Annotated in this window: 47 protein-coding genes, 1 pseudogene and 1 riboswitch (1 of these 49 running past the window's edge); of the genes and pseudogenes, 37 read left to right on the top strand and 11 right to left on the bottom strand. The window is 39.3% G+C overall.

Features of this window, described 5'->3' with window-relative positions:
* Positions 1-120: 120 nt before the first annotated feature.
* The 3 genes from BMZ31_RS13315 (at position 121) to BMZ31_RS13305 (ending at position 2,753) form a co-directional block, all read left to right on the top strand.
* Positions 121-645: a sigma-70 family RNA polymerase sigma factor gene (locus tag BMZ31_RS13315; RefSeq protein ID WP_090832246.1), complete on the top strand. Its 525-nt coding sequence runs from the start codon at positions 121-123 to the stop codon at positions 643-645.
* The gene (locus BMZ31_RS13310) at positions 638-1,951 is read left to right on the top strand and encodes a DUF4179 domain-containing protein (RefSeq protein WP_090832245.1); all 1,314 of its coding nucleotides are present in this window, start codon (positions 638-640) and stop codon (positions 1,949-1,951) included. Before BMZ31_RS13315 ends, BMZ31_RS13310 begins: the two co-directional genes overlap by 8 nt.
* Before the next feature lie 94 nt (positions 1,952-2,045).
* Positions 2,046-2,753 (top strand): DNA alkylation repair protein, encoded by a 708-nt coding sequence (locus tag BMZ31_RS13305; protein ID WP_090832244.1) that lies wholly within the window; start codon positions 2,046-2,048, stop codon positions 2,751-2,753.
* A 50-nt stretch (positions 2,754-2,803) separates the two neighbouring features.
* On the opposite strand, the gene BMZ31_RS13300 is transcribed toward BMZ31_RS13305, so the two are convergent.
* Positions 2,804-3,922: a metallophosphoesterase gene (locus BMZ31_RS13300; protein WP_090832243.1), complete on the bottom strand. Its 1,119-nt coding sequence runs from the start codon at positions 3,920-3,922 to the stop codon at positions 2,804-2,806.
* 332 nt (positions 3,923-4,254) lie between these two features.
* On the opposite strand from BMZ31_RS13300, the gene BMZ31_RS13295 reads away from it, so the two are divergent.
* Positions 4,255-5,070, top strand: a complete 816-nt coding sequence (locus BMZ31_RS13295) for a formate/nitrite transporter family protein (protein ID WP_090832242.1) — start codon at positions 4,255-4,257, stop codon at positions 5,068-5,070.
* 51 nt (positions 5,071-5,121) lie between these two features.
* Here the strand turns inward: BMZ31_RS13295 and BMZ31_RS13290 are convergent, their stop codons facing one another.
* The gene (locus BMZ31_RS13290) at positions 5,122-5,475 is read right to left on the bottom strand and encodes a hypothetical protein (RefSeq protein ID WP_090832241.1); all 354 of its coding nucleotides are present in this window, start codon (positions 5,473-5,475) and stop codon (positions 5,122-5,124) included.
* Between the two features lie 176 nt (positions 5,476-5,651).
* Between BMZ31_RS13290 and BMZ31_RS13285 the strand changes: the two genes are divergently transcribed.
* Both BMZ31_RS13285 and BMZ31_RS13280 read left to right on the top strand, forming a co-directional pair.
* Positions 5,652-6,203: a GNAT family N-acetyltransferase gene (locus tag BMZ31_RS13285; protein ID WP_090832240.1), complete on the top strand. Its 552-nt coding sequence runs from the start codon at positions 5,652-5,654 to the stop codon at positions 6,201-6,203.
* A 213-nt stretch (positions 6,204-6,416) separates the two neighbouring features.
* Positions 6,417-6,788 (top strand): iron chaperone, encoded by a 372-nt coding sequence (locus BMZ31_RS13280; RefSeq protein ID WP_090832239.1) that lies wholly within the window; start codon positions 6,417-6,419, stop codon positions 6,786-6,788.
* Between the two features lie 169 nt (positions 6,789-6,957).
* Here the strand turns inward: BMZ31_RS13280 and BMZ31_RS13275 are convergent, their stop codons facing one another.
* On the bottom strand, positions 6,958-8,016 hold the full coding sequence (locus BMZ31_RS13275) for a nitric oxide synthase oxygenase (RefSeq protein WP_090832238.1): 1,059 nt from the start codon (positions 8,014-8,016) through the stop codon (positions 6,958-6,960).
* A gap of 133 nt (positions 8,017-8,149) precedes the next feature.
* On the opposite strand from BMZ31_RS13275, the gene BMZ31_RS13270 reads away from it, so the two are divergent.
* Entirely contained in the window at positions 8,150-9,262 is a 1,113-nt protein-coding gene (locus BMZ31_RS13270) for an Ada metal-binding domain-containing protein (RefSeq protein ID WP_090832237.1), read from the top strand.
* Positions 9,255-9,713, top strand: coding sequence for a methylated-DNA--[protein]-cysteine S-methyltransferase (locus BMZ31_RS13265; protein ID WP_090832236.1), 459 nt, complete (start codon positions 9,255-9,257; stop codon positions 9,711-9,713). Before BMZ31_RS13270 ends, BMZ31_RS13265 begins: the two co-directional genes overlap by 8 nt.
* A 36-nt stretch (positions 9,714-9,749) precedes the next feature.
* Here the strand turns inward: BMZ31_RS13265 and pepT are convergent, their stop codons facing one another.
* Positions 9,750-10,982 (bottom strand): peptidase T, encoded by a 1,233-nt coding sequence (gene pepT, locus BMZ31_RS13260; RefSeq protein ID WP_090832235.1) that lies wholly within the window; start codon positions 10,980-10,982, stop codon positions 9,750-9,752.
* A gap of 499 nt (positions 10,983-11,481) precedes the next feature.
* Between pepT and BMZ31_RS13255 the strand changes: the two genes are divergently transcribed.
* Entirely contained in the window at positions 11,482-12,054 is a 573-nt protein-coding gene (locus BMZ31_RS13255; RefSeq protein WP_090832234.1) for a phosphate propanoyltransferase, read from the top strand.
* A 487-nt stretch (positions 12,055-12,541) separates the two neighbouring features.
* A complete protein-coding gene (locus BMZ31_RS13250; RefSeq protein ID WP_090832233.1) occupies positions 12,542-13,900 on the top strand; it encodes an amino acid permease in 1,359 nt (452 codons plus the stop codon).
* 59 nt (positions 13,901-13,959) lie between these two features.
* Here BMZ31_RS13250 and BMZ31_RS13245 read toward each other — a convergent pair whose 3' ends face one another.
* A complete protein-coding gene (locus BMZ31_RS13245; protein WP_254778807.1) occupies positions 13,960-15,573 on the bottom strand; it encodes a PAS domain S-box protein in 1,614 nt (537 codons plus the stop codon).
* Between the two features lie 199 nt (positions 15,574-15,772).
* Between BMZ31_RS13245 and BMZ31_RS13240 the strand changes: the two genes are divergently transcribed.
* The 3 genes and pseudogenes from BMZ31_RS13240 (at position 15,773) to alaP (ending at position 18,480) form a co-directional block, all read left to right on the top strand.
* Positions 15,773-16,264, top strand: a complete 492-nt coding sequence (locus BMZ31_RS13240; protein ID WP_090832231.1) for a hypothetical protein — start codon at positions 15,773-15,775, stop codon at positions 16,262-16,264.
* Positions 16,242-16,751: a hypothetical protein gene (locus tag BMZ31_RS13235; protein WP_090832230.1), complete on the top strand. Its 510-nt coding sequence runs from the start codon at positions 16,242-16,244 to the stop codon at positions 16,749-16,751. The genes BMZ31_RS13240 and BMZ31_RS13235 overlap by 23 nt, the downstream gene beginning before the upstream one ends.
* Before the next feature lie 328 nt (positions 16,752-17,079).
* A pseudogene (gene alaP, locus BMZ31_RS13230) lies at positions 17,080-18,480 on the top strand (alanine permease AlaP).
* Positions 18,481-18,534: 54 nt separating this feature from the next.
* Here the strand turns inward: alaP and BMZ31_RS13225 are convergent.
* A complete protein-coding gene (locus tag BMZ31_RS13225) occupies positions 18,535-20,064 on the bottom strand; it encodes a glycoside hydrolase family 55 protein (RefSeq protein WP_254778805.1) in 1,530 nt (509 codons plus the stop codon).
* 402 nt (positions 20,065-20,466) lie between these two features.
* On the opposite strand from BMZ31_RS13225, the gene BMZ31_RS13220 reads away from it, so the two are divergent.
* Entirely contained in the window at positions 20,467-23,232 is a 2,766-nt protein-coding gene (locus BMZ31_RS13220; protein ID WP_090832228.1) for a dynamin family protein, read from the top strand.
* A 365-nt stretch (positions 23,233-23,597) separates the two neighbouring features.
* Here the strand turns inward: BMZ31_RS13220 and BMZ31_RS13215 are convergent, their stop codons facing one another.
* Positions 23,598-24,398, bottom strand: a complete 801-nt coding sequence (locus tag BMZ31_RS13215; RefSeq protein WP_090832465.1) for a formate/nitrite transporter family protein — start codon at positions 24,396-24,398, stop codon at positions 23,598-23,600.
* Between the two features lie 160 nt (positions 24,399-24,558).
* On the opposite strand from BMZ31_RS13215, the gene BMZ31_RS13210 reads away from it, so the two are divergent.
* From BMZ31_RS13210 to BMZ31_RS13185, 4 genes are all read left to right on the top strand, one after another.
* Positions 24,559-25,422 (top strand): MBL fold metallo-hydrolase, encoded by an 864-nt coding sequence (locus BMZ31_RS13210; protein ID WP_175478104.1) that lies wholly within the window; start codon positions 24,559-24,561, stop codon positions 25,420-25,422.
* A 209-nt stretch (positions 25,423-25,631) separates the two neighbouring features.
* Positions 25,632-25,716, top strand: a riboswitch (cyclic di-GMP riboswitch).
* Positions 25,717-25,768: 52 nt separating this feature from the next.
* The gene (locus BMZ31_RS20060) at positions 25,769-28,486 is read left to right on the top strand and encodes a DUF4084 domain-containing protein (protein ID WP_139206620.1); all 2,718 of its coding nucleotides are present in this window, start codon (positions 25,769-25,771) and stop codon (positions 28,484-28,486) included.
* A gap of 180 nt (positions 28,487-28,666) precedes the next feature.
* Positions 28,667-29,521: a GRP family sugar transporter gene (locus BMZ31_RS13190; RefSeq protein WP_090832226.1), complete on the top strand. Its 855-nt coding sequence runs from the start codon at positions 28,667-28,669 to the stop codon at positions 29,519-29,521.
* A 19-nt stretch (positions 29,522-29,540) separates the two neighbouring features.
* Entirely contained in the window at positions 29,541-30,326 is a 786-nt protein-coding gene (locus BMZ31_RS13185) for a glucose-1-dehydrogenase (RefSeq protein WP_090832225.1), read from the top strand.
* Between the two features lie 87 nt (positions 30,327-30,413).
* Here BMZ31_RS13185 and BMZ31_RS13180 read toward each other — a convergent pair whose 3' ends face one another.
* The 3 genes from BMZ31_RS13180 to BMZ31_RS13170 form a co-directional block, all read right to left on the bottom strand.
* Positions 30,414-30,617: a YbdD/YjiX family protein gene (locus BMZ31_RS13180; protein WP_090832224.1), complete on the bottom strand. Its 204-nt coding sequence runs from the start codon at positions 30,615-30,617 to the stop codon at positions 30,414-30,416.
* The gene (locus tag BMZ31_RS13175) at positions 30,610-32,685 is read right to left on the bottom strand and encodes a carbon starvation CstA family protein (RefSeq protein WP_090832223.1); all 2,076 of its coding nucleotides are present in this window, start codon (positions 32,683-32,685) and stop codon (positions 30,610-30,612) included. Before BMZ31_RS13175 ends, BMZ31_RS13180 begins: the two co-directional genes overlap by 8 nt.
* 402 nt (positions 32,686-33,087) lie before the next feature.
* Positions 33,088-33,456 (bottom strand): DUF948 domain-containing protein, encoded by a 369-nt coding sequence (locus BMZ31_RS13170; RefSeq protein WP_090832222.1) that lies wholly within the window; start codon positions 33,454-33,456, stop codon positions 33,088-33,090.
* Positions 33,457-33,620: 164 nt separating this feature from the next.
* Here BMZ31_RS13170 and BMZ31_RS13165 point away from each other — a divergent pair, with 164 nt between their 5' ends.
* The 15 genes from BMZ31_RS13165 to BMZ31_RS13100 all read left to right on the top strand — a co-directional run bounded on the left by BMZ31_RS13165 (position 33,621) and on the right by BMZ31_RS13100 (position 52,322).
* Entirely contained in the window at positions 33,621-34,223 is a 603-nt protein-coding gene (locus BMZ31_RS13165) for a YflT domain-containing protein (protein WP_090832221.1), read from the top strand.
* A 428-nt stretch (positions 34,224-34,651) separates the two neighbouring features.
* On the top strand, positions 34,652-35,419 hold the full coding sequence (locus tag BMZ31_RS13160; protein ID WP_090832220.1) for a 3-hydroxyacyl-CoA dehydrogenase: 768 nt from the start codon (positions 34,652-34,654) through the stop codon (positions 35,417-35,419).
* Positions 35,420-35,659: 240 nt separating this feature from the next.
* Positions 35,660-36,805 carry an acyl-CoA dehydrogenase family protein gene (locus BMZ31_RS13155; protein WP_090832219.1) on the top strand — a complete coding sequence of 382 codons (1,146 nt, stop codon included), beginning with the start codon at positions 35,660-35,662 and terminating at the stop codon, positions 36,803-36,805.
* A 34-nt stretch (positions 36,806-36,839) separates the two neighbouring features.
* The gene (locus BMZ31_RS13150; protein WP_090832218.1) at positions 36,840-37,994 is read left to right on the top strand and encodes a thiolase family protein; all 1,155 of its coding nucleotides are present in this window, start codon (positions 36,840-36,842) and stop codon (positions 37,992-37,994) included.
* Between the two features lie 64 nt (positions 37,995-38,058).
* Positions 38,059-39,642, top strand: a complete 1,584-nt coding sequence (locus BMZ31_RS13145; protein WP_090832217.1) for a fatty acid--CoA ligase — start codon at positions 38,059-38,061, stop codon at positions 39,640-39,642.
* A gap of 64 nt (positions 39,643-39,706) precedes the next feature.
* On the top strand, positions 39,707-40,798 hold the full coding sequence (locus BMZ31_RS13140) for a CaiB/BaiF CoA transferase family protein (protein ID WP_090832463.1): 1,092 nt from the start codon (positions 39,707-39,709) through the stop codon (positions 40,796-40,798).
* Between the two features lie 155 nt (positions 40,799-40,953).
* Entirely contained in the window at positions 40,954-42,570 is a 1,617-nt protein-coding gene (locus BMZ31_RS13135; RefSeq protein WP_090832216.1) for a long-chain fatty acid--CoA ligase, read from the top strand.
* A gap of 102 nt (positions 42,571-42,672) precedes the next feature.
* Positions 42,673-42,816, top strand: a complete 144-nt coding sequence (locus BMZ31_RS20390) for a hypothetical protein (RefSeq protein ID WP_175478103.1) — start codon at positions 42,673-42,675, stop codon at positions 42,814-42,816.
* Positions 42,817-43,416: 600 nt separating this feature from the next.
* Positions 43,417-44,052: an FMN-dependent NADH-azoreductase gene (locus BMZ31_RS13130; protein WP_090832215.1), complete on the top strand. Its 636-nt coding sequence runs from the start codon at positions 43,417-43,419 to the stop codon at positions 44,050-44,052.
* 227 nt (positions 44,053-44,279) lie between these two features.
* Complete coding sequence (locus BMZ31_RS13125) at positions 44,280-46,025, top strand: ABC transporter ATP-binding protein (protein WP_090832214.1); 1,746 nt, start codon at positions 44,280-44,282, stop codon at positions 46,023-46,025.
* Positions 46,006-47,829, top strand: a complete 1,824-nt coding sequence (locus BMZ31_RS13120) for an ABC transporter ATP-binding protein (protein ID WP_090832213.1) — start codon at positions 46,006-46,008, stop codon at positions 47,827-47,829. The genes BMZ31_RS13125 and BMZ31_RS13120 overlap by 20 nt, the downstream gene beginning before the upstream one ends.
* A gap of 406 nt (positions 47,830-48,235) precedes the next feature.
* Positions 48,236-49,459, top strand: coding sequence for an S-methyl-5-thioribose kinase (gene mtnK / locus BMZ31_RS13115; RefSeq protein ID WP_090832212.1), 1,224 nt, complete (start codon positions 48,236-48,238; stop codon positions 49,457-49,459).
* A 12-nt stretch (positions 49,460-49,471) separates the two neighbouring features.
* Complete coding sequence (gene mtnA, locus BMZ31_RS13110; RefSeq protein WP_090832211.1) at positions 49,472-50,542, top strand: S-methyl-5-thioribose-1-phosphate isomerase; 1,071 nt, start codon at positions 49,472-49,474, stop codon at positions 50,540-50,542.
* Between the two features lie 124 nt (positions 50,543-50,666).
* Positions 50,667-51,443 carry a class II aldolase/adducin family protein gene (locus tag BMZ31_RS13105; protein ID WP_090832210.1) on the top strand — a complete coding sequence of 259 codons (777 nt, stop codon included), beginning with the start codon at positions 50,667-50,669 and terminating at the stop codon, positions 51,441-51,443.
* Positions 51,444-52,322 carry a metal-dependent hydrolase gene (locus tag BMZ31_RS13100; protein WP_090832209.1) on the top strand — a complete coding sequence of 293 codons (879 nt, stop codon included), beginning with the start codon at positions 51,444-51,446 and terminating at the stop codon, positions 52,320-52,322. It abuts the gene before it with no gap.
* Positions 52,323-52,371: 49 nt separating this feature from the next.
* Here BMZ31_RS13100 and BMZ31_RS13095 read toward each other — a convergent pair whose 3' ends face one another.
* On the bottom strand, positions 52,372-52,866 hold the full coding sequence (locus BMZ31_RS13095; RefSeq protein WP_090832461.1) for an NUDIX domain-containing protein: 495 nt from the start codon (positions 52,864-52,866) through the stop codon (positions 52,372-52,374).
* 183 nt (positions 52,867-53,049) lie between these two features.
* Between BMZ31_RS13095 and BMZ31_RS13090 the strand changes: the two genes are divergently transcribed.
* The 4 genes from BMZ31_RS13090 to BMZ31_RS13075 form a co-directional block, all read left to right on the top strand.
* The gene (locus BMZ31_RS13090) at positions 53,050-53,889 is read left to right on the top strand and encodes a DUF4362 domain-containing protein (protein WP_090832208.1); all 840 of its coding nucleotides are present in this window, start codon (positions 53,050-53,052) and stop codon (positions 53,887-53,889) included.
* Positions 53,890-53,983: 94 nt separating this feature from the next.
* On the top strand, positions 53,984-54,703 hold the full coding sequence (locus BMZ31_RS13085; RefSeq protein WP_090832207.1) for a hypothetical protein: 720 nt from the start codon (positions 53,984-53,986) through the stop codon (positions 54,701-54,703).
* A gap of 353 nt (positions 54,704-55,056) precedes the next feature.
* Complete coding sequence (locus tag BMZ31_RS13080) at positions 55,057-56,148, top strand: alpha/beta hydrolase (RefSeq protein ID WP_090832206.1); 1,092 nt, start codon at positions 55,057-55,059, stop codon at positions 56,146-56,148.
* Between the two features lie 277 nt (positions 56,149-56,425).
* Positions 56,426-57,671: the 5' portion of a branched-chain amino acid transporter BcaP gene (locus BMZ31_RS13075; protein ID WP_090832205.1), read on the top strand. Its footprint extends 170 nt past the window's final position; 1,246 of the gene's 1,416 nt are visible here — the first part of the coding sequence; it begins with the start codon at positions 56,426-56,428; its stop codon lies off the right edge, out of view.

The following is a 57,671-nucleotide window of genomic DNA, read 5'->3' as shown; positions in this document are numbered from 1 at the left end:
GAGTTAATGTAAAATCCTAAGCTTTTAACGATTTAGTAATTTTTTTACAAATAATCAAAACCTTTTAGTCGTTCAAAGGTCTAATATATAAATAGTAGCTGAAAGCAAGGGGGCAAGGTGATGCAAGAAGAGGAGAGATTAGCCGAGCAAGCAATCAATGGTGATGATGAAGCTTTTTTGAAACTAATCCATTTGTACAAAATTGATTTATATAAAACGGCGCTTTCTTATCTTAGGAACGAAGGAGAGGCGCTCGAAGCAATCCAGGAAGTGACGTACCGAGCTTATAAAAAAATTCATACGGTGAGAGATGCTTCTTTTATTAAGACTTGGTTAATTCGAATTATGATTAACTACTGTAACGATTTTCTGAAAAAGAAAAAGAGGCTTATGTTTGTGGAAGAAATGATTCAATCTCAGCCAGTATCAGAAACTCACATGGAAATGGAGATAAAGGATGCGATGCAAGGATTGGATGAAAGGTCACGCGAAATTCTGACGCTTAAATATTTTCATGATCTCAAGATAAAGGACATTGCCAAAACGTTAGATTGTCCTGAAGGTACTATCAAGACCTGGTTAAATAAAGCATTGAAATCACTGCGGGAAAAACTTGGTGAAAAAGGTGGGAATCTCAATGTATAGAAATGAGGAAGAAAAACTTAACGAATATAAGAATTCCTATGAGCATATTTCCATACCAGAAAGCGCATTGGACGATGCTATTTTTGCAGGTTTTCAAAAAGCAAAAGCAGAAAAAATAAAGAAACCTCGGGTGAAAAAATGGCTAGTATCCTTTACGGTGGCCGCATTGCTTCTCATAGGGTTTGCGTCATCTATTCGGATGTCACCTGCATTCGCTGGATATGTATCAACACTTCCGGGCATGGAAAAAATCGTCGAACTCATCTCAGATAATAAAGGACTTTTATCAGCGATTGAACATGATTATTATCAAAAGCTCGATATTTCTAAAGAGAAAAATGGAACCAAAGTAATCATTGATGGAGTCATTGCTGATGAGCAAGGTCTGGTTGTATTTTATACGCTCCATTCGAATGAAAGGAAAAAGGAGCTGCGTATTGAAAGTGCCAACATTATCAGCCTCGATGGTGAGCAACTGAACCCAGGAATCTTTTATGGAAACGATGACTACTCCGAAGAAGGGAAGACCTCTCACAGTGGCACATTAGAGTATTATTTTGAAAAGCCAATTGAGTCCCGACAATTCAAACTGGAATTAGAAGTAAAAGGAAGTGGTGAAGAAAAATTCAGCATCCCAATTCATTTAAAGAAAGTTCAAGTGACAAAAAACTACGATGTAAATAAGACTGTTGTAATAGAAAAACAAATAATAAAAATATCAGACGTAAAGATATCACCTTTAAGAGCAGCTATCCATGTAAAGATGGATGCTAAAAATACAAAAAAGATCTTGGAAATCGAAGACCTTCGCCTTGTCGATGAAAATGGTGAGACTTGGGGGAAAATCACCAACGGATTTAGTGCTTCTGAGATTTCTGCTGATGAAACAATCATTTACTTGCAAAGTAACTACTTCAGGGAACCAAAAGAATTATACCTCGTATTCAATAAGGTTCAGGCCGTTGATAAAGATCAATTATATGTCTCAGTCGATACAGTGAAGGAACAAATTCTCAAGCAACCTGATGGAAATCTTCTGAAGGAAGTAAGAGTAGATGGAAATAATGTGACCTTTGTGTTGGATTCTGGACAGGAACATAGTTATTTTCCTTTTGGAAAAATTTTAGATGGGAACGGAAATGAGATAAATTATAACGAATCATTTTCTAGCAACATGGGTGAAAAGGGGATGGAGGAAATGGGCGTTATCATTCCCAACTTGCCCAATCAAAAGAACCCTATATCCCTGGAGTTGAGATTTTTCCCGACTTGGATTGAAGGGAATGCCAAGGTTAAAATCGAATGATGTTAATGAAGGTGTGGAGTGAGCTGTCTAACGTTTAGGCGGCTCGTTTCCGCTAATACTTGAATATAAGAGGAATTGGTAAGGAGTTGTGAAGATGACTTTTGAGGAAATCATGAAGAACCTAGAGGAACTTGGAACCGAGCAAACGAAGAACACTTATTTGAACCATGGGGCGAAAGGCTCCTTCTATGGTGTGAAGATAGGAGATTTAAAAAAACTCGTCAAATTTGTGAAAAAGGATCATGATTTAGCGTTAAGACTTTATGATACCGGTAATCACGATGCCATGTATTTAGCGGGTTTGTCCATTAATCCAAAGCTCGTGGAAAAAGAAACGCTACAGGAATGGGTGAAAAGCGCCAATTGGTATATGCTTGCTGAATATACGGTTGCTGGGGTTGCGGCTGAAAGTAATCATGCTCTGGAACTTGCTAGGGAATGGATGAATTCAGAAAGTGAAATGATTGCTACTGCCGGCTGGAACACCTATGCGAATTACATCACGATCACTCCTGACGAAAAATTGGATTTGGCTGAAATCAAGGAATTATTGCAAAGAGTCGAAACTACGATTCATACGGGACAGAATCGGGTCCGCTATTCCATGAATACGTTCGTTATTTGTGTCGGAGGATACGTGGAAGCATTGCACGAAGAAGCCAAGAAAGTGGCAGCGGCGATTGGTAAAGTTCATGTCAATGTTGGCAATACAGCATGTAAAGTACCACTGGCGACCGAGTATATTCGTAAGATGGAAGAAAGGTCAAAGATAGGCGTTAAGAAGAAAACTTGTCTTTGTTAATAAAAAGGGTTCTGTCTCCATGTGAGAGTCAGAACCTTTATCAACTAAAATCAAGAATTTGTAAATGTAACATCAATTTGCAGGATCTCCGAACGGCTGCCAATCCTTAACGGTGGTCCCCAAAATCCGAAACCAGATGATACAAAAGCGTGAAGCTGTTCTTTTTTTAAATAACCCCAATCGAGTTCGTACATTTTTTTCGTGATGAAGTGGTTGGGAGCCATTTGTCCACGATGAGTGTGTCCGGATAGAAGAATATCAACACCACTTTCCTGAGCTTGTTTGAGCTCATATGGCTGATGGTCCATGGCAATGATAGGATAAGAAAGGTCTAATGATTCTATCAACTCACTGATTGGTTTTCTATACTTGTCCGTGCGGTCTTTTCTGCCAACAAGGTAGAAACTGTCTTCAATTTTTAAGATATCATCCATCATGATGTCTATATCAATCTTCTTCATTTCCTCAACGAATTGTGGAATCTTTCCTCCGTAATATTCATGGTTGCCGAGAACCCCGAAAATGCCTAATGGTGCCTCCAACTCGCCCATAAGAGCACCCATGTTTTTCTCAATGAAAGGCTCAGGTTCGTCATCAATAATATCACCTGGAAGAAGGATGAGATCAGGTTTGATGTCGTTCATCTTTCGGACTAACCTCCGCAAATGTGAACGACCGGATAATCTGCCAAAATGCATGTCGGAAGCGACGGCAATTCTAAGCTTATCCAAATTACCTTTCTTCTTTGGAACGGTGATCTCATGTTTTCTCACTACAGGCATATATGCGTTGAAAAGTCCGAATAGGTAAATTCCGATAAAAATCAGGCCAGTTACCGTACCAACCGAAAGAATCGCGGTTTCTTTTGGTATGGAAGTCAGCGTTAGCAAGAAGAAAATGATATTCGCTAATGGCAAGAGGATGAGACCATACTGAATGACGCCGAACCATAAATAACTGAGGCTTGTGAATACGGATAATCGTTTAGAAGCCCTGCCGATGATAAAGGCGTACGACAACACGGCAATCAATATACTGTATAACCAAAGCGTTTGAAAACCGAAGGCTGTGGAAAGAAACACCCAGCCATTCCAGCCGATATAAAATAATAAGCCGTTAAAGACGATGAATACGAGTGAAAATAAGAGTAGTTGCTTAAACTTTAGCATAGTAATCTCCTTTGTAAAAAGCTCCTTCACGATTTTAACATAGTAAAGGGATTGAGTGCTCGTTGATTGACTCGACTCTCAAGTGATTGTTCATAGCGGCTATGTTTAAGTACATTCATGATTTTTTCACATGGTTGATTGGAGCGGAAATCAATAGACAAGTTTATAGAGCTTTTCTAACGGCCAGCGACGGATGAAGTAAAATGAAATCGCTTTAATAATCGTTCGAAAATGTTCACAAGAAATCCTAAAGAGTTGAGGTACAATAAAAATAAAGTTGTATGTGAAAAAGTTCACATAAAAGGGAATAATTTTGAAAGGACTTGATCATCTTGGCCATTTACAATCCAGAGGAAATTTTGAGTATTACTATTCGGAATGGTGTGAAGAAAACGAAGTATCCAATCTTACAAACTCTCATATTAGGATTTCAAGCGGGTGCCTTTATCGCTTTAGGTTACCTGTTGTCCATAAGAGTCACAGCACCCTTATCAGATCAATTTGAAGGGTTCAGTAGTCTAATCGGGGCTTCTGTTTTTCCAATTGGCCTCATTCTGACATTGTTGGCTGGTGGAGAACTGCTGACCGGTAACATGATGGCTGTCCCACTAGCGAGAATTTCCAAGCAGATTAAGGTAGGTCAAATTTTGAAAAATTGGAGTTTAATTACCGTGAGCAATTTTGCGGGAGCTTTGTTCATCGCATATGTTTTTGGTCATCTTGTCGGATTAACCGAATCAGGTGATTTTTTGGAAAAAACCCTTAGCATCGCAGAACATAAATTAGAAGCAACGTTCCTTCAAGCGTTCTTATCAGGGATAGGTTGTAATTGGCTCGTTGCTGCAGCAGTTTGGTTATCATATGGATCTGAAGATATGGTTGGAAAGATTGCCGGCATTTGGTTTCCTACGATGACGTTTGTGGCAATAGGTTTTCAACACGTCGTTGCCAACATGTTTGTCATCCCAGCAGCAATCTTTGCGGGACATTTCACTTGGACGGAATACTTCTTAAATTTTGTTCCTGTCTTCTTAGGTAATGCCGTTGGAGGCAGTGTGTTTATTGCAATGGCATATTGGTACGCATATTTAAAAAAGATCGAGAAGGATGCAAAAATTCTCCCTTTGAAAAAAATAAGAGAAATGTAGAAAGAGCATGCCCGTAGTAGATATGGGCATGCTCAATTTTATATTTTACTACTAATCTAAGTCTGGCTGGAACCCGATAAGGTGTGCTTTCTTGTCTACTCCAAGCGTTGTTTCGTTTGGAAAAGTAATAACCGAACTGATATATTCCCATCGGATCAGCAAATTGGTTGTACAAGTTTTTTCTACTTGTTGTTCAGCAGGGATAGCCGTCCCATCCTCTTCTTCTACCATTGTCCTCTTATAACAAGGATTCTCTACCCAGATTCCCATGCTTTCATGGTGAATCAACTTCACTAAATACCATTGGTCTGGCTTGTAAATCCCGGTGATGGAGCCTGTTAGATCCTCAGGGAAATTTTTTAGCTTTACTTGGATTTTTTGGTTTACAAAACTATCAAGAAACATTCAGATTCCTCCTATTAAAGATAAATTCCTCTCTTCTTACTTGTTCCTTTCTAAAAACTTTTTAAACTTCCAAATATGTAAAGTAAATTAAAAGGTTAAATATTAAATCATACATGGAAAACTCTAGAAAATTTTATATAATAGATTAACAATATTTTCTAAAAAGTGGTGGAATGATGAAAGTAGAAGAGATTTATGCCGACTTGCCAACGCTCGAAACAGAGAGGCTTATTTTAAGAAAATTAACGATGGACGACTTAGAGGATATGTTTGCATATGCCTCCAAAGATGAAGTGACAAAATACGTTACATGGGAAACGCATCAAACTCTGGAAGATACAAAACGTTTCTTGGAGTTTGCCTTAAATCAATATGAACAGCAAAAAGTTGCACCATGGGGAATGGAAGAGAAAGAGACTGGTAAGATCATAGGAACCATCGATTTTGTATGGTGGCATCCTCAGCATCATTCCGCAGAGATTGGTTATGTTCTAAATCCTTCCTATTGGGGGAAAGGTATTACGACAGAAGCGGCTCGAGCCATCATCGATTTCGGATTTAAGAACATGGATCTTGTCCGAATCCAAGCTAGGTGTTTTGTAGAAAACATAGGATCTGAGAGAGTTATGGAGAAGACTGGAATGGAATATGAAGGGATTCTCAGAAAAGCGATGTTTGTAAAAGGCGTACATCATGATTTAAAAATGTACTCTATTATAAAGGCGTAACCTTGTGTCAAATGTTAGAGAGATAATGTTATTGTACAAATTTGGGTTTGATATCTAGAAGGGTGCTGTGGTAACTCTTATTCTTGTTCCAAAAACGGTCAGTTTTATGGAAGAAGGAGTTTGAGTATTATTTGTAGAAGTTTAAAATGCTACAAACGAATGGGTATGAGGAATTTCTCTGAATGACATAAATTTTTATTTTAGGAGGCCAACATGGAAGTTTTTGCAGAATATTTAGCGGCTATTGATAACCCGCAACATCGGGCCCGAACGGAAGAAGTTTTGGCTTGGGTAACTGAGAAATACCCGAATTTAATACCGAAAATTGCGTGGAATCAACCTATGTTTACCGATCACGGCACTTTTATTATTGGATTTAGCGTTGCCAAACATCATTTGGCTGTTGCCCCTGAAAGGGCAGGGATGATTCATTTTTCTGATGAAATTGTACAGGCTGGCCATGATCACACCAAGCAGTTGATACGTTTTAAATGGGGAAGTCCGGTTGATTTCTCCTTACTTGAGAAAATGATTGAGTATAATATTTTGGATAAGGCAGATTGTTCAACTTTTTGGCGGAAATAACTTTGGTTTGCTGATTCGATTTTAAATGTGTTCCCTTAGCAAATCAAATCGTGAACAGCAATGTGTGGCGTTTCATTTTCAAATAAGGACTGAAATAAAATCCCCCTGATTGTTAGTTGGATTAGCAATCAGGGGGATCTTTATAGGTACAGGATGTTTTTCACATTCCTTATTGATAAAAGAAGTTAGGCGTTACAATCTTGTTTTTATATCCTTTGTGGAAGATATGGGTGGCAGCAGGGGAAATCGGTGGAATGAGCCAGTCCCAATCGCCGGTGAGTTCGCGGCCACATGTTTGTTCACGTTGTTCAAAAAGTTTGAATTGCTGTGCGGCAGTGTGATGATCGACGATGCTAACTCCATGTTCCTTGTAGGAATGAAGAACGGCTGCATTCAATTCTACCAAAGCATAGTCCTTCCAAAGCGTGGAATTTCTGCTTGTGTCAAGACCAAGTCCCTCGCCGATCGTTGGGAGCATGTTGTATCGATAAACATCCGCAAAATTGCGTGCTCCAATTTCAGTGCCCATGTACCATCCGTTGAATGGAGCAGCCGTGTATTCGATTCCACCTATTTCAAGTTTCATATCTGAAATGATCGGAACAGCATACCACTTGAGATTCAATTCCTCGAACCAAGGATGACGGGGATGGGTAAGTGGAACTTCTAGGACAGAATCTTCTCCTAATTCGAAGAGATGAGCAGGGCCGTTGTCGATTTGGAAAACTACAGGCAACACGTCAAAGTTGCCGAAATTCCCTTTCCAACCTAGTTCGACACATTTCTTTGTAAAAGCGATCGAAGCAGGATCACCGATCGTTCCTTCCGCCGTCTCGTACCCAGCATATCGGATGAGTTGATGATTTAGAATGCGAATCTGATTCTCAGAAGAAAGTTTCGGTTTAAATATCGTAATCGTCGGACGAAGCTGCCCATTGTTCGTAGCGAATGCGACGTGGTCACGGAGTGCCGATTCGACTTCAGAAGTTTCCATTAAGTGACGCTTATCAAAAACAGTCAAGCTTTCCCAAAATAATCTTCCAATACAACGGTTACTGTTCCTCCAAGCCATTTTTGCGCCATGTTCAAGTTCTTCGAAAGTATGTTCATAAAAGCCTTTCGTGGCTATTTCGTCTGTAATTTCTATCATGCGGACATCAATGTCCTGTTGTGACTTGCCGAGCTCCTTATAGCACGTGTCAATAAACTGTTCAGCTTTTGTTAGCAAAGGAACCTCCTCCTTTGTCCTGATGTCATAGCTTCGATTATACGTTAATTCTTCTCCTAAATAAAATTAAATATGTTTTAATAATTATTAAGAGAATCTTAACTGAAGAGTGGTGTGGTAAGTGGATAAGGCAATGATGTACAAGCAAATTCTACAAAAGAATAAAGAGTATAATGGTAGATTTTACACCGCAGTAAAAACAACAAAGATATATTGCGTACCATCTTGTCCAGCTAGAATTCCTAACTTCGAGAACGTTGAATTTTTTGATAATCACAATGAAGCAGAAGCAGCTGGTTATAGACCGTGTAAAAAATGTTTTCCACAAACCATCCACATTCAGTGGAAGAATCTAAAAAATCATATTGAGATTTCCACAGCACCTGATTTTAATTTCGCAGAGTGTCTTGTTTATTTGAATCGCTCTGACCAAGAATGCCTTCATCAAGTAGTCGGAGAAAAAATATATAAACTTGTACAGATTGAGGATTACAACGTCCTGCTGAAAATAAATCATGTTTCTCATCATCTTCATGTTGAATTTGTTAATGATGTTCCTCCTAAATGGGGGAGAGCCCTCATTGCGAAATACGTTGTTGATATGTTTGACTTGCAAACTGATTTAAATCCTTTTTATGAGCTTGCCAACAATGATCCTATTCTTCATGCGCTCGTTGAAAAATATCGTGGTTTACGTATCATTAAAATTAATGATTTGTTTGAGTGTTTAACTTGGGCAGTTATTGGTCAACAGATTAATCTTAAGTTTGCTTATACTTTAAAAAGAAGACTTGTAGAATCGTACGGGGATAAGGTAAGTTATGAGGGAGTAGATTATTATTCATTTCCTCATCCACATGTCATTGCAGAACTTGAGATAGAAGATCTAAAGAAGCTCCAATTCACAACAAGAAAAGCAGAATATGTGATAGGAATTGCGAAGTTATTCGTAAGCGGAGAGTTAAATAAGAAAGAGCTTTTAACTGAAAAAGACTATCACGTGCTGTTAAATCACCTTGTATCAATTAGAGGAATCGGACACTGGACAGCAGACTATACAATCATGAAGAGCTTCAACCTAAACTGTGCCTTTCCAATTGCTGATGTTGGAATCCACAACGCATTAAAAGGAATCTTAGGACTCGATAAGAAACCTTCTATCCCTGAAATTCAGGTGTTAGCAAAGAACTGGACAGGCTGGGAATCCTATGCAGCATTTTACTTATGGAGGTGGCTTTATGACTGATCGATATTATGGTTATTATGATTCGCCGATTGGGTTATTAGAAATTATTTGCACAGATGAAGCACTTGTTTCAGCGTTGTTTGTGACAGAGAGACAATTTGAGGAAGATTCACACCCGCTTGTGGATAAAGCCTTGAAGCAATTTGACGATTACTTTAAAGGGGAAAGACGAGACTTCGATTTACCGTTATCGTTTGGTGGGACGATTTTTCAAAAGAGTGTTTGGGAAGGCTTAACCAAGATTCCCTATGGAGAGACATGGTCCTATAAACAATTGGCGACAGCATTAGGTAATGAAAAAGCGACACGTGCAGTCGGCAATGCCAATAGCAAAAATTTGATTAGCATTGTTGTTCCGTGCCATCGGGTGATTGGTGCAAACAAAACATTGACCGGCTACGCTGGCGGCCTTGACCGTAAGCAGTGGTTGTTAGACCATGAAAAAATTTAAACGATAAAAGGGTCAGCCGAAGCTGACCCTTATTTGTTATGCTCTTTCTTCAAACAACTGTACGACTTCAATAATGACGTTCGTAGCTTTAATCATGTTATCAACAGAGATAAATTCATATTTACCGTGATAGTTTTCTCCGCCAGTGAAAATATTCGGTGTAGGAAGTCCCATATAAGAAAGTTGGGAACCATCTGTACCACCGCGAATGGGTTTGATGATTGGCTTAATATCAAGCTTCTCCATTGCTTCATGTGCAATATCCACAATTTCCATCACAGGCTCAATTTTTTCACGCATGTTGTAGTACTGATCTTTCATCTCAAGTACGATGCGATCCTGACCATACTTCTCCTTTAGTTCCTCGACAAGACGTTCGAAAGTTGCTTTTCTTGCGGCAAAGCTTTCTTTATCAAAATCTCGGATGATGTATTGGAGAGTAGTTTTCTCAACATCTCCATTGATGGAGCTAAGGTGATAAAAACCTTCATAACCTTCTGTTGATTCAGGTGCTTCTTCAACAGGCAAACGACTGTTAAATTCCATAGCAATTTTCGCTGAATTCACCATTTTTCCTTTTGCAGTGCCGGGATGAATATTGGTTCCGTTGAATGTAAGCTTCGCTCCTGCAGCGTTGAAGCTTTCGTATTCAAGCTCACCAAGAGGACCTCCATCCATTGTATAGGCATACTTTGCATTAAAGGCTGCAACATCGAATTTGTGAGGGCCACGACCAATTTCTTCGTCAGGTGTAAAAGCAATGCGAATCTTGCCGTGCTTAATTTCTGGATGCTGAATCAAATAAGCCATTGCCGTCATGATTTCGGCGATGCCAGCTTTGTTATCTGCTCCGAGTAGGGTGGTACCATCTGTTGTAATCAATGTGTGACCCTTATAATTTGTCAATTGAGGAAAGTCATTCACGCTCATGACAATATGTAGGTTTTCATTTAAGACAATGTCTTTTCCATCATAGTTCTCAACGATTTGTGGTTTAACATTCGTACCAGTAAAATCAGTTGCTGTATCAACATGTGCTAAGAAACCAATTGTTGGAACATCCTTACCTGTATTGGAAGGTAATGTTGCCATCACGTAGCCATTTTCATCCATTGTCACTTCTGACATGCCAATGGACTTTAATTCTTCTACAAGGATATTAGCAAGAGTAAGCTGTCCTTTTGTTGATGGGCAGGTTTCACTGTTTTCATTGGACTGTGTATCAATCATTACATAGGAGGTAAGTCTATCAATAATCTCTTTCTTCAACCTTTTCAACTCCCTTTTATTAGTTGACTCTATTAATAAAAAATTGTGCAACTTAATAAATGACACTGTTAATATTGCCTGTTGATTTCCGCTCTAGTCGCTTGCTTTCCGGTACGAATAAGCAAATTCGTCTTGGGGGCGTTCGTCGAGCCTCCTCGTCGCTATCGCTCCTGCGGAGGGTCTCTTCTTAAACGCTAATCCCCCAGGACATTGATGATCTTCCTCGAAATAACCCACGCACGAAGAAAAGGCGGTAGCACAAGGAAAGCTTCCATGAATTCACATCGCACGAAATGATGCGATAGCATCATGAGGATTTTCGAGGAGTCAAGCGCCCTCCGCTCTAATCAACTTCTTTATTAATGGTTTGCCTTCACAACAATCTTTTAGAAAAGAGCTAGTATTTTCATATTACCATAAATAATCTGAATTTTTAGGGTGTAGATTTTTTTTTAGAGGGAACAAATAAGACGAGATTACATAGAAGGAAGGTGATGAAATGTTGATTCCATTAGGCGTTTCTAGTAGACACATTCATCTGAAAAGAGAACATGTAGATGTTTTGTTTGGTGGAGGTTATGAACTGACAAACATGAAGGATTTGTCTCAGCCAGGTGAATTTGCCGCCAATGAAACGGTTAGAGTTGTTGGACCAAAGGGGGAGTTTCCTAAAGTAAGGGTTCTTGGGCCGATGAGGAATTTCTCACAGTTGGAAATTTCACTGACAGATTCTTTTTCGATTGGTGTGAAAGCTCCACTAAGATCTTCGGGTAATATTGAAGGTACCCCTGGTATCAAATTGATTGGACCAAATGGTGAACTAGAATTGACAGAAGGTGTGATTGTTGCAGAACGACATATTCATATGACACCCTCTGATGCTGAAAAGTTTGGGGTAAAGAATGGCGAGTATGTAAGTGTAAAAACATCAGGACCACGCGGACTGATATTTGATAACGTGCTAATAAGAGTAAAAGAATCGTTCGCGCTAGATATGCACATCGATACAGATGAAGCAAATGCTGCCGGTGTAAAAACAGGGGATAAAGCTGAAATTTTATCGGAAAAATAAAGATGTAGAGTTCTTGTTGATGGCAGAGGGATTCCTCTGCTATTTTTCTTTTTAACATAATTAGCAATTAAACTTTGAAGGTTTCTTTTGAGAAAGTCTATAATAATCTAGCTCCAACGCCCAGGCCCTCGGGGTTGTTTCCTAAAACCGAAACAACCTTGTTCATAAGCCAAATCATTTCAGAAATCAGGACAAGGAACGCTTCGTCGGCGTAATCATCTCACGAAGAAAAAGCGATAGCACAAGGAAAGCTTCCATGAATTCACATCGCACGAAATGATGCGATAGCATCATGAGGATTTTCGAGGATGAACTGCGTGATTCGTCTTATGCTTGTGGGGCTTTCATGGGCGTTTCCGCTTTTTTCTTATATTTCAAAAATTATTGTTGTATTCTTGGTGAAAATAACGATACAATGCAAAAATATAGATTTTAGTAGTATCGATCATTTCTAAGGAGATGATTGGTTTAGGAGTGTGAATGAGAAATGGGGAAAAATAGTCGGGAAACCGAAGAACTGCAAAGAGGACTGAGCAATAGGCATATTCAGTTAATCGCTCTTGGAGGAGCGATTGGGGTCGGGCTTTTTTATGGTTCAAGTTCAACCATTCAGATGGCGGGGCCGTCGATTTTGATCGCCTACCTTATAGGCGGTATCGTTATTTTTACAATTATGAGGGCGTTAGGTGAAATGGCAGTGGCTGAGCCGGTTTCAGGTTCATTCAGTTCCTATGCCAACCGTTATTTAGGCCCATTTGCTGGTTACTTAACTGGCTGGACTTATTGGTTCATGTGGGTCGTTGTGGGTATGGCCGAGATTACGGTTGTCGGAGTTTATGTGAACTACTGGTATCCAGATATTCCTCAGTGGGTATCTGCTTTGGTGGCTTTAGTTATCATTACTGGCGTAAATCTGTTGAACGTAAAAGCCTTCGGAGAGTTTGAATTCTGGTTTGCGATGATTAAGGTGGTAGCTATCATCGGATTAATCATTGGCGGGCTAGGAATGATTTTCTTTGGTATTGGTAATGGTGGGGAAGCCATCGGATTTGAAAACCTTTGGATCCACGGTGGTTTCATGCCAAACGGAATAGAAGGTCTATTATTATCTCTTGTTATGGTCATGTTCTCTTTTGGCGGAGTTGAACTAATAGGAATCACTGCAGGGGAGGCAGAGAATCCGAAAAAATCGATTCCTTCGGCCATTAATAATGTAATTTGGCGTATCCTTATTTTTTATATAGGATCATTAGGCATCATGATGATTTTGTACCCGTGGAACAAAATTGGAACCGAAGGAAGTCCCTTTGTATTAGTATTCGATCAAATCGGTATCCCTGGGGCGGCTCATATTATCAATTTTGTTGTTCTTACAGCGGCGCTTTCTGCTTTTAATAGTGGTATGTTCAGTACAGGTAGGATGCTTTATAACTTAGCGCTTCAAAATAACGGTCCTAAGTATTTTGGCAAACTTAACAAAAATAACACTCCAAGTCGTGCCATCCTATTTTCTTCGATGTTTTTGCTAGTAGCGGTAGTGTTGAATTATTTTGTACCGGAAAAAGTATTCCTTTATATATCTTCGGTCGCAATAGTAGCGGTTGTTACAAGCTGGACAATCATCCTTCTGACTCAAATGAAGTTTAGGAAATCCAAGACAAGTGAGGAAAAGAAACAACTTTCATTCAGAATGCCATTTTTCCCGTACACATCTTATTTCGCCTTAGCTTTTCTTGCTTTAATCATTGTGTTGATGGCTTATATCGAAGGAATGAGGGCAGCAATATTCGTAGCACCCGTTTGGTTTGTCATTCTGTATATTGGATATCGTTTAAAACGAAAATAAATTAAAAGCCTTGGAGAGATTTCAAAATCATCCAAGGCTTTTTGCTATTTATAGAGATATCATTCTGTCGCTTCCTTTTTTGAAACGGGGAGTGTAATCAATACTTCAGTTCCTTCATCCATCTTACTTGAAAATTTCATCGTTCCATGATGGGCTTCGACGATTTTTTGGCTAACTGTTAGACCTAATCCTGTACCTTTTTCTTTGGAGGAATAGAATGGTTCACCAATTCGTTTTAAGAATTCTTCAGAAATCCCGTAGCCGCTGTCTTTGATCGTGATAGAAACCTCATCAGCGCTTGGTTTTTTAAGTGTAATGGCGACGTTTGAGCCACTTGGAGACGCTTCGATTGCATTCTTGATAATATTAATGAATAGTTGCTTAAGCTGGTTTGATTCGCATTCGATCCAAACATATTCTTCGGGATACTTGAAATCAATTTCAACATTATACAAAGTTGCTTCTGTTTTCAACAATGATATGACCGTATACAGGATGTTTTGAAGATCAGCTTTTGCATATTGAAGTTTCTGCGGTTTTGCCAAGAGCAATAATTCACTTACAATATGGTTAATGCGATCCAGTTCATCAAGCATGATTTGATAGTAGAACTGATGTCGCTCATCTTCGACACTTAAAATTTGAACAAAACCTTTTAATGATGTCAGAGGATTTCTGATTTCATGGGCAACACTTGCAGACAATTCCCCTACAACCGATAGTTTTTCAGTTCTTCTAAGGCGCTCTTCCGTTTGCCTTAAGAGAGTTAGGTCTTTGGCGTAACCAATGATGCCATTGACTTTACCGTCTGCAACGATAGGAAGAGAAATACACTCTACCATGATTGGTCGTCCACTTGCATGTTGGATTTCCATTTCAAAGTGTTGCGGTGCTTTCTTAGTTAGCACCTTTTGAAGATTCTCTATGAATGTTTCCTTATATGTGACAGGTAAAATATCATGGATATTCCTGCCCACGCAACCTTCTACTGTAAAACCTGTTACAAGTTCGAACTGAGGATTCAAGTTTGTGATATTTCCTTCCAAGTCGAGCATATAGACGACATCAGGCGTGTATTCAAACAATGAATTGTATTGATGTTTACTTTCTTCAAGCAATTTTTCAATTCTAATTCTTTCTGTGATATCACGTCCGATAATGACAAGTCCCTTCCTACTGCCATCTGGATGGAAAAGTGGAACCTTAATCGTGTCAAAGGTCTTTAACGTCCCATCGGGCAACGGAATACTTTCTTCTACTCTTGTTATTTCTCCGTTTTTCCAAGCAACTTCATCAGAAGTCTCACAGTATCTTAACGCTTCAGCGTAAAACTCTGAATATTCCGCTAGCTCCGAATCAGTTTTCCCACGATAGTCCACATTTTCGAGTTGAAACAATTTCAATCCAAATTCGTTCGCTTCAATCCAGCGGCCGTCACCGTCTTTAAAATTGACAAAGTCGACCATGGAATTGATAAGTGTCGACAATCGTTGCTCCTCTATTTTTGAAGCGTTTAACTCTTCTGTCTTTTTTAAAGAGTAGTAAATAAACCAACCAGTCAAAACGACGTAAAAAATTTCTTTAACACGGCTTATTAAATGAATGAATGGAGAAGGTGTAAATTGTTCAAGGAGGTAGTTTGTTCCTAAAATCCAAATTACACTCAAAATCACATATATTATTATAATATTCAATTTTTTCAATATTTAACTGACCTCTATTCAATATAGAAAAGATATTAAAACATTCCTATCATATCACAAATATTTGCAATGCGGAATGTGTCATAAATTATGAGTTTTTTGGAAAATAAATTAGTATTCATCTGGTAATCATAAAGAGATAGTTGGATTTATGATAAGGAGTAGGTGTATGCCAGAAATAATCATTGTTACATTAACGTTGCTATTGGCCACTTATTATTTTTCTATTCAAAAACATATCAATGCTCTGGAACAAATTTATATTGCCCTTATCTGTAGTTTCATTTTCTCCTGTTATATTTCAATTTTTTCTGATGATCTTCATTGGATGAAGGTGAATAAGCATCACCATAATGTTTTCAAAGTGGTGGAAATCATCGATAAGACGTTAGTTGCTTTGCTGTTTATTTCTTTCCTGGCTGGCAAGGCAAAGAGTACATCAAACTTTATATGGTCTTTTCTCGGTTATTTGTCGGTCTTAAATATGTTAGACGGCATGACGTTTTTTCTTCAGGTAGTTTCCTTTAAGAAGGGGTGGATTATATGGGCAAATTTATTACATGCAGCTACTTTTTTCTTTTTACTCTATGTGAAAAAGAAATACCGTCAAGTATTAATAAAAGAAGGAGTAGTGAAACATGAAAGCACTACCCCTACCTAAGTCATTCGATGAAAATGAATGGTTTTTTCTGATTCTCCTGGTTGTCTGCATTTTTTTGTATAAAATAATCCCGAAACGTTTTCCATTCAGCATCGCCATTTTACTATTTTTATTTCCAATTACGACAGCTCGGCTGACCGATAAGTTTCTGTCAGCACCAGATATAGATTTATATGATGTCTATGATTCAGAGGCTTTTGAGCTCTTTGATTTACTTTCTTATGCCATGTACGCTCCATTTGGATATTTCTTTATTTATCTATATGATATGTATAGATTTAAAGGATTTAAGCTGGTTGTGTATATCTTTGGATGTTCCGGCTTAGCTCTTGGTTTTGAATGGATAACGCATCAGTTTCATTTATTTAAATATAAGGAATTTACATTTCCCTTAGCTTTTACTTATTACATCGGCTCGCAAATTGCGACTATCTTGTATTATCATTTGATCTCATATCATAGAAAAAAAGCTATGCTGAATGACTAAATTGAATTAGACCATATTACTCGATTCATAAATTCTATTACTAGAGCCCTAGACCTTACAATATTAGTGAGGACTTGGGGCGTTTTTCATATAGATTATATATTTTCTATGTTAATCGGACGATTCTTGATTTAAGCAAATTTCCCCATTTTCTATATCAGAAAACATGTTAAACTGTTGAAAAGGTATTTTGAAAGAGCTTTCATAATATACTGATAGTGACTAAGGTTTGAAAAATCAAGAAAAGGTGTAAAGGAGGTAACGTTAAAGTTATATATCGATATAATTGTCTGAAAATTCACTAAAGTGTTCAACAGGGGGAAACAGGATGGAGAACAAATCAAACGCTAAAGAATTGCACCGCGGTTTGGAAGAAAGACATATTACCCTCATGTCATTAGGAGCAGCCATTGGGGTTGGATTGTTCCTTGGTTCAGCAACAGCCATTAAGATGGCTGGTCCAGGGATTTTGCTTGGGTACGCAGTGAGTGGTTTAATCATGTTCTTTATTATGAGAGCACTTGGAGAGATGGCGATTCAAAAGCCTGTCGCAGGTTCTTTCAGTAAGTATGCCCGCGATTACTTAGGTCCATTAGCAGGATACATAACAGGTTGGAATTATTGGTTTTTATGGGTTGTTACATGCATGGCGGAAATTACGGCAGTTGCTATTTACATGGAATATTGGTTCCCGGATGTTCCACGCTGGATTTGGGCATTGGCGGCTCTTGTCATCATGACAACCGTTAATTTCTTGGCAGTAAAAGCATATGGGTAGTTAGAGTTCTGGTTTGCACTTATTAAGATTGTTACCATTGTCCTGATGATTGTAGTCGGTTTGGGTATGATTATTTTTGGTATTGGAAATGGTGGAATTGCAACAGGAATCAGTAACCTTTGGAATAATGGAGGCTTCTTCCCGAATGGGATCAAGGGAGTGCTCTTATCTTTACAAATGGTCATGTTCGCCTACCTAGGCATTGAAATGATCGGTGTAACAGCCGGTGAAGTTAAGAATCCAGAAAAATCACTCTCAAAAGCGATTGATTCGGTTTTCTGGCGTATCCTTATTTTCTATGTTGGGGCATTGTTTGTCATCATGTCCATTTATCCGTGGGAAGAAATTGGGACAAAGGGAAGTCCATTTGTTTTGACATTCGAGCAAATTGGTATACCTGGAGCAGCTGGAATTATTAACTTTGTCGTTCTGACAGCCGCATTATCATCATGTAATAGTGGTATTTTCAGTACAGGCAGAATGTTGTTTAATCTAGCTGAACATAGAGAAGCACCAGATAAGTTCGGGAAGTTGACGAAAAATGGAGTTCCTGGCATGGCAGTATTAGCATCCGCAGGTGCACTTTTAGTTGGGGTTGTCTTAAATTATATCGTGCCAGCTAAGGTATTTACGTGGGTAACGAGCATTGCAACCTTCGGGGCTATCTGGACTTGGGGTGTTATCCTGCTATCACAAATCCGATTTAGAAAGAGTTTAAATACTGAGGAACAAAAACAGCTGAAATATAAAGTCCCATTTTTCCCAATGACTTCGTATGTTTCACTTGCTTTTCTAGCATTTGTCATCGGTTTAATGGCTTACAATCCTGATACAAGGATTGCTTTGGTGATTGGACCAATGTGGCTTGCTCTTCTTGTCATCGTTTTTTATATGAAGGGATTCCATAAGCGTCTAGTTTCAACTGGAGCGGCTGGGAAGAAAGTGAGTTAAAGTCTAAAGTTACAAAACGCCTTGGCAAATTGCCGAGGCGTTTTTCGTCAGTTTTTAAATCTCGTGGACTTTCAAGTTTTGTATTTTTACATTTTCGGCCCGATTTGGCCCTCCGAATACTTTTACAGCATCTGTGTTTGCATTTTTGAAGTCTCTAATACTGACATTGTTGAGTACTACGTTCTTGGCTCTATACTGAATCGCCACAATAGGGTTTTGCTGAAAGTCGTAATTCGGATCGCCGATAATCGTAAAGTTATTGATGGCTACATTTCGATAGCCCGATACGACCAGTGCCCGTGGTGTCGACTCTTTGTACAAATCAGTGAATATAGGTGCAATCGCAATTAGATTGGTTGCTTTAATGTTATACGCTGTTTTTGACTCGGGATCGGTATGGCTATGATGTCCGATATGACGAAAATTGTATGAGCGATTATCGTTTATAGAAAGATGTCCGATGATTTGGACGTTACATGCTGCTGATGAATTATAATGGGCTTTTATTTCGATTCCTCCAAAACATCTTGAAGAAGAGTTGTTTAGCAGCCAGACGTTCCTTGATCCGTCGTCAATTTCTATTCCGTTAGAGTTTGAAAAACCTTTTCTATGTGAGCGGCCACTCGGATCGCACATATGGCAATTCGAAATGAAAATATTATCACTATGGTGAGTTGTGATTCCATCGTCACCAAAACCAGAACCATTCAAGTTATCAAGCCAAATGAATCTACTTGGCCCACGAGCACGAAAGCCGTCACCAGAGTAATCATAATAGCTTGATGATACATCAAAACAGTGAAGACCGGGGTTAATCGCCTCGACATCCTTCACCCAGCCATACATGACATGGGCAAACGTCAGGCAACTTGAAAAATTGTTGCCAGAGCTTGTCTTTTCTACAATTCCAAGCCTTTCGATATTCCAATCCAAACTCATTCCTTGGATAAAAATATTTCGATTACCTCTCCAATGATGGGAATTGGTAAGAAGCCATGCTCTTTTTGGTGCATTATTATGGAGTTTTAGAACCGTCTTTCCTTTCCCGGCGCCGGTGAAACAGGTCCACGAAGGTAGCTTGATTCCTTTAGTAATAAAGACACCAGCAGGAATACATATCTTCACCCTTCCATTCCCAATGGCCCTTTTAAATGCTTCTGTATTGTCAGTTATCCCGTCGCCTACTGCACCAAAATCTGCTACATTCACCTCGCGCTCTATTTGATCAAGCAGATGAGTATACTCATTATCCAACTGTTCTTTCCAGCCAGGATAGACGAGTCCGGTTTCATTGACACATGTGTCGTAGCTCGCAATTGGTTCTGATATTTTTCGAGTTAAAAATAGTCGGGTGATCCCAACAAGAGGGTGTCCAAAGGGAAGAAGCCGATTCTTTTGCAAAATGCTCAAGTCAGAATTCAGCGCACAATCCTCAAATAGGCGATCGGTTTCTTGAAGGGCGTGTCGCATTTCTAGTCTTTTTTCGGCTAATCGAGAAATCAGTTTTGCATTCTTCTTCGGATGATGTTTGTTGTCTAAGTAAAGCATCCGTTTCACCTCACTGCCATCATTATTCCCCTTCATAGTAGATGTAATCTACTTTTCTAATGGGCTCTGTTGAATTTCAAAAATGTTTTATGGACATCTTGTAAATCCGAAAATCGGCCTTTGATTTAGTTTAACAAACTTCTATCATCCAATCGTAGTCGTAGTAAGTTCAGTAAATATCTCTACTAAAGAGGAGAAATTTTATATGAGTTTTAGGACTTAATCCTCGGATGAGGGGTAAATAAATTAGAAAGAAAAGAGGGTTTGTTACGAACAAGTCTTATAAATGAAACCCAAATGAAATCTTTTGTAAAAAAAGCTTTGTTAGAATAGTAATGATAAGGACTAAATTCTAAACATACTTTCGAATCCTATTTGGAATGTATATAAATCTTTCACATAAACTTGAACTTGGATGAATGAGTGGGGGGATAATCCATGAACTTAGATAAATGTTTAATTGAAAAAAATTATTATGAAACGCTATTGGAAGAACAACAGGGCACGCACCCTATGGCAGTGCTAGGAGAAGCTTATTTACAAGAACAATTGAAGGAAGTTTCAGACTTATCTGTTATACGATTTGCACAAGGTGAAGTGTATTTTCAATATAAGGATTACGAGGCGGCTATATTCAAGTGGGAAAATATTGTTGGAGAATTACAGCCTTGGGCCCAAAAAAATACGGCAGATGCTTATTGTGAGCTAGGACTATTATCCAATGCCGAAGATATTTATAAGGGAGTACTAACTGATAACCCAACACTTACGGCAGAGGTAGCTTTACAGTTGTTTTCTTTGTATATCGAAAGAGGAAAGATGGAGCTAGCAGACAAGGAAATTAAAAAGGTCGTCGAGTTACATCCAGATTATCCGAATGTTACCGATATTGCGAGATCTTTCTTTGAAGAGCAGAAGGATTGGGATAGTGCAGTGAAGCTTGCTGTCAAAGAAAGTGTTAGAACCGAATCCGTACAGTGGTTTGATATTTTAATTTCATATGTGAATAAAGGATATACCAATCATCAGGAGCCAGATTATTTCAGCGAGTCATTAATGACATTGAGTCAAGTTGACCAAAGCCGGTTCGAACAGTTGGTCGTAGCTTTGTGGAATCGTTACAGAAATACAGAAACATATTTCTCTTGGTTAAAAACGATAAATGGTGTCATGCTTATGCTTGAAGTGGATCGTGGAGAACATTGGAAGGAACTATCTGCTCAGTATCAAGCCACATATATTGACTTGCTAAATGGAAATTATCTGCTTTATAAAATTGAAAATATTATTCCTGATTTATTGACGAATTGGGTAAGAATCACAGATCAGGAACATGCTTTATTTGCTTCCACATCTGTACTAGCTTGGAATGAAATGTTCCCGAGTTCTATAAGTGGGCCAATTGTACTTGATTCTGAAAATCTTATCTATCATTCTAAAAATCAAACTGATGGGATGGAAGAAGCAATTCTTCTTTTTGAAACGATTGCCAACTGGGCTAAGGGTCATGAATTTGCCGTTGGCAACCGTCTTGAATGGATTGTTAACGAATTAGCAGATATGAATAAGAGACACGTAGTGGTTGCGGGTTCGAATACAAATGGAAAGTCTATGTTTGTGAATGCAATCCTTGGTGGGAAATTAGTAGAAGAATCATATTCCACATCCGTCATGTTTAAAGATTATCAGCGCTTCGAAATGCGTGAAATAGCAGATTCAGAGATTCGAGAAATAGCTGATTTAGCTGCTTATCGTGAAATGATGGAACGACGACGTCAAAGAGAAGGGAATATCATAGAGTTTCAAATGCCAAGTCCGTTCTTGTATGAAAATGCGATTGCGATTATGGATACGCCGAGTGTTAACGGAACGAGTCAATCAAGAAATGACCTTTTCAAGTATTTCCATCTAGCAGACAGTTTATTGTTCGTTCTAAATGCAAATCAGCCTTTTGATGAGAATGAGCATGAGTTACTCGTTCAATTAAGGGAACAGGCACCTGAAATTCCGATACATTTCATTCTTAATAATGTGGATGGCATGAACAGTGACAAAACGGTCAATCAAATGGTTGACCAGACTTGGTCAAGGATCAATTCTTACTTTCCAAATGCAAAAATCTATGCTTTCTCAGCGAATTACGAAAGCCAAGAACAGCTTGTTGACTTATCGGATTTTATTCAGTCAAGCTTTAGTGCAGGAGACTTAAAGGAAAATCGCACCGATAAAATGTTGGTGTTTATCAGAAAGACGATTTCGAACTTACTCCAAAACCGTATCGAATTAGAAAACAGCCTTGTAGATTCGATTCAGTGGCACGAGGAAATGACTGTCAAGCTTAATGGGGCCATTAACCAATTAGGCGATATTGAATCAGAAAAAGCTAAAGTTGTTAAAACCTCTTATCAAAAGATTAAGGAAGAAATCAAACAGGATCTGGAGGAAAGCATTCCGGCTCTGTTAAAAGATACATCCTCACAGATTAATGAAGACAGTGATTTTGGTAAAATTCATGTTGAGTTAAATAAAGAAATGAATAGACGGATTCATGATTACATCCACGAGACAGTATTACCTAAGTTCCATCAGCAACTTGAAGAGTGGATTGCGCGAACGCATGAAGAATTTTCCGAGAGCCAAAATTATTTGGATGAAATGTCGGATGGCTTTAATTCCATGTACGGAGAGGAAAGAATTCTTCTTGACTGCGACTTCCGGGTCCTTGAAGATTGGCGTCGTGACGCAGGTCGTATGACAACCGGTGTTCATATGGAGGATATAAATATCCTGATGAAATTCACACCTCAACAGTTTCTTCTAAAAAGTGCAGGAAAACTATTTGGGGCATTGCCGCAAAATAAATCGATGCTGCATCATAAATACAAAACGTATGTGGAAACGGAAGAATATCGAGAAACAACACAAATCGTCTTGAACAATTTCTTTAAGCAATTTGAACTGTTCGAAAAATCATTGGTGAGAGATGTAGCTCTTTTCTTCAAAAATCCGTTAATGGTTCTAAACGAAACTGTAATGGATGCTCAAAATGAAATCGAAGAAAGTAAGGAAGCGGTTGCCAAAATGCGTAAAAATCCTGAAGTGTATACCGATCCACTGACACTCTTTGAAGTAAGATTACGCCAGCAGGAATGGGGAACTATTGCAGGAAAGGGTATTCAAGCCGTACAACAGACAAGAGCATAACGATCATTAAAAGGGCAGATATCATGTGCATTTTTTGTACTTGGTATCGGCCCTTTTTTTGGATGATATTACGGTAATCTTACATATTATTTTGATGGTATTGTAGAAGAAGAATTCTAGAAGCAATTCTTAAGTAAACCTATTGATGCCAATGGCTTTGGAGCGTTATTAAAAAAACAAATTGTATAGACAGTCGTAGATTGCCGAATCATAAATTGGAAAAAGAGAACCAAATATATTTCTATCTTGCAATAGTAGGCTTAATCTTGCTAAAAACAGTAGCATTCTTGCGAAACCAGGAAAGAATCTTGCAAAATATCATATCACATAAAGAAACCCAGACAATGATGGCTGGGTTTTTCCTATTATGATTTCGTTTCATCTTCCTCGTCATCCAGAAAAGGTTTGTTTACATAGTAATACATGACTCCCATAAGAATTCCGCCACCGACAAGGTTGCCTAGGGTTACGGGGATGAGATTATGAATAACCCCATCAAAAGAAATGGTCCCTGGATGATTCAATACTAGTGCTATCGCAAATGTACACATGTTTGCAATACTATGTTCATACCCTGAGATGAAGAAACAGAATACGAATAACATCATTGTAAATAGTTTAGGCCCATCACCTTTTAGCCCCATTGGGATAAAAAAAGCAAGACAAACGAGCCAGTTACAAAGGACAGCCCTTGAAAACAGTTCCCATGTAGGCACATGCATTTTTTTCTCCACAACGCTAAGTAAGAAACTATTAACAGATGACTCTGTAAACAATCCGGTTGTGAAAATTAAGAACGCAAACGCTGCTGCACCAAGAATGTTTCCCGAATAACTTGCTATCCACAGTTTAACCACTTCACCCCATTGTATCTTTTTTCTTAAAGCCGCAAAGGTATAATAAAAAGTGTTTCCGGTAAACAAATCACCACCGCCGTATGCAATCAAGATAATGGCTGCACCGAATGTCAATGCTGCCATCGGATAAGTAAGTGGAGAATGTTCTAAATAAAAGTAGTTGCCTGTTTTAAAAGCAACAATGACTCCAAATCCGATAAACATACTAGCTAGCATAGACCTCAAAATATAACGAAGGGCACTTTGCCGGAAAATCTTCACTTTCTTCAATGCTAAATGTTCTACTTCCCTTAACGGTTTAACTTCCATTGTCATAACCCACCAATCAGTGATTATTGCTGTCCTAGTATATCCATTCCAATGAGCATTATCAATGTTAGCAAGAACTAGTTCATTCAAAAAAGCAGGAAAAAACATGAATGTTCAAGAAAATTTAAAAAATCATCCTATTAGAGAGGGGAAATACCTCATGAGTAAATTTGAAAAACTAAGTGAACGGATTTGGTTTATGCACGCTGAACACGAATCAGATCGTCCTATTTTGGCATATATAAAAGGAGAAAAGCGTTCTTTGTTAATCGACGCTGGCACCTCTAGTACACATGCTAAAATGTTTCAATCTCACCTTAACCAGCTTGGATTAGAAATGCCTGATTATCTTGTTTTTACTCATTGCCATTGGGATCATACATTTGCAAGCTCAAGTTGGAAGAGTATGTTTATCGCGCACGATAAAACGTCTCAGGCTATTTCAAAAATGATGGAATGTAATCTGGCTGATCCTTCTATAAAGGATTTGATAAGAATAGGGTTTGCAAATGAAGATACGATTGAACATATGAGCAAAGAATATGGAGAAAAGCGTGTCATTCAATTGGTGCAGCCTAACTTAACATTCAGCGAGAAGATATCTATTGACTTAGGTGGATTAACTTGTGAAGTTACGCATGTGGGTGGCGACCATGCTGAAGATTCATGCTTAATATACATAAAAGAAGAAAAAACGTTGTTCATTGGAGACGCACTTGGACCTGCGATATATGATGGCCCACGTTACTATCGTGCTGAAGGGTTTCTGGATTTGGTTGATAAGGTATTTGCATACGATGCAGAAACTTTTATTGAATCTCATGACAGACCATTAAATAAACAAGAATACAAGGACGATTTGGCTGACTGGATTCTTCTTGCACAACTTGTTAGGACTTATGGCGAACATCAACAAAAGGTGTTGAAAGAGTTTAGGAGACATCTCAAGATGGAGGAACTTACAACATATTGGCAAAAAGCTGTCGACTGGTTCTTAGAAGGCGAAAAAAGAAATGAGAAATGAGAAAAGGGACTCCAAGCCCATAGTTATGGGCTTGGAGTCTTTTTATGATTTTGTACATCAGAAAGATTAGTATAATAGAAATTCGTATTATTGTGTTGGGTCCTATCTATTAATCAAACGTTTGATTAAAGAAATTTTTACAAAAAAATAACAATATAGGTATCGAGACCTATATTGTTATGGTAAAATAGAACCAATTGAATAGATGAATTTGATAAAGGCAAAATCACTGAAAGGTGATGACGCAAAGCTACGGGTCTAAGGTTGAAAAACTATGATCGCCGGGTTGCCAATAATTAATAACAATTGGCTGCTCTTTATTAAGGGCAGTTTTTATTTTGACCTAATGCCGAATATTCAGGCAATTTTGGAGGAAGCGAGAGCACCGATGGGGAAATTGAGGTTTAAACAAAGGGCTGCACTAACATTTATTGGCTTATATATCATGTTTTATTATGGATGGATTGTATGGTGGGAGGACGATCATCAAGTACAGATCTTAGGTGGAAATGTATTATCGAGTGCAGCTGCATTCTTTGCTGCTTTATCATTGGTATTCGCCAGTCATAAAAGTGATAAGGGGCATAAGATTTTTTGGTTGATGTTGTCTCTCGGAAGTCTAAGTTATTTCATTGCAGAGGTTTCTTGGATTTATTATGAAAATATTATGATAATGGAAGTTCCTTTCCCAGGTATAACGGATGTATTTTATTTCTTGCAGATTATATTCTATCTTGCTGGATTCACCTATAAAATCATTATGGAAAGCAAACGTCTTGAAATTGCGAGATTCCTAATTGATGTTTCGATATTAATGGTAGTTGCAGCAACGTTCAGTATGCAGTTTTTAATTAAACCAATTCTTGCCGACACGAATGTACCAAACTTGTTTCTAATTGTTTCATTAGGATATCCAGTAGGGGATTTAATGCTATTGCTTAGTGCCTTGACGATTTCCCACCTTTGGAAAGATGTGAAACTAAAGATTGGATTTATCTTTATTTTTGCCGGTTTGTTGGTTCTAATTCTTGCAGATTCAATTTACTCATATTTAGTTGCAATAAATTCCTATGTATCTGGCAGTTTTATAGATCCGCTTTATGCTTTAGGGCTTCTCTTAATAGGATATGCGGGCGTCTTTTATCCAGTGATCGGGAAAAAAATAGTAGCAACTCAAGAATTTGATAATTTGAAATCTAGCAGTATATATCGCCAAATGTTTCCGTATATTAGTGTCTTAATCTTATTTTTGTTTTTGTTTTTTTACAAAAGTGATGATAGAACGCTAAATATCGGATCCGGGATCGCTATATTGCTTATTATATACAGGCAATTGGCTATGATTATGGAAAATAGATTGTTACTGAAAGGATTTCATGAACGGACATTGGAGTTGGCGATTAATAAACAAAGATATAAATCTTTGTTTGAATATCACCCTGACGGTGTTTTCTCTATAAATCTGGAAGGTGTTTTCGTCACTGCCAATGATGCTTGCAGTGGGATAATAGGTTATACGAAAGAAGAGTTAATTGGAAAATCGGCATTTTCGTTTATTAGTGAACGGAATAGGCCAAAGATGACAAATTATTTCTTGAAGGCTAAAGAAGGAACGCCACAAAATTTCGAACTTTCGATAAAAAATAGAGCAGGAAAAGAATTGTTTGTAGCCTTCACTGTTGTACCAATTATCATTGATAACTCTATAGCTGGTATTTTTGGGATCGCGAAAGATATTACGGAAAATAAGAATAATGAAGAGAAAATAAGTTATATGGCATATCACGATTTACTTACAAACTTGCCCAACAGAAGGCTTTTTGAAAGAATCTTGAATCAATCCATACTAGATGCCAAAAGAAGCGGAAGTATGTTAGCGATTATGTTTATCGATCTGGATCGTTTTAAGTATGTAAATGATACGTTTGGTCATAATGCTGGAGATCAGTTATTGCTTCAAGTTGCTCAAAGGCTAGAGGGTTGCCTGCGATCGAACGATGTGGTTGCAAGACAGGGGGGCGACGAGTTTACGCTTTTAGCTAAAGGGATTAAAGAAATTGAAGATGCAGGATTGATTGCGGAAAAGATTTTGGAATCCTTAAATGAGGCCTTTTATATTGACGGACGTGAAATTCGATGTACGCCTAGTATTGGAATTTCAATTTATCATCGCGATGGAAATACAACGGCTGATTTGATGAAAGCGGCTGATCGTGCGATGTATAAAGCAAAAGAGAACGGAAAGAATGGATATTTCATTTATACCTCTGATATAACAGAGCAACCATCAAGAAAGATTCTGCTCGAAACGGCTCTGCATAAAGCAATCGATAACAATGAGTTAAGTCTTCACTATCAGCCTCAAGTGAATGCGGAAACAGGAGAAATTAGCGGTGTCGAAGCCTTGGTGCGCTGGAATCATCCTGAGATGGGCTTTATTCCTGTTTCAGAGTTTATTCCTATAGCGGAAGAAACGGGATTAATAGTTCCGATTGGAGAATGGATCATCAGAAAAGCCTGTGAACAAGCGCAAAAGTGGAATGAGGTAGGTTTTCCATTAAAGTTGGCTGTAAACGTTTCTCCGCGTCAGTTCCATCAAAAGGATTTTGTGGACATGCTATCGAAAATACTGATAGAAACTGGAATGTCTTTTAAACAGCTTGATCTTGAAATTACCGAAGGAATCGCCATGGGCGACCATCATATTATTACTACGAAGTTACTGGAACTGCGTAACTTGAACATTCAAGTATCGGTGGACGATTTTGGAACAGGTTATTCTTCACTAGCGTATTTAACAAATTTTCCGATCGAAACTTTGAAAATTGCTAGAGAGTTCGTTGAAAAAATTGGCATAGACAAAGGAAATGAAGCCATCATCGCTTCAATCATCACGATGGCCAATAATCTAGGGCTTAAGGTGATAGCAGAGGGAGTCGAAACTGAAGAGCAATCAAATTTCTTGCAAGCGCTCGGATGTAAACAAATGCAAGGATACTATTACTCAAAGCCATTGCCAGCGAGAGAGTTTGAAAAACTTTTAAAAACTGAAAGCTTTGTTTAGGAGAATCTTTAGAAATATACCTGTAGAGTAGACGCTTATAAAAAGTCTACTCTACAGGTTTTTTATTTTCATTTAAAAATTATCTGTTTTATCTAAGATTCCAGCCAAGAAAGGAATAGTAAACAAGGAACACCTGCATCCTAATGATATGAAATAACTTCAGCATGAAGGAGGTTTTTTATGTCCGGAATACTTCTCGCCCTTGTTGCAGCCGTCACATGGGGAAGCATCGTATTGGTAAGTAATAAACTTGGCGGTGATGCGTCGAGCCAAACTGTGGGTACCACCATCGGAGCCCTCTTTTTCGCAGTTGTGGTCTACTTTATTGTTGCACCGGAATTGACAACTAGGGTCTGGGTTGTTGGGATCATATCAGGCTTGTTTTGGTCGGTGGGTCAAAAAAATCAGTTTGGTGCAGTGGAATTTTTAGGTGTGGCTAAGACCGCGCCACTGTCTACAGGATTGCAACTAATTGGAACGACATTTTTTGGTGTTTTTATCTTCAAAGAGTGGGATACATTATCAAGCATCATGATCGGTTCTGCTGGATTAATTTGTATCATTGCAGGTGCGGTTTTAACTTCCCTTAATCAAAAGGGAGAAAAAGAAAAATCTAAGAGCTTAAAGAAAGGGTTGTTCGTGCTCCTTCTTTCGACGGCAGGCTTTGTCAGTTATGTCATTATCATCAGGTGGTTTGACATTGACGGTTGGGCAGCTATCTTGCCACAATCGATCGGTATGGTTATCGGTGGGCTTCTACTGACGTTTCGACATCACCCTTTCAACAAATATGCTGTTCGAAACATTATCACTGGACTTATTTGGAGTACTGGTAATCTTGGATTATTGCTGGCGCTTCCGAAAACCGGCGTAGCCACGAGCTTCTCACTTTCTCAAACGGGCATCGTCATTTCCACACTAGGTGGTCTATTTCTTCTTAATGAACGAAAGTCAAAAAAAGGCGTTATAAAAGTCGTGTTAGGATGTGCGCTAATCATAGCAGGCGGGGTATTACTAGGTATTACTAAAAAATAAGAAATGAAGGAGAGTTAATATGTATCCAAATCTCGAAGGTAAAGTTGTGGTCATTACCGGCGGAAACTCTGGTCTTGGAAAAGCGATGGCAGAACGTTTTGGAGCGGAAAAAGCGAAAGTAGTAATCAATTATTTTAAAGAAGATGTTAATACAAATAGTATCATTGATTCGATAGAAAAAGCCGGGGGACAGGCAACGTCAGTTCAAGGGGACGTAACAAAAGAAGAAGACGTAAAAAACATTATTGACCACGCCGTGAAAACATTCGGCACCTTGGATATCATGATTAACAATGCCGGTATTGAAAATGAAGTACCATCAGAAAATCTTACTCTTGAAGATTGGAATAGAGTCATAGGAACAAATTTGACTGGACAATTCCTCGGTTGCAGGGAAGCTATTAGTTATATGTTGGACAATGGCATTAAAGGATCGATCATTAATATGTCCTCCGTTCACCAAGAGATTCCGTGGCCGCACTTTGTCCATTATGCTGCTAGTAAAGGTGGAGTGAAGCTCATGACCGAAACTCTGGCTCTTGAATTTGCTCCAAAAGGCATTAGGGTCAATTGCATTGCACCGGGAGCTATCGATACACCTATTAACGCAGAGAAGTTAAAGGATCCCGAAAAGAAAAAAGGTGTTATCGAGCTAATTCCTATGGGGTATATTGGAAAACCAGAAGAAATTGCCGCTTGCGCAGTCTGGCTCGCTTCTAGTGAGGCTAGCTATGTTACCGGGTTAACACTTTTCGCGGATGGCGGAATGACTCAATATCCTGGGTTCCAAGCGGGGAAAGGGTAATAAATATTAAAGTAACGGAAAAGAAAAAGATGATCCCTGTTTGAAAACAGGAATCATCTTTTTGTGTTGTCAAATCGGGATTAAGCACTAGCAGCATCTAGAAACTTTTCCACCTTTGCCACAGTATCTTGCTTCTTGGGCCTCGCAAAAGAATTCTTTCCGCGATTTAACTTTTTCGTTAGGATGTTGGGTGCGCATATGTTCTACGTATTTTTCGTAACTAGGAACTCCAACTAGCAAGCTGATAAATTGTTGTCTGTATTGTAAGATTTCCTTTACTTTTTTAAGCATACTTCTTTAAGTCTTCCTCACTGCGAGGTACGTATGGTTCCTCGTGAAGTGTGTATGATTGATTCGTTAAGACCTTTCTCCAAAGACGAAGAGCGGATAAGAAGACCGTGATGACGACAATCATGAAGAAGGCACATAACGCTGCATCTACGTAATCATTGATTAGTACTTGTTGCATTTGGTCTGATGTTTTCGCCGGAGCAAGTACTTTTCCATCATCAACGGCTTGTTTGAATACTTTGGCATGAGATAAGAATCCGATTCTTGGATTTTCGTGGAACAGTTTTTGCCATCCAGCTGTCATGGTCACGATCAAAATCCATGTTGTCGGGATAAGTGTGATCCAAACATATGATTTCTTGCCCATTTTAAAGAGGAAGGTTGTCCCAAGCAAAAGGGCGATTGCTGCAAGCATCTGATTGGCAATTCCAAATAGCGGCCAAAGGGTATTAATTCCACCAAGCGGGTCAATTACACCTTGGTAAAGGAAGTAACCCCAACCGAAAACACAAAGTGTTGTTGCAATGATATTTGGAATCAAGGATTCAGTTTTTGCAAGTGGCTTGTAGATAGAACCTAGTAAATCTTGAATCATAAAGCGACCAACGCGTGTACCAGCGTCAATCGTCGTTAATATGAAGAGTGCTTCAAATAAAATCGCAAAGTGATACCAGAAGGCCATTAGTGCCTTTCCGCCGATTACTTTCGAGAAAATAACTGCCATACCGATTGCAAGAGTAGGCGCGCCTCCTGTACGAGAAATGACGCTTTGTTCTCCTACATCTTTAGCGAGAGTGGTCAGCATTTCTGGCGTAATTGTATAACCCCAGTTTGAAACCGTTTTTGCTGCTTGGACAACATCAGCTCCGATAACAGCAGGTGGACTATTGATGGCAAAGTAAATTCCAGGTGTCAGAACACAAGCTGCAATCATAGCCATTACAGCTACAAAGGATTCAGTTAGCATTGCACCGTAACCGATTGGCTGGGCATGTGATTCACGTTCAATCATTTTAGGCGTAGTACCAGATGAAACGAGTGCGTGGAAACCTGAAACAGATCCACATGCGATTGTGATAAATAAGAAAGGAAATAGATTTCCTGCAAACACCGGTCCGCTTCCATCGATGAAAGGTGTGACCCCTGGCATCTGCAAGTCTGGTGCAACGAGAACAATACCTAATGCAAGTCCGATAATGGTACCTACTTTTAAGAAAGTACTTAAATAATCACGTGGTGCAAGCAACATCCACACTGGTAAAACTGAAGCCACAAAACCATAAATGATCATCATGATAGCAATAGTTTCACCAGTAAAAGTGAACATAGAAGCCCATTCTGGATTTTCTGCAACTTTTTGACCTAGAAAAATGGATAATAGCAATAAAACCACACCGATAATGGAACCTTCTCCTACACGACCAGGTCTGATATAGCGCATATATACACCCATGAAAATCGCAATCGGAATGGTGGCAGCGATGGTGAACATACCCCAAGGACTTCCTGTTAAAGCTTTTACAACAACGAGTGCTAGAACAGCTAATAAAATAATCATGATTCCTAAAATACCAACCATGGCAATAATCCCTGTGACAGGACCGATTTCTTCCTTAATCATTTCACCGAGAGACTTTCCATTCCTGCGCATGGAGCCGAAGAGGATAATGAAGTCTTGGACCGCTCCTGCTAGTACTACCCCCACAACAATCCAGATTGTTCCGGGCAGATAGCCCATTTGTGCAGCCAAGATTGGGCCTACTAACGGTCCCGCACCAGCAATTGCAGCAAAGTGATGACCAAACAAAACCCATTTGTTTGTTGGGACATAATCTTTACCGTCATTATTTATTTCAGCAGGTGTCTTACGAGAATCATCCAATTGAAATACTTTCTGCGCCATAAACCTACTATAAAAGCGATAAGCAATAGCATACGTACAAACGGCTGCTGTTAATAGCCAGATGGAGTTAACGCTTTCACCGCTGTTAAGCGCCATCACGGCAAATCCAGCTGCACCAACTGCTGCAACAAGACCCCATATGATTATAGATTTAACTGCCTTCAATTTTTATCTCCCCCTCAATCTTTATAAACTCAAGATTAATTATATTTTATTATTCTGAATTTTTGTACAAATTTTAACGATTTGAGGGATTTTTTTGTCAAAATATTACTTTCAGACTAGGGATAATATGGTCGGAGGAGTTATTTTAGGTTAGTTGGCATTTGAATTTGTAGTTTTTTTCTTCAAAAGGGAAAATGTTTCAAACTTACGGGAAAATAATTTTTGAAAAGGAAAAAAATCGAAATATGAGGGAATAAAATTCTCTAGTACGGAAAAATATCTGCTCAAAAGGGGAATTAATATTTGTGATTATTTTCAGGGATTAAATTACTTAAGTTTCGCCCTAGCTTGTTAACTGCTTGATTCATTCAAATAGAAAAAGCGAGGATTTTCCTCGCTTTTTTAATAAGTTTGAAGCGTTTTACGGCGGTTTCTCATCTTGATGTTCCTAAGTCGATTTTTGCCCTCAACAATCGTAAAGGCTTTGATTTTCCAAAGGCCTTTGAAATGGGCAACCGTTCTTTTCGCTTCAAGTATAGTCGAATTTACTGCAGCTTTCTTATATTGGATATCTGCAAGCAATTGTTCTTTGTGAAGAGTTAAATCATTCGTCTGCTTCTTCATTTTATCGGTTTGACGCTGAACATTCGCGACTGTGTGGGAAAGCCTGTTCAGAGCTGGCTTTGCTCTCTTGAAGGTCTTAAACGCAAAGTATCCTAAATAAACTAGAGAAGCAAGAATCGCGGCAATGCTAATATAAACAATGATCATTTACGTCACCTCCTTCTTCTACTAATAAGTTTTACTCTATTTAGTATGTACCCCGATTTTCTTGAGAATTAACAATTTGCGTGGAAATCTCTTATTTTCATGCTTAGAAGAGTGCAGAGCGGGTATATAACCTAAGAAGAATTAAAACTTGAGGAGGAATTAAAATGGATAAGCGAATCGTAGGAGTTTATGATCACGGAGATGAAGCGGTCCGTGCAATTGAAGAATTGAAAGCTCAAGGTTATGAACGAGATGATATCTCAGTAGTAGCACGTGACAAAGATGAAGTCGAAGCAATCCATACAGAAACAGGTACTAAAGCTGACGAAGGTCTTGCAACAGGCGCTGCAACAGGTGGTGTTCTTGGTGGCTTAGCTGGATTCCTTGCAGGTGTTGGTGCTTTAGCAATCCCAGGCGTAGGTCCAATCATTGCTGCAGGTCCGATTGCTGCTACATTAACGGGAGCTGCTGTTGGTGCAGGTGCAGGTGGACTAGCTGGTGCATTAATCGGCATGGGTATTCCGGAAGACGAAGCGAACCGTTATGAAAGCGACGTTAAATCAGGGAAAATCCTTGTATTAGTTGATCGTGATGCAAAGACACGCACAACGATGAGTGATGTTGTGGGAATGACAGGCACAACTGAAACGCATACTCTGGATGACGTTGAACAAAATCGAAATGGTTTAGTCGACCCTTATACAGGGGCAGGTAATTTCGGTGATACTTCTTTAGATAGAAGTGCCAACAAATATAACGGACGCTAAATTTTAGACAGAAAAGCAGGGGCCTTAGCCTCTGTTTTTTTGTGTGTTACAAAAGGCTGTTTTCGCATTGATTGTTGCTTTTACGAAACATGAAACTACACGTATAGATTCTTATTTCGTGTTCTTTTCCTCAATATAAAATTCAAAACTCTAAAATTCTAATGGTTTCCGTATAGAAAAAGCCCTACAGCCGGCTTTTTCTTGTTCCAATAACAACATTGTTTATGAAAAGAGCCTTACAAAAAGAAGGAAATATTTCTGAATATTTAGTATAATAATAAATGAATCGCAATTCACTTTAATAGGGAGTTCTTATTTTTCTATATAAAGATTAAGAATAACAATGGAAGCTGGTTTTAAGTTCAACATCTACATACACTTCATGTTCAGTCATCTTGCTATTTTAAAAATTTGCAGGAGGTAATTCTATGAACATTCAAGATTGTAAGGCGGTTGTTACGGGCGGAGCATCCGGATTAGGGGAAGCCACTGTTAGGCATATCGTTGCCAATGGCGGTAAGGCAGTCATTCTTGACTTATCTGTAGAGATTGGTGAAAGGCTGAAAGCAGAACTAGGTGAGAATGTCCTCTTTGTAAAAACGGATGTTACCAATGAGGCTGAAGTTCTAAGTGCTTTGAATTTAGCAGAAGAAACGTTCGGTAGCATCAATACCGTTGTAAACTGTGCAGGAATCGGAATCGCTCAAAAGCTGTTAAGTAGGAAAGGTGTCCACGAGTTGGAGACGTTCAGTAAAGTAATCTCTATTAATCTCATTGGTTCGTTTAATGTCATTCGATTGGCTACGGAGAAGATGGTGAAAAACACTGAAAATGAGTTTCTGGAAAGAGGAGTTATCATCAATACTGCATCTGTAGCGGCTTTCGAAGGTCAAATTGGCCAGGTCGCATACAGCGCTTCAAAGGGAGGAATCGTTGGAATGATGCTGCCGCTTGCCCGCGAACTGGCGTCTAGCGGAATTCGTGTGATGACAATTGCTCCAGGACTGTTTCACACTCCTATGTTTGATTCCTTGCCAAAAGAAGCTCGTGATTCACTCGGGAAAATGGTTCCATTCCCATCACGTCTTGGTTTTCCAGAAGAATATGCAAAGCTAGTGGAAAGCATTTTGGAAAATCCGATGCTAAATGGTGAGACGATTCGCTTGGACGGAGCAATCAGAATGCAGCCTAAGTAGAATCATAGAAAAAGAGAGCGCGAACAGACTCTCATTTTAATAGTACGCTATGGTTTTTAATGCTGATATCTAATGAAATTGAATGAATCATGGAATGGACAGTTACACGTTTAATTATTTTAATTTTCTAAAAATTTATTTATAATGAACTGAAACAGGACTATTTTCACTTTTAGTTGTCATAAAACGTAAGCGGTTACAGTAAGGTGAAATCATATCGAGAATTTGGGAGGGAAATCAGTGAAGCATCCTTATTTAAAGGACGAGCACGATATTTTTCGGAAATCGCTTCGGAAGTTCCTTGAAAAAGAGGCATATCCATTTTATGACCAATGGGAAGAAGATCGCATAATCCCCCGTGAATTTTGGCTGAAGATGGGTGCTCAAGGATACTTGTGTCCTGATTTATCAGAGGATTACGGTGGAAGTGAAGTCGATTGGGGCTATGCTGTTGTCATCAATGAAGAACTCGAACGTGTTGGTTCAGGATTGGTTGGCATCGGACTTCATAATGACATTGTTGTGCCCTACATTAATTCGTACGGTACTAAGGAACAAAAACAGCGATGGCTTCCACGTTGTGTAACCGGCGAGTATATAACGGCAATTGCCATGACAGAGCCTGGCACAGGTTCAGATTTGGCCAATATTCAAACTACAGCCACACTAGATGGTGATCATTACATAATAAATGGGTCTAAAACCTTCATTACGAATGGGATTCAATCGGATCTAATCCTTGTGGCATGTAAAACAGATCCAAAAGCTGTGCCGAAGCATAAAGGTGTCAGTCTTATTCTCGTTGAAAGAGATTCTCCAGGATTTTCGCGTGGAAGGAAACTGAACAAAGTCGGCTTGCATTGTCAGGATACCGCAGAATTGATTTTTGAAGACTGCAGGGTTCCTAAAGAGAATCTTATTGGTGAGGCAGGTAAGGGATTCCTTTACTTAATGGAAAAATTACAGCAGGAACGTCTATTAGTGGCGATTGCTGCTCAAACGGCAGCCGAAGAGATGCTTCGCCAAACGATAGAGTATGTGAAAACGCGACAAGCGTTCGGGAAATCGATCAGCAGTTTTCAAAATACCCAATTCAAAATCGCTGAAATGGCTACGGACGTTGAGATGGGGCGGTCATTTCTTGACCAACTGATTGCCGAGCATATCAACGGACAGAACATTGTCACGAAAGTTTCAATGGCAAAATGGAAGCTGACCGATACGGCAAAGAAAATCGCAGCTGAATGCATGCAGCTTCATGGCGGTTATGGATATATGGAAGAATACGAGATTGCGAGAAGGTTCCGTGATATACCCGTTGCAAGTATTTATGCAGGTACGAACGAAATCATGAAGACGATCATTGCTAAAAACCTAGGTTTATAGAGTGGAATTCTAACGGAGAGAGGAAGTTGCGGATATGCGTGAAGTAGTAATCGTTGAAGGTGTAAGAACACCGGTCGGCAGGAGGAATGGTCTTTTAAAAGATATTCGTCCTGATGATTTAGCAGGTGAAACCCTAAAGGAGCTCGTCAAGCGTGCTGGAATTGACCCGGCTATCATTGATGATGTCATTCTCGGATGTGTGACGCAAGCGGGAGAACAAGCGGGTGATATTGCCAGAGTAGCTGCACTAATCGCAGGTCTACCCATTACCGTTCCGGGTGTTACGATTGACCGTCAATGTGGATCCAGTCAACAAGCTGTTCATTTTGCTTCACAAGCAATCTTGTCTGGAGACATGGATGTCGTGATAGCAGGTGGGGTTGAGAGTATGTCACGTGTCCCGATTGCCTCTAATTATCAAGGTGCACCATTCAGTGATCGATTGAAGGCACAACATGAAATCATCCACCAAGGATTATCCGCAGAAAGAATTGCCGAGCAATACGGCTTCACACGTGAGCAACTAGATCAATATTCGGTTGATAGTCATCAAAAAGCACTGCGTGCACAAGCGGAAGGTTATTTTAAAAAAGAAATATTCCAGGTTGAAGTCACGCAAGCTGATGGACAAACAGCTGTTGTGGATGAGGACTCTGGTCCACGTAAGGAAACCTCATTAGAGGCATTGGCGAAATTAAAGACAGTATTTAAAGAAGATGGTGTCATTCATGCTGGAAACGCGAGTCAAATTAGTGACGGTGCTGCCGCATTATTGCTGATGTCACGCGAAAAAGCGGAAGAACTTGGCTTAAAGCCTAGATTTAAAGTGCATACGCGTGTTGTGGTAGGTTCTGATCCAACGTTGATGTTGACAGGACCGATCCCGGCAACGAAGAAAGCTTTGGAGAAATCCGGTCTTTCCATCGACGATATCGATGTATTCGAAGTGAATGAAGCGTTCGCTCCGGTGCCGATGGCATGGCTTGAAGATCTGGGTGCAGATCCTAAGAAGCTTAATCCAAATGGCGGGGCGATTGCCCTTGGACATCCGCTAGGTGGAAGCGGTGCACGCCTCATGGTTAGCATGATGCACGAGCTTGAACGTACAGGAGGCAGATTTGGACTACAGACGATGTGCGAAGGCCACGGAATGGCCAACGCCACGATTATTGAGCGTTTAGAAAACTAAAAAAATATCTTCCGTGATTCACTCTTAAAATTAAGCAAAGGCCATTTTGAAGGAGGAATTGACAATGTCAACAACGCTTGGGAAGTTATTTGATTTAACGGTGTTAAAGTACCCCAACAAGGAAGCCCTCTACGATGTCAGAAAGAATGTCCGCTTTACGTACAAAGAATGGAGTCTTGAAGTGAATCGATTGGCAAATGCGCTTTTAAACGACGGGGTGAAAAAAGGGGACCGTGTTTCAACGTTCCTTTTCAATACGGAAGAATTGGCAACAGCTTACTTTGCATGTGCAAAAATTGGTGCGGTATTTAATCCAATCAATTTCCGTCTTCAACCAGAGGAAGTCGCTTATATTTTGAATGACGCCATGCCTAAGGTTGTGTTGTTTGAGAAGGTTTTAGAACCGGTTATCACAGCCATAGAAAAGCGTTTCTCTCCAGTGAGTTTCTGGTTTATTGATGAGGGAGCACCAGAATACGCCGCTAGCTACCGTGAAAAAGTAGATGCTGCAATTCCTGCTGATGTGGCAGTTGATATGGTTGAAAATGATTTGTATGCCATCATGTATACAAGCGGAACGACGGGAAGGCCAAAAGGTGTCATGCATCGTCACCGTGAGATGGTTGAGCAAAGCCTAGTTACGATTAATTGTACAAAATTACAGGTGCATGATGTCGGCCTTGTTACAGCCCCGATGTTCCATTGTGCAGAACTTCATTGCGCATTCCTTCCGCGTGTTCATGTCGGTGCAAAGAATGTGATTATGCATCATTTTGAACCAAAGAAGGTTCTTGAGTTGATTGAAAGCGAGAAGATTACAAAATTCTTTGCGGCTCCAACGATGTGGAACATGCTTCTGCAGGAGGAATTGCCAAGTTACAATCTAGAGTCTCTTAAGTTGGGCCTTTATGGTGCTGCACCAATGGCTCCAACACTTGTTCATGCATGTCATGACCAATTGGGAATAGGCCTCGTTCAAGCATATGGAATGACAGAAATGGGTCCAGCGATTACTTTCCTTTCCGAAGAAGATCAGTTGAATAAGGCGGGATCAGCTGGTCAGGCTGCACTCAATCATGAAATTCGCATCGTACGTCCAAATGAAAATGGACCTTCCGATCCGGACGATATGGTACCGGCTGGAGAGACAGGAGAAATCATCGTGCAGGGACCATGTGTGATGAGCGGTTATTTTCAACTCGACGAAGCGACTGAAAAGGCATTGTACAAAGGTTGGTATCATTCAGGGGACATTGGCTATCTCGATGAGGAAGGGTACCTATTTGTAAAAGATCGTGTGGACGACATGATTATCAGTGGGGGAGAAAACGTATATCCTCGTGAGGTAGAAGACGTTTTATACGAAAACAAGGGCGTTCTCGATGTCGCAGTGATCGGGCAGCCTGACGACAGGTGGGGAGAAACGGTCACCGCTTTTGTCGTGAAGAAGGATAACAACTTAACGGAAGAGGAACTTGATGAGTGGTGCAAAAATAGCGAAAAACTCGCCAACTATAAACGTCCGCGCAAGTATATCTTCTGTGAAGTTTTACCGCGAAACGCAAGTGGGAAAATACTGAAATTCATGCTCCGAAAGCAGATGGAAGAGTTATTCGCCCAAGGTGGAACTACGACAACAACGACGTAAGGTAAGGTTGTTTCCTACTAAGAATGATATTTTTACGAAAAGCCTGAAAGAAAGGACGTCTCACATGCTAAATGGAATCACTATTATTGATTTTACCAATTACCTGCCCGGTCCATTTGCAACGCTGAGACTAGCTGAGTTTGGTGCTTCCGTCATAAAAGTAGAAGCACCTGAAGGCGATCCGGCAAGAAGCATGGCCATTAAACAAAAAGGGGAAGGTATTGTTTTTACGGCAAATAATCGCGAAAAGAGGAGTATTGTCCTCAATCTGAAAGAACAGGATGGTCGTGAAGCAGCACTGAAGCTTATTTCACAAGCTGATGCGATCATAGAAAGCTTTCGGCCAGGTGTGATGCAGAAACTAGGAATGGATTACGAAAGCGTGCGAGACCTAAATCCCGCGATTGTGTATTGTTCTCTAACCGGTTACGGTGATCGGAGTTCAATGAGCCGTTTGGGCAGTCATGACTTGAACTATATGGCGCTTAGTGGTGCTCTTTCACAACTTAAGGATTCTGGCCATGGCAGACCGGTCCATCCCACCATCACTTTTGCGGATTATCTCGGAGGAATGGCAGCAAGTGAAAGAATCCTCGCTGCTTTACTCTTAAAGGAACGAACAGGGAAAGGTAGTTATCACTGTATATCCATTGCAGAGACAATGACCTCCATCATGGGCGTTCATATGCTTGCAGAAAAAGAAACAGGTTATGGACAAGGTTTAACGGAGTTAAATGGAGATTTCATTTCGTATGCCATCTATGAAACACAGGATGGTCGTTATGTGAGTCTTGCCGCATTGGAACCGAAGTTCTGGGAGAATTTCTGTGTTGCCCTGCAAAAACCAGATTGGCTGGATGCTCATTTTTCGAAAACACATCATCTCAATCCTGTTTATGAAGAGATGAAATCTGAGTTTTGTAGTCGAACGCTTAATGAGTGGACGAAGTTTTCACTTGCAATCGATTGCTGTCTCACACCGGTTTTAGAAGTAGGAGAACTGAAAAACTTCCCATTATTTCAAGGTAGTATCTTGGATAGTCAGGTAAGAATGCATCCGGATTTAGCCGTAAATCTAGGTGAACGATCGCCTTTAAAAGGTGAACATACAGATGAAATTCTATGTGAACTAAAGACTTCTGAAAAAATGAACTAAATATTTTTTCATCAGGGAAATGCAGAGAATCGAATTCAAGAAATAGTGCGCATTGAACTACTCACCACTTAACACTCTTTCGCATTTTTTGAAGTGGGAGTCGTCTGTCGGAAAACGATAAATTCAAGATTAAAAGGAAAAGAGGAATCCGCTTTATGATGAATGTGCCGCTTACTGTTGGATCAATGATTGAAAGAGCTGAAAAGTTTTTCCCGAAAAAAGAAGTCGTATCCAGAACGCTATCGGGTGTCCAGCGTTTGACTTATCGTGAAATTGGAACAAGAACGCGCAGATTGGCCAGTTCCCTTGAAAAACTCGGAATCAAACAAGGTGACAAGGTTGGTACATTTGCTTGGAATCATCATCGTCACCTTGAGATTTATTTTGCCGCGCCAGGAATGGGTGCAGTCCTGCACACAATCAACATCCGCTTATCTAGTGAGCATATTTCGTATATCGTCAACCATGCTGAAGACCAGGTCATTTTTGTGGATGAGGACTTATTGCCTTTATTGGAGCGAGCGAAAGATGATTTGAAATCGGTGAAAGCCTTCATTATTATGACTGACAAAGATGAACTACCAGAAACGAGTTTGCAGCCTACCTATTCTTATGAAAAGCTTTTGGCCGAAGGGAATCCAAACTTCGCCTTTAAAAAAGATATCGATGAAAATGAACCAGCTGGCATGTGCTACACTTCTGCCACAACAGGTAATCCAAAGGGTGTCGTGTATTCGCACCGTGCCATTGTGCTGCACAGTTTTGCTCTCGGTTTGGCGGATACTGCAGGCATTTCCGAATCGGATACGTGCATGCCGGTTGTGCCAATGTTCCATGCTAACGCATGGGGACTTCCGTTTGCTTGTACTTGGTTTGGAACAACGCAAGTTCTGCCGGGACCGCAATTCACACCGAAATTGATTGCCGATTTTATAGAAAGTGAAAAGGTAACATTGGCGGCGGGTGTTCCGACCATTTGGCTCGGACTATTGAATGAATTGGAAAAAGGGACTTATGATACTTCGTCTTTAAGGTCAATTCTCTGTGGTGGCGCGGCTGCACCAAGGGGGATGATCAAAGCCTTTGAAACGAAGTTCAAGATTCCATTCTTGCATGCTTATGGCATGACGGAGACAACTCCTCTCGTTACTGTTTCAAGATTAAAGAGCTATCAAACGGAATTGGATGAAGAAGCCATCCTTGATATTCGTGCTAAGCAGGGTCTTCTGGTGCCAGGTCTTGAAATGAAAGTCATCGGTGGAAACGGCGAAGTGCAATGGGATGGGCAGGACATGGGTGAGTTGTTGATTCGAGGACCATGGATTGCGGATGAATATTACAAAGATGAGCGTTCAAAAGAAGCATTCAAAGATGGTTGGCTATATACAGGGGATGTCGCTACTGTTGATGAAGAAGGTGTTGTAAAACTTGTAGACCGAACAAAGGATTTAATTAAAAGCGGTGGGGAATGGATTTCTTCCGTTGATCTTGAAAACGCACTTATGGCACATGATGCTGTTTTTGAAGCAAGTGTCATCGCTGTTCCTCATCCAGAGTGGCAGGAACGTCCGGTTGCATGTGTGGTATTGAAGGAACCATACAAAGGTAAAACAGATAAACAGGAGCTAAACGACTTTTTAGCGCCGCAGTTTGCAAAATGGTGGTTGCCAGATGACATCATCTTCATGGATGAAATTCCGAAAACATCGGTAGGTAAGTTCCTAAAAAGGGCTTTAAGAGAGAAACTAAAAAATCATTTAGTTAAAAATTAGTAAATAATAATAAAATTGGATGTGTGGGTATTTTTTCCTGAGTGAAATATCCTGAGTTCGTAAACAATAGAGAGAAAAGAATTTTAATTGGGGTGAAATTTGATGCAAAATAAGCCTTTGCATTTCGATGGCAGTTTTCAAATGGGTTCTGAAAGTGATGCGGGTGTAACGGAGCCATTTGTATTAACAGATGAAATGAGAAAAAACCTAGCCGCCAATCCATACGGTGCGGTTGAAGAAGAATAAGGGTGAAAGAGGGATTTGTCTAATGGCAGATCCTTCTTCTTTTTTTAGTAGATAAGAATGTATAAAATTTGTCCTTGATATTGGATATTGTGATATTTTTACTAAAACTTATTTTTTGGTAGTTTTTGTGTCTGAAAGAGGCATTCACAAAAGAAACCGGGTTTTACACAAATAAAACTCTAATTTACACAAATAAAGTGTACAGTTTCACAAAAAGAAATTCTTCTACAAATCACCTTCTGCATTAAATGGTGAAAATAGATCCTAAATATTACTTCTTACATCCATATTTTGACGATTTTTCGAACAGTCTTAAATTAAGAAAGTAATCTAATTTCGCAGTCATCCTAAAAGTCAAAAATATTGCCATAAAGCTTACATTTTTGCTCTAATCGAAAAAGCTAGCGACTGGAGCGGAAATCAACAGGCAAGATTAACGGAGCTTTTTTAAGAAACAAATTACTTGCTAAGTTAGATATTTTGAGTTACTATTATCTCGAATTAAATATATTTTAATTAAAAATATATTGATTCAAAAGAATTTTATCATTTCGAAATACCAATAATAAACTGATTTTCAATTTAGGAGGAAGATATAACATGGCAAAAGTTTTGTACATTACTGCACACCCACATGATGAAGCAGCGTCTTTCAGTATGGCAGCAGGTAAAGCATTCATTGATACTTACAAAGAAGTTAATACTAACGATGAAATCGTTCATATCGATTTATACAAGGAAAATATTCCACAAATCGATGTTGATGTTTTCAGTGGTTGGGGCAAACTTCAATCAGGCAAAGGTTTCGACGAACTTTCAGTTGATGAAAAAGCGAAGGTTGGCCGTTTGGGTGAACTAAGCGATCAATTCGTTTCAGCTGACAAGTATGTTTTTGTAACACCTCTTTGGAACTTCTCATTCCCTCCAGTGATGAAAGCATACCTAGACTCTGTTTCGGTTGCAGGTAAGTCTTTCAAGTATACGGCTGAAGGTCCAGTTGGTTTGTTAACAGATAAAAAAGCACTTCATATCCAAGCTCGTGGCGGAATCTATTCTGAAGGTCCAGCTGCAGCAATGGAGATGGGTCACCGTTACTTAACAGTCCTAATGCAATTCTTCGGCGTTCCTTCACTAGAAGGATTGTTCATTGAAGGTCATGCAGCAATGCCTGATAAAGCACAGGAAATCAAAGAAAACGGAATTGCGCGTGCAAAGGATCTTGCTCATACATTCTAATACCTTGAAGAGTCAGCAAATTGCTGGCTCTTTTTTTGTGTTCATTTCTGGTCCTATGTTTACTGCTTTTATTTTTTTGCTAGTCATTAATTCCCGCTATTTGAGAAAAATAAACACGAGCTGCAGCGAATATATTTTCATTATTTAGAAAAAAGAGCTATAGTATTAACTAAAGTATTTCGCCTTACTAAATTTATAGATGTTTTTGCTAGAGAGGAGATTTGGTGTTGCAGAAATTTATCCCCTTCTTAAAGCCTTATAGACTCCACATTGGAATTGCTCTTTTTCTGATGTTGGCGGAATTGACTGTAGAGTTGGTTCAGCCTCTTTTAATGGCTAAGATCATTGACGAAGGAATCATGAAAAAGGATCTTTCAGTTGTAATGTATTGGGGAGGAATCCTACTGGGGATTTCGCTGCTTGCGTTCATTGGTGGAATTTTAAGTTCCTTTTTTGCAGGTCACACGAGTCAAGGTTTTGGGTATGAAGTTAGGAAAAGTCTATTCGAAAAGGTTCAATCCTTTTCTTTTTCAAACTTCAATCGTTTCCCAACGTCATCACTTATTACTAGGCTAACTAATGATGTGACGCAAGTCCAAAATACAGTATTTATGAGTCTTAGAGTGATGATGCGCGCACCCCTGCTAGTATTAGGTGGTCTCGTAATGGCGTTAGCTTTAAATTTGAAGCTAGGAAGCATACTCGTCGCTACTGTGCCATTTTTGATCCTTTTCCTTATTTGGTCTATGGGAAGGGCCATCAAACTTTTTAGCTCCATTCAAAATAAGTTGGATAAGGTCAATGTGGTGATGAGGGAAAATCTTTCTGGAATGAGACTTGTAAAAGCGTATATGAGAGGCTCCCATGAAAATAAGCGTTTTCGTGGTGCTAATGAACAACTCATGGATAGGACGATTTCTTCCTTCTGGCTAATTGAATCGACTACCCCCCTTTTGTTACTGGTAATGAACGGGAGCTTGATTGCATTATTATGGTTTGGGAGTGTTCATGTAAATACTGGGGAAGTAAAGGTTGGAGAAGTGGTGGCTCTCATAAATTATGCGACTAGAATGACATCTGCACTGTCTGTTTTCTCTATGATAGTCATGGTATTTTCACGTGCCAAGTCTTCTGGGCAACGAATCATGGAAGTGATGGATACAGAAGTGGATATGAAAAATAGAGAGTATGGCCCATCTGAGGATCATGTTATAAGAGCAGGTAAGGTTGAATTCAGAAATGTCTCATTCCAGTATCCCGAATCAGAAGAACGGGTGCTTTCAGACATTTCTTTTACCGTTCACGCCGGTCAATCGGTAGCTGTTTTGGGTGCGACTGGTTCAGGGAAAACAACGCTATTCCAACTGATTCCAAGACTCTATGATGTCTGTGATGGTCAAATCTTGATTGATGATCAAGATATCACTGCCTATAAGCAAGAAATACTTAGAAAATCAATGGGATTTGTACCACAAGAGTCACTTCTATTTACAGGGAGTATCGCTGGAAACATCGCGTGGGGAAAAGAAGCAGCGACCGAATCGGAAGTTATCGAGGCGGCAAAAGATGCTCAAATTCATGAAACAATCATCAAACTGCCAAAGAAATACGAGACAAGAGTAGGACAAAAAGGTGTTAACTTGTCAGGTGGACAAAAGCAAAGGATTGCAATTGCCCGTGCATTAATAAGGAAGCCTGCCATTCTGTTACTAGACGATAGTACCAGTGCTCTAGATATGAAAACAGAAGCGGAGCTACTGAAAGCTCTAAACAAATATGCTTGTACGACGTTTATGATTACGCAAAAAATGAGCACGGCTATGAATGCCGATGTTATTCTCCTGTTAGAGGGCGGGAAATTGCTGGCAAAAGGAAGTCATCAAGAGCTATTAGACGAAGTTCAGCTCTACCAGGACATCTTCCATTCTCAATTTGGAGAGGAGGGAATGAAGAGTGTTCAAGGAATTAAGTAAACCCTTTCGATACAAACGAACGTATCCGAATGTAAATCCTGTACTTCCTGCACAAAAAGCAAAAGCGAAGAACTGGAAAAACACTTTGAGACGTTTATGGCGCTACCTCGCTGAACATAAGCTTAAGCTCTATCTTGTATTATTCATGGTCATCGCCAGTTCCGTATTTGGACTATTAGGGCCGTATCTCATTGGGAAAGCTGTCGATGATTATATCGTTACAAAGGATAACCAAGGTATTGTCACACTGATCATCTGGCTCGCATTGGTTTATCTCTTTCAATCATTGGCTATTTTTTTGCAGAACTACTGGATGATAACCGTTTCTCAAAAGACGGTCTTTACGCTAAGAACAGATTTGTTTCATCAACTTCATCACTTGCCGATTTCTTATTTTGACCAACGCCAGCACGGAGAAGTGATGAGCAGAGTCACGAATGACATCGAGAATATTAGTACGACTCTTAATAGTTCTTTTATCCAAATCATATCAAGTCTCTTGACCTTAATAGGCACACTCGGAGTCATGCTTTGGCTGAGTCCGATTTTGACATTCTTGACGATCATGATTGTACCTTTAATGTTCTTCGGCTTGAAATGGATTACGAAAAGGACAGGCGTCCTATTTAAGGAACAGCAGAAAAACCTGGGAGAGATGAACGGTTTTATTGAAGAAACGATTTCAGGACAAAAAGTTGTGAAGATGTTTTCGCAAGAAGATCAAGTCATTGCCGATTTCCGTGAGAAGAACGAGAAGCTAAGAGATTCTGGATTTTGGGCACAAGCATTCTCAGGCTTCATTCCAAAACTCATGAACGTTCTAAATAACGCCAGTTTTGCGGTCATTGCAGGTGTAGGTGGTCTACTGGCACTAAAAGGCATAATTACTGTTGGTGTTATTATCGTCTTTACGGAGTATTCAAGACAATTCACCAGACCTCTCAATGACCTTGCCAACCAGTTCAATACATTATTATCTGCTGTTGCTGGTGCCGAGCGTGTATTTGAAGTTTTAGATGAAGAAAAAGAGCTTGACGAAGGTGAAAGCGATCTGAAAATGAATGAAGTAAAAGGTAAGGTGGAATTTCGGGACGTTTCTTTTTCATATGAAAAAGGAGGAGATACAGTCTCGAATATCAGTTTCACGGCTTTACCGGGTGAGATGGTGGCCTTAGTTGGACCCACTGGGGCCGGTAAATCCACGATTATGAATTTACTTTCTCGTTTTTATGATGCCACTCAGGGTGCTATTTTTATTGATGGTCATGACATTACGAAAGTAAAGCGAGCAAGTCTTCGCCGCCATATGGCATTTGTACTTCAGGACTCATTTCTTTTTGAAGGAACCATTCGTGAAAACATCCGTTATGGAAGACTCGCTGCAACGGACCTTGAAATAGAAGAAGCAGCTAAAAAGGCCAACGCACATTCATTCATTACGAAGACAAAAGATGGATATGACACAGTACTGAAGCAGGATGGTAGCGGAATTAGTCAAGGACAGAAGCAACTTCTCTCTATTGCCAGAGCCATTCTTGCAAATCCGGCTATCTTGATTTTGGATGAAGCGACAAGCAGCATCGATACTGTGACGGAACTGAAGATACAGGAGGCGCTCCAAGTTTTAATGGAGGGCAGAACTAGCTTCGTGATTGCCCATCGTCTCAATACAATCCAAAAAGCGGATCAAATCATTGTGCTCGAGCAGGGCCAAATTATTGAACGAGGTAACCATGAAGAATTGCTTGATAGAAAAGGATTTTATTATCAGCTGGCATCTTCGGGTAATCGGGGCCTTGGGTGATTGGGTAGGATTTTGGTATCGAGATCCTACCTATGGGGAGTAGTGGGTGTGTCGAAAGATGTCGCCATATCGATATCCTTTAAAAAGACATCGATATATCGTCATTTCATATTGATATATTGGGTTTTCATTTCGATATATCGAGAAATCTCATCGATAAAAGTTCTCAATTACCACAAAAGCTCTCATTTACCCCCATGAAATATTAGATTGCGAACTCAAAATGATTTTTCAGGGGAGATGCTTAAGCGGCATCTTCCTTTTTTTAATGCTCAACTAATAAAAATAGATTGAACAAGAGCATTTTAAGGGGTAAAATTATTAGATAATTTTTAATAATAAGATTCAGTATTATCTGTAAAAATGCTGATGATTCATAAAGGATGAGCATGGGGGGAATAGACAAATGACAGTTTTTACAAGCGAATATTTTACGATGAAAGAAGAGCATGCTGTGGAGTATGCAAAAACAAAGCTCGACTACTTTACTTCAGATGCAGTGCTTACTTGTAAGGAAATTGGTGATGGAAATCTGAACTATGTGTTTAGAATCGTTGATGAAAAAAGTGGCAAGTCAATTATCATCAAGCAAGCGGGTCCAGTTGCAAGGATATCTGACGAGTTTAAGCTGTCAACGGATCGAAATCGCATTGAAAGTGAAATCCTGAAGCTTCAGGCTCAACTAGCACCAGGATTTGTTCCGAAGATGTATCACTATGATCCGATCATGAACTGTTGTGTCATGGAAGATTTGTCCCAATATGAAATCATGAGAACGGCGCTCATGAAGCATAAGAAGTTCCCTTTATTTGCCGATCATATTTCAAGTTTTATGGTACAGACATTACTGCTCACATCGGATGTCGTGATGGGGCATAAAGAAAAGAAAGAGCTCGTTAAGTCATTCACGAATCCAGAGCTTTGTGAAATTACCGAAGATCTTGTATATACAGAACCGTTTTACGATTGCCCACGAAACGATGTTTTTGAAGCTTCCCTCGATTTTGTAAAAGAACATATTTGGGGAGATGAAAAGCTGGCATTAGAGACGGCTAAACTGAAATTCGAGTTTATGACTAATGCTCAATCTCTTTTACATGGTGATTTACACACTGGTTCTATTTTTATAAAAGAAGATGCCACTAAAGTAATTGATCCTGAATTTGCGTTCTATGGTCCAGCTGGCTATGATGTCGGGAACGTGATTGCCAACCTGATTTTTGCTTATGTAAATGCAAAGTACACATTAGAGAATCCGGAAGCTAAAGCAGAACAGTTGGGATATCTTGAGAACACAATTGTCGATACGATTGACCTTTTCGCGGACAAGTTCCTAAAAGCATGGGATGAAAATGTGACTGATCATGCTGCGAAATATCCAGGATTCAAGGAATATTACTTGAATACGATTTTAAGAGATACAGCGGCGGTAACAGGACTCGAGCTATGCAGACGAATTATTGGTCTAGCTCACGTGAAGGACGTTACGGCTATTGAAGACCGTGCCAGCAGGGCTGCTGCTGAAAAAATCTGTTTATCAGCTGGAAAAGCTTTTATAATGGGGAGAGAAAATATCAAAACGGGTGATGACTTCCTAAAAATCGTCCAAACATACGCACAGAACAACTAGGAGGCAATAACAATGGGGAAACCGGTAGATGTAATTCAATCTGTAAGACTAGATGATGAAAACGATGCATTAATTCTTTTAGACCAAACGGTTCTACCGAATGAGAAGGTCTTCCTGGAATTGAAGGAAATGAAAGATGTTTGGGAAGCGATCTATCATTTAAAGGTACGCGGAGCACCGGCAATCGGGATTGCAGCAGCTTACGGGATCTACTTAGGTACAAAGCAATCTGAAGCTACAACATATTCTGAGCTCTATGCTGATTTTAAAAAAGTGAAAGAATATTTGGCTTCATCAAGGCCGACCGCTGTGAATCTTTTCTGGGCTCTTAACAGAATGGAAAGCCGATTTGTAAAAGAAGAAGGCAAAACTGTCGCTGAAGTAAAGTCGGCATTATTAGAAGAATCTGAGCTTATTAGAGCAGAAGATGAGAAGGTTTGTGAATCTATCGGACAGTATGCTCTATCTTTGCTTGAACCAGGGTGGGGTATCCTCACGCACTGTAACGCAGGTACGATTGCTACAGCGAAATACGGAACAGCCCTTGCACCTATTTATTTGGGACAAGAAAAAGGATACGACTTCAAAGTATTTGCAGATGAAACAAGACCATTGCTACAAGGCGCACGTTTGACTGCTTGGGAACTACAGGAAGCTGGTGTGGATGTCACACTTATCTGTGATAATATGGCTTCCATTGTCATGAAAGAAGGGAAAATTCAAGCAGTTCTGGTCGGATGTGATCGTGTCGCTGCAAATGGTGATGCAGCTAACAAAATTGGTACATCAGGTGTAGCAATTCTTGCGAAGCACTATAACATTCCATTCTATGTTTGTGCGCCGCTTTCTACGGTAGATTTGGAATGTAAGACTGGTGAGGATATTCATATTGAACTTCGTCCGTCAGAAGAAATTACTTCTAAATGGTACGAAACATCAATGGCTCCAGATGAAGTCAAAACATATAATCCTGCCTTCGATGTAACAGATCATGAATTGATTACAGGAATTATCACAGAAAACGGCATTGCGTATGCACCATATACAGAATCACTGCCACTTATGTTTAAAGGGGAAAAATAAGACGTTATGCCTCCGGGTCCAATAGGATTCCGGAGGTTTTTAAATGGAAAAAATGATAGAATAGCAATGTTAACATCTAGGTAATAACAAAAATTCAGTCCGAGAATCATAAGGAGCTGTAAATATGTCTGAACAACAACATTACTATTCTGATAAAGAAGCAAAAGAACTTATCTGTGAAATTGGCAGGAGAGTTTATCATAAAAATTTTGTAGCCGCTAATGACGGCAACATTTCTGTAAAAGTTGGATCTAATACGATTTGGACCACTCCGACTGGTGTCAGTAAGGGATTCATGACGCCTGAAATGATGGTCAAAATGGATTTATCGGGAAATGTGCTCGAGGGAACCATGAAGCCTTCATCTGAAGTGAAAATGCACTTGCGTGTATATAAGGAAAATCAGGAAGTCAACGCAGTTGTTCACGCCCATCCTCCTGTTGCCACGTCATTTGCCATTGCTGGTATCAGTTTGGATCAACCTATTTCTCCTGAAGCCATTGTTTTACTTGGAAGGGTTCCTGTTGCGACTTATGCAACACCTGGGACACAGGAAGTTCCAGATTCAATTGCGCCATATTGCAAGGATCATAATGCCGTATTGCTTGCCAATCATGGGGCATTGACTTGGGGTAGAGAGTTAATGGAAGCCTACTTCCGAATGGAATCACTCGAGCATTACGCTTTGATGACGATGTATTCTAACCACATTATTAAAAAGGCAAACGAACTTAGTCCTGCACAAATCTCTGATTTGATTGATATCCGCGGTAAAATGGGGATTAAGACAGGAGGCGTTCCGGTTAACACTACTCAAGAAAATACTGAAATATCGGAAGAGTTGATTGCGAGCATTGTCAAAAATGTCGTCCATGAACTGAACTTAAAGGAACTTAAATAGATGGATAGTATTACACACACATTATTTGGGATTGGCATTTACAAAGCGATCAACAAAGAAAATCTTAGTAAAAAAGAAAAGCGGGCGCTTCTTTTTACGGCGATTGGTGCGAGTCAAATCCCTGATATTGATGTCATCTCCCAGCTTTGGGATACGACAGGGCAATATCAGATGTGGCATAGGGGAATTACGCATTCGATTTTCCTCGTACCTGTTTGGGCACTAATGTTTTCGTTATTAAACCGTTTTCTCTTCGGAACGAGCATGTTTCGTTTTTTCCTTGTAGCCCTGCTTGCTGTTTTCATCCATGATACAAGCGATATTTTTAATGCATGGGGAACGGGATATCTGGAACCTTTTACGTCCAAGCGTCTTTCTCTTGGTACCGTATCGATCATTGACTTTGTGATTTGGTTCATTTTTCTGTTATCGTTTATTATGGCAAAGAAGCGACCAAACCTTAAGGAATTCAAAGTATTCCGGATTGCATGGCTGCTGATTGGTCTTCATATTCTAATTCAAAGCATCCAAGGCTATGTCGTATATCAAAAATATGAAAATCAGTATGATCAAGTGGCTTTATCAGCAAGTTTTGTTCCATGGAAGTTTACCGTTATTGGAAAGAGCGAGGGTGCGGTCGAAATTTTCAATGACTCATTGTTAACGGAAGCTGAATTTGTTACAAGACTGGAATCAAGTGATCAATCGAATCTCGATGATTTGTTCGAAAAAAATCCAAAAGCGAAAACATTGTATCAATGGTCGCCATTCGTCGTAGTAGTGAATAATGATGAGCAACTTGGAGTATATGACCCTCGCTTTTACCGTAACGGGCAATCTTTTTTATTCGAGTATATTGAAAAACAGAATGAGAAATAAATTTAGGAGGCTGTTCCATCATGGGGCAGCCTTTTCATATTTCTCCGAATTAGTTGATATCACCAAGGTAAACCGGAGACTTTTCCTGGTTACTGTACTTGATTATATATTCTCTAAGGTGTTTAGGATAAAGTCTAAACTCCATTAAATCCTTAATACTTACCCATTCTATCCCGATTTGAAGATTGTCAGGATTAGAAGGTTCAGCTGGATCGTCCAGTTCATTTTTCAAAGTACAAAGAAAATAATATTCAATTTGATGCACACCTAAGTCACTTGCTGAATATTCGTGGTTTTTTCCGATATATTCTCTAATGTGCAGGAGTTCACCTACTTCTACTTGGTACCCTATTTCCTCCAAGCACTCCCTATTTAGTGTTGAATGAAATGTTTCACCATGTTCCTGACCACCACCAGGACAAAGGTAAAAGTACCCTTCGTCATCTTGGTTTTTTGTAAGTAGAATGTTATTCCCATTTATAATAATTGCTTTTGCTGAATTCCTAATGTGCACTGTCTTAAACCTCCCTATGTATGACTTCATTGCTATATTTCCAATTATTTCATCTGATTTTATTATAATTGAGCATACAGCTTGAAACATTCTCTTCTTTCAAACGTCTATTCATTAAACGTCTGTTCAAGCGCACAATCTTTCAAAGAGGCCAAGTCATAGAGGCTTTCTCGGTCAAGGTTGTTTGTACTACTATTACTAGGAGGGAGAAGAGTGAAGATTTCTAGTTTAAGCCTGCTTTATATGGCAATTTGTTGTTTGTTCTTAATTAGTTGTCAGGGAAAAGATACCGCGTCGATTAAAATGTCCGGGACTACGGGTGGAAGTGATGAAATTGTTGAGAGGCACGGCGGATTGGAAAACATCGAAAGACTTGATAAATTCATCACAAATGTTGAAAAAGGGTTAAAGGATAAGGTCCGTTTAGTACGTTATACGATTGAAGGGGATCCTATTTATCACAACATTGACTATGATGGGGAGAATCTTGATTATACAGTTGATAACTCTGAAGATGAATATGGAGCTGGTGAAGTAGAGAATTATATTTGTAAAAAGATAGAGATGCAAGAGACAAGTACGCAGATGACATATTCATTAAATGGTTGTCCAGATTCAATGGAAATACTGACGATTTCGTATGATGTAGACGAGCAGGATTTATTTGCATTCCGTTTGAAATATGGAGTGGGTCAGAAGAATCTGATTGACACGAAGAAGGAAAAACTGGTAAAAGATCTGCAGAATGGTGAAATGGCGGCAGTAAGTGATTTTCAATTTTCTAAAGATGAATTGAACAAAATTTATAAACTGATGATATTTGCTAATTATCTCGAGGATAAAAATCTGAACAACCAGTGTAACCAAAAGCCTCATGAGTCCTATGACTTACACGTATGGATCAATGGAGCTGAGAGGCAGTTTGGTTGGACGGAATGTGATGATGGTCAAGATGGAAAAGTAATGTCACAGCTTGTAAAAGGTATTCTAAAGGTGTTGGAAGAAAACCCTACATATCAAACGTTACCGGAAGCGAGTGGTTCTTACGAGTAAGAATAATGGCATTTGCCTTAGATAGTTTGTCCAAACCATCCTCTCTTTTATTACATAAAATAGTGTATCTATTGTATGGAAACGAGGGGATGATTTGGCGAAGGGACATCACCATGGAAAAAATGAAAAGCAGAAGAGATCAACTAAGAGGGATGGATATCGCTACAGGTATTCGCAAGATAAACCAGCATCAATAAAGCTTGTCATATATATTCTTCCCGGTACAGTTAGGACTGTTCCTGGAACTTCTGTGAATCGAATTGTCGAAGATTTAAAAAGAGCCATAGGAATATGGAGATTGCCAATTGAAGTGGTGAAGTTGATTGAGACGAGCACGGATTTTGGACTAGCTCACGGCAAATTACAGTGCAACGAACGTTTTGCTCAATCCAGTGTTTTTAGAGCAATGGAAAATAGAAGGGAAGCTGATGGATATCCTTCAGAATGGATTACCGTTTGGTATGTTCCGAATTTTCGTTTTAGTGATAACAACACAATTGCCTGTGCTTATTCCAATCGAATTGTTGGAAACAGATTGTACCAGCACATCATTATGAGCGGTCGTACTGCTGCGCAAGAAAATCGAAGCACATTGGCCCACGAATTGGGACATATTTTTTTCGCTACTGCGCCAGGCGAGAACAATAGTGATCCTACCTCCAGAAATAGCCCCCATTCCCCGATATCTTCCAACTTCATGTCCACACCGGCAGGCAATAAAACGGGAATTGATATTCGTCAAATTCAAAAAGCATGCAGAAGTGCCCTCGTTCCTGAATGTGAAAGAGGGATTTATGAGAGGTTTAAAAATTGATGATGTAAAGGGAAAGGACACTAAAATTTTTAGTGTCTATTTTTCTTCTGAAATTCTGTATAGAAGTTAGAAAAGGTTAGAGTTATATTATGAATAGAAGATAATGGAAGGAAGTGTTTGTTTTGAAGTAAGTATTCGTTTTTACGTAGAAGTTTTAATTTTCCTTATTTCTAGCATCGAAGGGTTGTTAATAGATTAAGAACTTGTTGCTTTTGTTAATGAAGATAGTCGTAATATAGAAAGACTTCTATGAAATACATAAGTGTTTTAAAAAATCTATTTGATTCAATAACTATATAAAGTATAAAGACGGAATTTATTTTGTATCGGTGAAGAATGGGGGAGTCAAGAAAATGATTTGGTTATGGACTGCAGTAATCCTAATACTCTCAGCATGTGTGTTACTCCTGTTAATGGGATTGACATACAGATTCGTCAAACAAATAGAAATTAAAAAAAGAGCAAAGAAACTTGTAGATAACGGTGGAATCAGTGAAGTAGTAAAATTAAAAGTTAGAGGTGAGGATCAATACCTATTGATTGAAGGGGAAGAAGCCAACCAACCCATTATGCTTTTTTTACATGGTGGACCTGGACAACCATTTCCTTTTGGTGTAAGTTCCCGAGGACAGTTTCCACAACTAAACCGGAAGTTTACAACGGTTTTTTACGACCAAAGGGGAGCGGGTAAAAGTTATCATAAACATATTTCTAAGGAATCCATGACGGTAGAACGTTTTATTGATGATACGGAACAAGTAATAGATTACTTAAGAGATAGATTCAAGGTGGATAAAATTTATCTCGTTGGTATGTCATGGGGGACTATAATAGGGATGAAATTGGCTCATAAGAGTCCGAACAAATTTCATGCCTATGTTGGTTTCGATCAAGTCACAAACATGACAGATAACCAAAGATTAGGGATGAAAGCACTGAGGGCAAGAGCTGAGGAATCAGGTGACCAAAAGATGCTTGCGCAATTAATTGAACTTGGTGAACCACCTTTCTTCGAAAAAAAAGAAGGGAAGTACAGTGATTTCATCCAAGGGGTAAAAGGGTATATTTATAAGGATGATCAAATAAAAGGACCCAATGTGCTAGCCTTAATAAAGAGTGCGCTCCTATCTCCCGACTATAACCTCAAAGATATTTTCAATAGTCTTGTATCTGCTCCTAAATTCAATATTTTTGAGTGTACTGCCTTACAGGAAGCGTTAATCCGCACCGATTTGACTACGATTACAAGATTGGATATCCCATTTACGATTGTACAAGGACGTCATGATCTCACCACGAATTTTCATGCAGCAAAACTATTTTATGAAAAAATAGACGCTCCTTCTGGTAAACACTTTTATATCCTTGAACAATCTGCTCATATTCCCAATGAACATGATTTTAAGAAATTTATTGGTTTATTACAAAATGAAAAAATAGGATAAAGAAAAACAAGGGCAAATCCGTAGTTTTGTCCTTGTTTTTTCCATTTACTTTCATTAATATAGTAATTTATTATTAGAAGAAAAACAATTGTCCCTCTGGAAAACTACACTTATGATATGTAATATCCTTTTATATCCAGTTCCTTCAATTGGAATAATTTAAATTATGAAAAAATTATTGCTTTTTTAATAGAATGATTATATTATTCTTGTATAGAAAAACAATGTTCAATTAAATCTGAATATTTAAAAGATTTTACTTCTTGGAGGTTACTTTATGGATTTATTCAGAAAGAAATCAATAGATTCTTTATTGAGAGAATCGGGTGCCAGAGGCGCTTCTCTTAAAAAAGATTTAGGAGCTTTTGACCTAACGATGCTAGGGGTTGGGGCCATTATCGGTACGGGAATTTTCGTACTGACAGGCGTGGCTGCGGCTGAGCATGCTGGACCAGCACTCATTTTATCTTTTATCTTATCGGGACTTGCATGCGTATTTGCGGCCCTTTGTTATGCAGAGTTTGCTTCCACGGTTCCAGTAGCAGGAAGTGCATATACTTACAGCTATGCTACATTCGGTGAATTAATCGCTTGGATATTAGGTTGGGACTTGATACTTGAATACGGATTGGCCTCATCGGCAGTAGCCAGTGGGTGGTCAGGATACTTTCAAGGTCTATTAGCCGGTTTTGGTCTTGAATTGCCGAAAGCATTATCAAGTGCTTATGATCCTGCGAAAGGAACGTTTATCGATGTACCTGCTGTAATGATTGTGTTACTTATTACTTTGCTTTTAACACAAGGTGTGAAAAAGTCAGCGAAGTTCAATACAATTATGGTTATTATCAAAGTAGCGGTCGTATTATTGTTTATCGGGGTTGGCGTATGGTATGTCGAACCAGCGAACTGGACACCATTCATGCCTTACGGTTTCTCTGGTGTAACAGCAGGGGCTGCGACAGTTTTCTTTGCTTATATCGGATTTGATGCAGTATCAACTGCTGCAGAAGAAGTGAAAAATCCACAACGTAATATGCCAATTGGAATCATCGCTTCTTTAGCCGTTTGTACAATTTTGTATATCATTGTGTCGGCAATCTTAACAGGTATTGTTCCTTACGATCAGCTAGGTGTAAAAAATCCAGTTGCATTTGCGTTAAACTATATCCATCAAGATTGGATCGCAGGTTTCATCTCATTAGGTGCCATTGCGGGTATTACAACAGTATTGCTCGTGATGATGTACGGTCAAACGCGTTTGTTCTATGCAATCAGCCGTGATGGATTGCTTCCGAAAGTATTTTCAAAAGTTGACTCTAAAAAGCAAAATCCTGTTATTAACTCTTGGATCACTTGTCTTATAGTAGCTTTTTTCGCAGGTGTAGTACCATTAAGCAAACTGGCAGAATTGACGAACATTGGTACATTGTTTGCCTTCATGACTGTTTCTGTTGGGATTTTATACCTTCGTAAAAATACGAGTGCTAGTTCAGCAGGCTTTAAAGTACCGTTTGTTCCATACA

Origin of the sequence: Bacillus sp. cl95 (genome assembly GCF_900115925.1) — a bacterium.
Taxonomy (GTDB): Bacteria; Bacillota; Bacilli; order Bacillales; family Cytobacillaceae; genus Neobacillus_A.
This window is presented reverse-complemented; position numbering and strand designations above follow the sequence as displayed.

Excerpts from the sequence above, each read along its gene's own strand:
- BMZ31_RS13300 (WP_090832243.1), bottom strand. The coding sequence starts at position 3,922 with ATGCTAAAGTTTAAGCAACTACTCTTATTTTCACTCGTATTCATCGTC.
- BMZ31_RS13270 (WP_090832237.1), top strand. The coding sequence starts at position 8,150 with ATGATGTACAAGCAAATTCTACAAAAGAATAAAGAGTATAATGGTAGA.
- BMZ31_RS13255 (WP_090832234.1), top strand. The coding sequence starts at position 11,482 with ATGTTGATTCCATTAGGCGTTTCTAGTAGACACATTCATCTGAAAAGA.
- BMZ31_RS13080 (WP_090832206.1), top strand. The coding sequence starts at position 55,057 with ATGATTTGGTTATGGACTGCAGTAATCCTAATACTCTCAGCATGTGTG.
- BMZ31_RS13310 (WP_090832245.1), top strand. The coding sequence starts at position 638 with ATGTATAGAAATGAGGAAGAAAAACTTAACGAATATAAGAATTCCTAT.
- BMZ31_RS13235 (WP_090832230.1), top strand. The coding sequence starts at position 16,242 with ATGAAAGCACTACCCCTACCTAAGTCATTCGATGAAAATGAATGGTTT.
- BMZ31_RS13215 (WP_090832465.1), bottom strand. The coding sequence starts at position 24,398 with ATGGAAGTTAAACCGTTAAGGGAAGTAGAACATTTAGCATTGAAGAAA.
- BMZ31_RS13170 (WP_090832222.1), bottom strand. The coding sequence starts at position 33,456 with ATGATCATTGTTTATATTAGCATTGCCGCGATTCTTGCTTCTCTAGTT.
- BMZ31_RS13210 (WP_175478104.1), top strand. The coding sequence starts at position 24,559 with ATGAGTAAATTTGAAAAACTAAGTGAACGGATTTGGTTTATGCACGCT.
- BMZ31_RS13135 (WP_090832216.1), top strand. The coding sequence starts at position 40,954 with ATGATGAATGTGCCGCTTACTGTTGGATCAATGATTGAAAGAGCTGAA.
- BMZ31_RS13225 (WP_254778805.1), bottom strand. The coding sequence starts at position 20,064 with ATGAAGGGGAATAATGATGGCAGTGAGGTGAAACGGATGCTTTACTTA.
- BMZ31_RS13180 (WP_090832224.1), bottom strand. The coding sequence starts at position 30,617 with ATGCTTAAAAAAGTAAAGGAAATCTTACAATACAGACAACAATTTATC.
- BMZ31_RS13130 (WP_090832215.1), top strand. The coding sequence starts at position 43,417 with ATGGCAAAAGTTTTGTACATTACTGCACACCCACATGATGAAGCAGCG.
- BMZ31_RS13220 (WP_090832228.1), top strand. The coding sequence starts at position 20,467 with ATGAACTTAGATAAATGTTTAATTGAAAAAAATTATTATGAAACGCTA.
- BMZ31_RS13165 (WP_090832221.1), top strand. The coding sequence starts at position 33,621 with ATGGATAAGCGAATCGTAGGAGTTTATGATCACGGAGATGAAGCGGTC.
- BMZ31_RS13105 (WP_090832210.1), top strand. The coding sequence starts at position 50,667 with ATGTCTGAACAACAACATTACTATTCTGATAAAGAAGCAAAAGAACTT.
- mtnA (WP_090832211.1), top strand. The coding sequence starts at position 49,472 with ATGGGGAAACCGGTAGATGTAATTCAATCTGTAAGACTAGATGATGAA.
- BMZ31_RS13280 (WP_090832239.1), top strand. The coding sequence starts at position 6,417 with ATGGAAGTTTTTGCAGAATATTTAGCGGCTATTGATAACCCGCAACAT.
- BMZ31_RS13100 (WP_090832209.1), top strand. The coding sequence starts at position 51,444 with ATGGATAGTATTACACACACATTATTTGGGATTGGCATTTACAAAGCG.
- BMZ31_RS20390 (WP_175478103.1), top strand. The coding sequence starts at position 42,673 with ATGCAAAATAAGCCTTTGCATTTCGATGGCAGTTTTCAAATGGGTTCT.
- BMZ31_RS13305 (WP_090832244.1), top strand. The coding sequence starts at position 2,046 with ATGACTTTTGAGGAAATCATGAAGAACCTAGAGGAACTTGGAACCGAG.
- BMZ31_RS13250 (WP_090832233.1), top strand. The coding sequence starts at position 12,542 with ATGGGGAAAAATAGTCGGGAAACCGAAGAACTGCAAAGAGGACTGAGC.
- BMZ31_RS13095 (WP_090832461.1), bottom strand. The coding sequence starts at position 52,866 with ATGAAGTCATACATAGGGAGGTTTAAGACAGTGCACATTAGGAATTCA.
- BMZ31_RS13285 (WP_090832240.1), top strand. The coding sequence starts at position 5,652 with ATGAAAGTAGAAGAGATTTATGCCGACTTGCCAACGCTCGAAACAGAG.
- BMZ31_RS13190 (WP_090832226.1), top strand. The coding sequence starts at position 28,667 with ATGTCCGGAATACTTCTCGCCCTTGTTGCAGCCGTCACATGGGGAAGC.
- BMZ31_RS13140 (WP_090832463.1), top strand. The coding sequence starts at position 39,707 with ATGCTAAATGGAATCACTATTATTGATTTTACCAATTACCTGCCCGGT.
- BMZ31_RS13315 (WP_090832246.1), top strand. The coding sequence starts at position 121 with ATGCAAGAAGAGGAGAGATTAGCCGAGCAAGCAATCAATGGTGATGAT.
- BMZ31_RS13150 (WP_090832218.1), top strand. The coding sequence starts at position 36,840 with ATGCGTGAAGTAGTAATCGTTGAAGGTGTAAGAACACCGGTCGGCAGG.
- BMZ31_RS13265 (WP_090832236.1), top strand. The coding sequence starts at position 9,255 with ATGACTGATCGATATTATGGTTATTATGATTCGCCGATTGGGTTATTA.
- BMZ31_RS13240 (WP_090832231.1), top strand. The coding sequence starts at position 15,773 with ATGCCAGAAATAATCATTGTTACATTAACGTTGCTATTGGCCACTTAT.
- BMZ31_RS13160 (WP_090832220.1), top strand. The coding sequence starts at position 34,652 with ATGAACATTCAAGATTGTAAGGCGGTTGTTACGGGCGGAGCATCCGGA.
- BMZ31_RS13185 (WP_090832225.1), top strand. The coding sequence starts at position 29,541 with ATGTATCCAAATCTCGAAGGTAAAGTTGTGGTCATTACCGGCGGAAAC.
- BMZ31_RS13145 (WP_090832217.1), top strand. The coding sequence starts at position 38,059 with ATGTCAACAACGCTTGGGAAGTTATTTGATTTAACGGTGTTAAAGTAC.
- mtnK (WP_090832212.1), top strand. The coding sequence starts at position 48,236 with ATGACAGTTTTTACAAGCGAATATTTTACGATGAAAGAAGAGCATGCT.
- BMZ31_RS13290 (WP_090832241.1), bottom strand. The coding sequence starts at position 5,475 with ATGTTTCTTGATAGTTTTGTAAACCAAAAAATCCAAGTAAAGCTAAAA.
- BMZ31_RS20060 (WP_139206620.1), top strand. The coding sequence starts at position 25,769 with ATGCCGAATATTCAGGCAATTTTGGAGGAAGCGAGAGCACCGATGGGG.